56 protein-coding genes (1 of these 56 running past the window's edge) are annotated in these 55,931 nt (G+C 66.9%); 35 read left to right on the top strand and 21 right to left on the bottom strand.

Annotated elements, in window-relative coordinates; all coding sequences use genetic code 11:
* The 7 genes in view from AC1DTW_RS22645 to AC1DTW_RS22615 are tightly spaced (at most 55 nt apart) and all read left to right on the top strand, a layout consistent with a single transcriptional unit that may run on beyond the window.
* On the top strand, positions 1–668 hold the 3' portion of the coding sequence (locus AC1DTW_RS22645) for a glycosyltransferase family 2 protein (RefSeq protein WP_477983649.1). It extends 361 nt beyond the left edge of the window; the window shows 668 of its 1,029 coding nt (coding positions 362–1,029); its start codon lies beyond the left edge, outside the window; its stop codon occupies positions 666–668.
* A 5-nt stretch (positions 669–673) separates the two neighbouring features.
* Complete coding sequence (locus tag AC1DTW_RS22640) at positions 674–1,396, top strand: class I SAM-dependent methyltransferase (protein ID WP_477983648.1); 723 nt, start codon at positions 674–676, stop codon at positions 1,394–1,396.
* Between the two features lie 55 nt (positions 1,397–1,451).
* Positions 1,452–1,700 (top strand): FitA-like ribbon-helix-helix domain-containing protein, encoded by a 249-nt coding sequence (locus AC1DTW_RS22635; RefSeq protein ID WP_477983647.1) that lies wholly within the window; start codon positions 1,452–1,454, stop codon positions 1,698–1,700.
* A 5-nt stretch (positions 1,701–1,705) separates the two neighbouring features.
* Entirely contained in the window at positions 1,706–2,143 is a 438-nt protein-coding gene (locus AC1DTW_RS22630; protein ID WP_477983646.1) for a type II toxin-antitoxin system VapC family toxin, read from the top strand.
* Positions 2,140–3,309: a DegT/DnrJ/EryC1/StrS family aminotransferase gene (locus AC1DTW_RS22625; RefSeq protein WP_477983645.1), complete on the top strand. Its 1,170-nt coding sequence runs from the start codon at positions 2,140–2,142 to the stop codon at positions 3,307–3,309. The genes AC1DTW_RS22630 and AC1DTW_RS22625 overlap by 4 nt, the downstream gene beginning before the upstream one ends.
* A gap of 11 nt (positions 3,310–3,320) precedes the next feature.
* Positions 3,321–3,917: a sugar transferase gene (locus tag AC1DTW_RS22620; protein WP_477983644.1), complete on the top strand. Its 597-nt coding sequence runs from the start codon at positions 3,321–3,323 to the stop codon at positions 3,915–3,917.
* 18 nt (positions 3,918–3,935) lie between these two features.
* Entirely contained in the window at positions 3,936–5,819 is a 1,884-nt protein-coding gene (locus AC1DTW_RS22615) for a polysaccharide biosynthesis protein (RefSeq protein WP_477983643.1), read from the top strand.
* Positions 5,820–5,847: 28 nt separating this feature from the next.
* On the opposite strand, the gene AC1DTW_RS22610 is transcribed toward AC1DTW_RS22615, so the two are convergent.
* From AC1DTW_RS22610 to rfbC, 18 genes are all read right to left on the bottom strand, one after another.
* Complete coding sequence (locus tag AC1DTW_RS22610) at positions 5,848–6,948, bottom strand: MraY family glycosyltransferase (RefSeq protein WP_477983642.1); 1,101 nt, start codon at positions 6,946–6,948, stop codon at positions 5,848–5,850.
* Positions 6,949–7,058: 110 nt separating this feature from the next.
* Positions 7,059–7,631, bottom strand: coding sequence for a D-sedoheptulose-7-phosphate isomerase (locus AC1DTW_RS22605; protein WP_477983641.1), 573 nt, complete (start codon positions 7,629–7,631; stop codon positions 7,059–7,061).
* A gap of 5 nt (positions 7,632–7,636) precedes the next feature.
* Positions 7,637–8,623, bottom strand: coding sequence for a GHMP family kinase ATP-binding protein (locus tag AC1DTW_RS22600; protein ID WP_477983640.1), 987 nt, complete (start codon positions 8,621–8,623; stop codon positions 7,637–7,639).
* A complete protein-coding gene (locus tag AC1DTW_RS22595) occupies positions 8,620–10,560 on the bottom strand; it encodes an HAD-IIIA family hydrolase (protein WP_477983639.1) in 1,941 nt (646 codons plus the stop codon). The genes AC1DTW_RS22600 and AC1DTW_RS22595 overlap by 4 nt, the downstream gene beginning before the upstream one ends.
* Entirely contained in the window at positions 10,557–11,384 is an 828-nt protein-coding gene (locus AC1DTW_RS22590; RefSeq protein ID WP_477983638.1) for a glycosyltransferase, read from the bottom strand. Before AC1DTW_RS22590 ends, AC1DTW_RS22595 begins: the two co-directional genes overlap by 4 nt.
* Positions 11,385–11,416: 32 nt before the next feature.
* On the bottom strand, positions 11,417–12,403 hold the full coding sequence (locus AC1DTW_RS22585; RefSeq protein WP_477983637.1) for an NAD-dependent epimerase/dehydratase family protein: 987 nt from the start codon (positions 12,401–12,403) through the stop codon (positions 11,417–11,419).
* A gap of 131 nt (positions 12,404–12,534) precedes the next feature.
* Complete coding sequence (locus AC1DTW_RS22580; protein ID WP_477983636.1) at positions 12,535–13,863, bottom strand: hypothetical protein; 1,329 nt, start codon at positions 13,861–13,863, stop codon at positions 12,535–12,537.
* A 220-nt stretch (positions 13,864–14,083) separates the two neighbouring features.
* Positions 14,084–15,349, bottom strand: coding sequence for a hypothetical protein (locus tag AC1DTW_RS22575; protein ID WP_477983635.1), 1,266 nt, complete (start codon positions 15,347–15,349; stop codon positions 14,084–14,086).
* A gap of 2 nt (positions 15,350–15,351) precedes the next feature.
* The gene (locus AC1DTW_RS22570) at positions 15,352–16,704 is read right to left on the bottom strand and encodes a lipopolysaccharide biosynthesis protein (RefSeq protein WP_477983634.1); all 1,353 of its coding nucleotides are present in this window, start codon (positions 16,702–16,704) and stop codon (positions 15,352–15,354) included.
* A 9-nt stretch (positions 16,705–16,713) separates the two neighbouring features.
* The gene (locus AC1DTW_RS22565; RefSeq protein ID WP_477983633.1) at positions 16,714–17,730 is read right to left on the bottom strand and encodes a glycosyltransferase family 2 protein; all 1,017 of its coding nucleotides are present in this window, start codon (positions 17,728–17,730) and stop codon (positions 16,714–16,716) included.
* 13 nt (positions 17,731–17,743) lie between these two features.
* Positions 17,744–18,628, bottom strand: coding sequence for a transketolase family protein (locus AC1DTW_RS22560; RefSeq protein WP_477983632.1), 885 nt, complete (start codon positions 18,626–18,628; stop codon positions 17,744–17,746).
* Entirely contained in the window at positions 18,621–19,460 is an 840-nt protein-coding gene (locus tag AC1DTW_RS22555; protein WP_477983631.1) for a transketolase, read from the bottom strand. Before AC1DTW_RS22555 ends, AC1DTW_RS22560 begins: the two co-directional genes overlap by 8 nt.
* Positions 19,457–20,602: a class I SAM-dependent methyltransferase gene (locus tag AC1DTW_RS22550; protein ID WP_477983630.1), complete on the bottom strand. Its 1,146-nt coding sequence runs from the start codon at positions 20,600–20,602 to the stop codon at positions 19,457–19,459. The genes AC1DTW_RS22555 and AC1DTW_RS22550 overlap by 4 nt, the downstream gene beginning before the upstream one ends.
* A gap of 62 nt (positions 20,603–20,664) precedes the next feature.
* A complete protein-coding gene (locus AC1DTW_RS22545) occupies positions 20,665–21,579 on the bottom strand; it encodes an NAD-dependent epimerase/dehydratase family protein (RefSeq protein ID WP_477983629.1) in 915 nt (304 codons plus the stop codon).
* 62 nt (positions 21,580–21,641) lie between these two features.
* Positions 21,642–22,715, bottom strand: coding sequence for a CDP-glucose 4,6-dehydratase (gene rfbG / locus AC1DTW_RS22540; protein WP_477983628.1), 1,074 nt, complete (start codon positions 22,713–22,715; stop codon positions 21,642–21,644).
* A gap of 7 nt (positions 22,716–22,722) precedes the next feature.
* Positions 22,723–23,496: a glucose-1-phosphate cytidylyltransferase gene (gene rfbF / locus AC1DTW_RS22535; RefSeq protein ID WP_477983627.1), complete on the bottom strand. Its 774-nt coding sequence runs from the start codon at positions 23,494–23,496 to the stop codon at positions 22,723–22,725.
* Positions 23,497–23,583: 87 nt separating this feature from the next.
* On the bottom strand, positions 23,584–23,937 hold the full coding sequence (locus tag AC1DTW_RS22530) for a MarR family EPS-associated transcriptional regulator (RefSeq protein WP_477983626.1): 354 nt from the start codon (positions 23,935–23,937) through the stop codon (positions 23,584–23,586).
* Positions 23,938–24,052: 115 nt separating this feature from the next.
* Entirely contained in the window at positions 24,053–24,604 is a 552-nt protein-coding gene (rfbC, locus tag AC1DTW_RS22525; RefSeq protein WP_477983625.1) for a dTDP-4-dehydrorhamnose 3,5-epimerase, read from the bottom strand.
* 165 nt (positions 24,605–24,769) lie between these two features.
* Here rfbC and AC1DTW_RS22520 point away from each other — a divergent pair, with 165 nt between their 5' ends.
* Positions 24,770–26,224 carry a DEAD/DEAH box helicase gene (locus tag AC1DTW_RS22520; protein WP_477983624.1) on the top strand — a complete coding sequence of 485 codons (1,455 nt, stop codon included), beginning with the start codon at positions 24,770–24,772 and terminating at the stop codon, positions 26,222–26,224.
* Positions 26,225–26,240: 16 nt separating this feature from the next.
* On the opposite strand, the gene AC1DTW_RS22515 is transcribed toward AC1DTW_RS22520, so the two are convergent.
* Positions 26,241–27,002 (bottom strand): SAM-dependent methyltransferase, encoded by a 762-nt coding sequence (locus tag AC1DTW_RS22515; protein ID WP_477983664.1) that lies wholly within the window; start codon positions 27,000–27,002, stop codon positions 26,241–26,243.
* 16 nt (positions 27,003–27,018) lie between these two features.
* Positions 27,019–27,612, bottom strand: coding sequence for a Maf family nucleotide pyrophosphatase (locus tag AC1DTW_RS22510; RefSeq protein WP_477983623.1), 594 nt, complete (start codon positions 27,610–27,612; stop codon positions 27,019–27,021).
* Between the two features lie 34 nt (positions 27,613–27,646).
* Between AC1DTW_RS22510 and AC1DTW_RS22505 the strand changes: the two genes are divergently transcribed.
* From AC1DTW_RS22505 to nagZ, 22 genes are all read left to right on the top strand, one after another.
* Positions 27,647–28,201: a YceD family protein gene (locus AC1DTW_RS22505; protein WP_477983622.1), complete on the top strand. Its 555-nt coding sequence runs from the start codon at positions 27,647–27,649 to the stop codon at positions 28,199–28,201.
* A gap of 216 nt (positions 28,202–28,417) precedes the next feature.
* Entirely contained in the window at positions 28,418–28,600 is a 183-nt protein-coding gene (gene rpmF, locus AC1DTW_RS22500) for a 50S ribosomal protein L32 (protein ID WP_477983621.1), read from the top strand.
* Positions 28,601–28,729: 129 nt separating this feature from the next.
* A complete protein-coding gene (gene plsX / locus AC1DTW_RS22495; protein ID WP_477983620.1) occupies positions 28,730–29,836 on the top strand; it encodes a phosphate acyltransferase PlsX in 1,107 nt (368 codons plus the stop codon).
* Positions 29,833–30,822, top strand: a complete 990-nt coding sequence (locus tag AC1DTW_RS22490) for a beta-ketoacyl-ACP synthase III (RefSeq protein ID WP_477983619.1) — start codon at positions 29,833–29,835, stop codon at positions 30,820–30,822. The genes plsX and AC1DTW_RS22490 overlap by 4 nt, the downstream gene beginning before the upstream one ends.
* 60 nt (positions 30,823–30,882) lie before the next feature.
* Complete coding sequence (gene fabD / locus AC1DTW_RS22485; protein ID WP_477983618.1) at positions 30,883–31,821, top strand: ACP S-malonyltransferase; 939 nt, start codon at positions 30,883–30,885, stop codon at positions 31,819–31,821.
* Complete coding sequence (gene fabG, locus AC1DTW_RS22480; RefSeq protein ID WP_477983617.1) at positions 31,818–32,570, top strand: 3-oxoacyl-ACP reductase FabG; 753 nt, start codon at positions 31,818–31,820, stop codon at positions 32,568–32,570. The genes fabD and fabG overlap by 4 nt, the downstream gene beginning before the upstream one ends.
* A gap of 129 nt (positions 32,571–32,699) precedes the next feature.
* Positions 32,700–32,942 carry an acyl carrier protein gene (gene acpP, locus AC1DTW_RS22475; RefSeq protein WP_056465023.1) on the top strand — a complete coding sequence of 81 codons (243 nt, stop codon included), beginning with the start codon at positions 32,700–32,702 and terminating at the stop codon, positions 32,940–32,942.
* Between the two features lie 34 nt (positions 32,943–32,976).
* Positions 32,977–34,221 carry a beta-ketoacyl-ACP synthase II gene (gene fabF / locus AC1DTW_RS22470; protein WP_477983616.1) on the top strand — a complete coding sequence of 415 codons (1,245 nt, stop codon included), beginning with the start codon at positions 32,977–32,979 and terminating at the stop codon, positions 34,219–34,221.
* Positions 34,222–34,260: 39 nt separating this feature from the next.
* Complete coding sequence (locus AC1DTW_RS22465; RefSeq protein WP_477983615.1) at positions 34,261–34,728, top strand: hypothetical protein; 468 nt, start codon at positions 34,261–34,263, stop codon at positions 34,726–34,728.
* Between the two features lie 10 nt (positions 34,729–34,738).
* Positions 34,739–35,350: an RNA polymerase sigma factor RpoE gene (gene rpoE / locus AC1DTW_RS22460; protein ID WP_477983663.1), complete on the top strand. Its 612-nt coding sequence runs from the start codon at positions 34,739–34,741 to the stop codon at positions 35,348–35,350.
* A gap of 18 nt (positions 35,351–35,368) precedes the next feature.
* On the top strand, positions 35,369–36,070 hold the full coding sequence (locus tag AC1DTW_RS22455) for a sigma-E factor negative regulatory protein (RefSeq protein ID WP_477983614.1): 702 nt from the start codon (positions 35,369–35,371) through the stop codon (positions 36,068–36,070).
* A gap of 7 nt (positions 36,071–36,077) precedes the next feature.
* Positions 36,078–37,136, top strand: a complete 1,059-nt coding sequence (locus tag AC1DTW_RS22450) for a MucB/RseB C-terminal domain-containing protein (RefSeq protein WP_477983613.1) — start codon at positions 36,078–36,080, stop codon at positions 37,134–37,136.
* Between the two features lie 161 nt (positions 37,137–37,297).
* On the top strand, positions 37,298–38,689 hold the full coding sequence (locus AC1DTW_RS22445; RefSeq protein WP_477983662.1) for a DegQ family serine endoprotease: 1,392 nt from the start codon (positions 37,298–37,300) through the stop codon (positions 38,687–38,689).
* 530 nt (positions 38,690–39,219) lie between these two features.
* Entirely contained in the window at positions 39,220–41,028 is a 1,809-nt protein-coding gene (gene lepA, locus AC1DTW_RS22440; RefSeq protein ID WP_477983612.1) for a translation elongation factor 4, read from the top strand.
* Positions 41,028–42,005: a signal peptidase I gene (gene lepB, locus AC1DTW_RS22435; protein ID WP_477983611.1), complete on the top strand. Its 978-nt coding sequence runs from the start codon at positions 41,028–41,030 to the stop codon at positions 42,003–42,005. Before lepA ends, lepB begins: the two co-directional genes overlap by 1 nt.
* Positions 42,006–42,038: 33 nt before the next feature.
* Entirely contained in the window at positions 42,039–42,410 is a 372-nt protein-coding gene (locus tag AC1DTW_RS22430; protein ID WP_477983610.1) for a DUF4845 domain-containing protein, read from the top strand.
* 14 nt (positions 42,411–42,424) lie between these two features.
* Positions 42,425–43,129 (top strand): ribonuclease III, encoded by a 705-nt coding sequence (rnc, locus tag AC1DTW_RS22425; protein ID WP_477983661.1) that lies wholly within the window; start codon positions 42,425–42,427, stop codon positions 43,127–43,129.
* Positions 43,130–43,136: 7 nt separating this feature from the next.
* The gene (gene era / locus AC1DTW_RS22420; RefSeq protein ID WP_477983609.1) at positions 43,137–44,060 is read left to right on the top strand and encodes a GTPase Era; all 924 of its coding nucleotides are present in this window, start codon (positions 43,137–43,139) and stop codon (positions 44,058–44,060) included.
* Positions 44,061–44,148: 88 nt separating this feature from the next.
* Positions 44,149–44,922 (top strand): DNA repair protein RecO, encoded by a 774-nt coding sequence (recO, locus tag AC1DTW_RS22415; RefSeq protein ID WP_477983608.1) that lies wholly within the window; start codon positions 44,149–44,151, stop codon positions 44,920–44,922.
* A 10-nt stretch (positions 44,923–44,932) separates the two neighbouring features.
* Complete coding sequence (locus AC1DTW_RS22410; RefSeq protein WP_477983607.1) at positions 44,933–45,736, top strand: pyridoxine 5'-phosphate synthase; 804 nt, start codon at positions 44,933–44,935, stop codon at positions 45,734–45,736.
* A complete protein-coding gene (gene acpS, locus AC1DTW_RS22405; protein ID WP_477983606.1) occupies positions 45,733–46,143 on the top strand; it encodes a holo-ACP synthase in 411 nt (136 codons plus the stop codon). Before AC1DTW_RS22410 ends, acpS begins: the two co-directional genes overlap by 4 nt.
* Complete coding sequence (gene nagZ, locus AC1DTW_RS22400; protein WP_477983605.1) at positions 46,140–47,231, top strand: beta-N-acetylhexosaminidase; 1,092 nt, start codon at positions 46,140–46,142, stop codon at positions 47,229–47,231. Before acpS ends, nagZ begins: the two co-directional genes overlap by 4 nt.
* Before the next feature lie 74 nt (positions 47,232–47,305).
* Here nagZ and AC1DTW_RS22395 read toward each other — a convergent pair whose 3' ends face one another.
* Positions 47,306–50,353, bottom strand: coding sequence for an Rne/Rng family ribonuclease (locus AC1DTW_RS22395; protein WP_477983604.1), 3,048 nt, complete (start codon positions 50,351–50,353; stop codon positions 47,306–47,308).
* 659 nt (positions 50,354–51,012) lie between these two features.
* On the opposite strand from AC1DTW_RS22395, the gene AC1DTW_RS22390 reads away from it, so the two are divergent.
* The 5 genes from AC1DTW_RS22390 to AC1DTW_RS22370 all read left to right on the top strand — a co-directional run.
* Entirely contained in the window at positions 51,013–52,023 is a 1,011-nt protein-coding gene (locus AC1DTW_RS22390; RefSeq protein WP_477983603.1) for an RluA family pseudouridine synthase, read from the top strand.
* Positions 52,020–52,682 (top strand): HAD family hydrolase, encoded by a 663-nt coding sequence (locus AC1DTW_RS22385; protein ID WP_477983602.1) that lies wholly within the window; start codon positions 52,020–52,022, stop codon positions 52,680–52,682. Before AC1DTW_RS22390 ends, AC1DTW_RS22385 begins: the two co-directional genes overlap by 4 nt.
* Positions 52,675–53,088: a Rieske (2Fe-2S) protein gene (locus tag AC1DTW_RS22380; RefSeq protein WP_477983601.1), complete on the top strand. Its 414-nt coding sequence runs from the start codon at positions 52,675–52,677 to the stop codon at positions 53,086–53,088. The genes AC1DTW_RS22385 and AC1DTW_RS22380 overlap by 8 nt, the downstream gene beginning before the upstream one ends.
* Before the next feature lie 25 nt (positions 53,089–53,113).
* Complete coding sequence (gene sppA, locus AC1DTW_RS22375; protein ID WP_477983600.1) at positions 53,114–54,121, top strand: signal peptide peptidase SppA; 1,008 nt, start codon at positions 53,114–53,116, stop codon at positions 54,119–54,121.
* 61 nt (positions 54,122–54,182) lie between these two features.
* Positions 54,183–55,931: BTAD domain-containing putative transcriptional regulator (locus AC1DTW_RS22370; protein WP_477983599.1), on the top strand; the 1,749-nt coding region annotated here is incomplete at its 3' end.

Below are 55,931 nucleotides of genomic sequence, written 5' to 3'. Positions count from 1 at the left end.
GGCGCGCCGTGCCGGAGGCGGGCGCCGGCGCGATGCAGCACGCGGTCGCGGCGGCCTTCCAGTCGCGCTGGGTGGCGGGCGGCGCGCATTCACGACGACTCGACCACGACGGCTGGGTCGACACGGTGTATCTCGGCTGCTGGCCGCGCCGCAGCTTCGAGCGCTTCGGCGATTTCGACGCGTCGCTGGTGCGCAACCAGGACGACGAACACAACCTGCGCATCGTCAAGGGCGGCGGGCGCGTCTGGCAATCGTCGCGCATCCTCAGCATCTATCGGCCGCGCGCCAGACTGGCCCAGGTCTTCAGGCAGTACCTGCAGTACGGCTACTGGAAACCCTTCGTGATGCGCAAGCACGGCCAGGCGGCATCGTTGCGGCATGTGGTGCCGGGCGGGTTCGTGGTCGCGCTGGCGCTGTCCGCTGCGCTCGCGCTGCTTGGAGGTGCCGCGTGGCCATTCGCCGTGCTCGTCGCGCTGTACGGGTCGGCGCTGCTGGCGATGACGGCCGCGATCGCGGTGTCGCAGCCGACGCCATGGCCGGTGCTGTGGCGCATCCCCGCGGTGATCGCGGCATACCACGTCGGCTACGGCACCGGCTCGGTCGTCGGCTGGTGGGACGCGCTGCGCCACGGCCGCGGCCGCGCGCGCTTCGGCACGCTGACGCGGTGATCCCGATGGGATCGAATCCGCGCGACGAGTCGAGCGAGCCGGAAGCGGTGCGACAGCGCTATGCGCGGCGCGCGGCGCACGACGCGCGCTACAGCCTGCTGAGCCCGGCCGCACTCTGCGCCTGGCAGGAGCGGCAGCGCGCGCTGCTGGCGCTGTTCCGCCGACTCGGCTGGGCCGACCTGTCGGTGCTCGAACTGCTCGAGGTCGGCAGCGGCAGCGGTGGCAACCTCGTCGAGTGCCTGCTGATGGGCTTCGCGCCGCAGAAGCTGGCCGGCATCGAACTGCTGCCGGAACGCCATGCGGTCGCGCGGGCGCGCCTGCCCGCGTCGGTGCGATTGATGCAAGGCGATGCGACGACGCTGGTGCCGCAGGATGCGCGCGTCGACATCGTGCTGCAGTCCACGGTGTTCTCGTCGCTGCTCGACGATGCCTTCCAGCAGCGCCTCGCCGACGCGATGTGGGCGGCGGTCAGGCCCGGCGGCGGCGTGCTCTGGTACGACTTCACCGTGAACAACCCGCGCAACCCCGACGTGCGCGGCGTGCCGCTGCGCCGCGTGCGCGAGCTGTTCCCGCGCGGCGACCTTCAGGCCCGGCGCATCACGCTCGCACCGCCGATCGCCCGTGCGGTGACCCGCGTGCATCCCTCGCTCTACACCTTGTTCAACGCCATCCCGCCGCTGCGCACGCACGTGCTCGCATGGATCGCCAAGCCGCTGGGCCAGCCCTGAATTCAATGCATTCATTGACTACAATGGATGCTGTTTTGGCAGTCGCGGAGTCCGCATGGCCACGCTGATGATTCGCAGCATCGATGACAGGGTGAAGGCCGAGCTTCGCGTGCTGGCCGCGCGCCGCGGCGTCTCGATGGAGCAGCACGCCCGCGACATCCTCGAGCGGGCGGTGCTCGGCCCGTCCGACGACGAGCCCTTCGCCCAGCGCATCCGCCGGCGCTTTGCGAACGTTGCCGTCGACGCGTTGCCGGTGCCCCCGCGGCAGGCGCCGCGCCCGCCGCCCAAGTTCGGCAGCCGGTGAGCGCTGTGCGCATCCTTCTCGATACCAATGTGCTGTCCGAGCTGATGCGGCCGCGGCCGGAGCCTGCCGTGCTCGACTGGTTCGCGGCCCAGGGTTCGCAGACTCGCTTCATGGTCAGTGCCGTCACGCAGGCCGAGATCCTGCTTGGGATCGCGCTGCTCCCCACCGGCAAGAAGCGAAGCGCGCTGACCGACGTGGCCCGAACCATGTTCGAGCAGGATTTTCACGGGCTGAACCTGGCCTTCGACGAGCAGGCCGCGCCAGGGTACGCGGCCATCGTCGCGTTGCGTGGCCGCAAGGGCCGGCCGATCTCGGTCGAGGATGCCCAGATCGCGGCGATCGCCGTGCACCACCGTGTACGGCTGGCGACGCGGAACACGAAGGACTTCGCGCTCGTGCCCGGCCTCGAACTGATCAACCCGTGGGAGGGCGCCGCGCGATGAAGCCGAACGTTCAGCCATTCCTGCCGTTCGCGCTGCCCGAGATCGGCGAGGAAGAGATCGCCGAAGTCGTCGACACGCTGCGCTCCGGCTGGGTCACGACCGGGCCGAAGGCGAAGCGCTTCGAGGATGATTTCGGCGCGTTCCTCGGCGACCCGGCGCTGCACTGCATGGCCGTCAACTCGGCCACCGCGGGCCTGCACCTCGCGCTCGAGGCGCTCGGCATCGGTCCCGGCGACGAGGTCATCACGACGACGCACACCTTCACCGCGACCGCCGAGGTCGTGCGCTACCTCGGCGCCGATGTCGTGCTGGTCGACATCGACCCGGCCACGCTGTGCATCGATCCGGCACTCGTCGAGGCCGCGATCACGCCGCGCACAAGGGCGATCCTGCCAGTGCACTACGGCGGCCTCGCGGCCGACATGCAGGCGCTACTCGCCATCGCGCGGCGCCATGGGCTGAAGGTCGTCGAAGATGCCGCGCATGCGCTGCCGACGACCGTCGACGGCGCGCTCGTCGGCACGCTCGGCTCCGATGCGACGGTGTTCAGCTTCTACGCGAACAAGACCATCACGACCGGCGAGGGCGGCATGGTCGTGACCCGCGACGCCGCACTCGCGAAGCGCATCAGGACGATGCGCCTGCACGGCATGAGCCGCGATGCCTTCGATCGCTTCACCGCGAAGGTGCCGAGCTGGTACTACGAGATCGTCGCGCCGGGCTTCAAGTACAACCTGACCGACATCGCGGCCGCGTTGGGCATCCATCAGCTGAAGCGCGCGCGCGCCTTTCACGTGCGCCGCGCACAGATCGCGCGCGGCTACGACGCGGCCTTCGCCGGGCTGCCGCTGATCACGCCGCCGGGCCCGCGGGGCGCCGATCTGCATGCCTGGCATCTCTACCCGCTGCGCCTGGCCGATGCGGCCCCGATCGGCCGCGACACCTTGATCGAGCGACTCTTCGCCGCCGGCATCGGCTGCAGCGTGCACTACATCCCGCTGCACCTGCAGCCGTACTGGCGCGAGCGCTATGCGTTGCGCCCCGAATCGTTTCCGCACAGCCAGCGCGCGTACGAGCGCATGCTCAGCCTGCCGATCTACACGCGCATGACCGATGCCGACGTGCAGCGCGTCGCCGATGCGGTGCGGCGCGCGCTCGTCGCCTGATCCCGCCCGCGATGGCCAAGCGCCTGTTCGACCTGATCTGTGCCGGCGCCGGGCTGCTGCTGCTCGCGCCGCTGCTGCTGGCGATCGCGCTGTGGATCAAGCTCGATTCGCGCGGGCCGGTGTTCTTCCGCCAGCAGCGCGTCGGCCGCGGCGGTGCGCCGTTTCGCATCCACAAGTTCCGCACGATGCGCGAGGATGCGCCCGCGCTCGGGCCGGCGCTGACCATCGGCGCCGACCCGCGCATCACGCGCGCCGGCCGCGTTCTGCGGCGCGCCAAGCTCGACGAGCTGCCACAGCTGCTCGATGTGCTGGCCGGCACGATGAGCCTGGTCGGCCCGCGCCCCGAGGTGCCGCGCTACGTGGCGATGTACCCCGCGGCGCTGCGCGACAAGGTGCTCTCGGTGCGGCCCGGCATCACCGACCCGGCGTCGATCGAGTACTGCGACGAGAGTGCGCTGCTGGCGCGCGCGGCCGACCCCGAGCGCGTCTACGTCGAGCAGGTGATGCCGGCGAAGCTGCGCTGCGCGGCGCAGTATGTCGACCACATGTCGCTGCTCGGCGATGTCCGGCTGATCGGCGCCACGCTGCGCGCGCTATGGGTGCGGTGACGGCGCGATGACGGCGCGATGACGACCGCGCTCTCGTTCTGGCATCAGCTGGACCGCGTGCTCGCCCGCGTGCGCGTGCACCGCCGCCCGCTGTCGCTGCTGATCGACGCGCTGGTGATCGCGCTGTGCTGGAACGCGACCTACCTGTTCCGTCTCGGCTTCGAACGCTGGCTGCACGCGCGGCCGAGCTACGACGTCTGGGTGCTGCTCGGCGTGATCGCGGTCTACCTGGGCGTGTTCATGCTCGCCGGCATCCCGCGCGGCATGTGGCGCTTCTCGGGATTCGGCGAGGTGAAGAGACTGACGCTGGCCTGCCTCGCGAGCGGCCTGCTGTGCGCAGTGGCGGTGCTGATGGCGCAGCTGACGCAGGTGCCGCGCGCGGTGCTCGCGCTTCACCCGTTCGTGACGCTGATCGGGCTGTGCATGGTGCGCGTGGGCTACCGCATGCTGTACGAGCACGCGCGTTCGCGCATCACCGGCGGCGATGCCGAAGTGCGCCGCGCGATCGTGATGGGTGCCGGCGAAGCCGCGAAGCGCCTGCTCGCGACGATCCATCAGCAGGGCTGGATCGCGCTCGGGCTGCTCGACGACGACCCGGCCAAACGCGGCGCGCGAATCGGCGGCGTGCCGGTGCTGGGCGCGCTGGCCGACGTGGCCCGGCCCGACATCCGCGCGGGTGCGACGCACGTGATCGTTGCGCTGCCGGGCGCGACAGTGGTGCAGCGCCGCCGGGCGATCGAGCTGGCGGGTGCGACCGACCTGCCGGTGCTGACCGTGCCATCGGTCAGCGAACTGCAGGACGGCAGCGCGCGCATCGAGCGCGTGCGCAGCATCGAGCCCGAAGACCTGCTCGGGCGCGACCCGGTCCAGCTCGACGAGGCCGGCGTCGCCGAGCTGATCTCGGGCAAGACCGTGCTCGTCACCGGCGCCGGCGGCTCGATCGGCTCCGAGCTGTGCCGCCAGGTCGCGCGCTATGGCCCGTCGCGCTTGGTGTTGTACGAGCTGAGCGAATTCGCGCTCTACCAGATCGAGCAGCAGCTCGGCGAGCTGCACCCCCATCTTCCGCTGGTGCGGCTGATGGGCGACGTGAAGAACCTCGAGCACTTGCGCACCACGTTCGGCGCGCACCGGCCGCATCTGATCTTTCACGCGGCCGCGTTCAAGCACGTGCCGCTGATGGAAGAAGAGAACGCCTGGGCCGCGCTGCAGAACAACACGCTCGGCACCTGGAACGCCGCGACCGCGGCGGCCGAATGCGGCGCCGAGCGCTTCGTGCTGATCTCGACCGACAAGGCCGTGAACCCGACCAACGTGATGGGCGCAAGCAAGCGCGCCGCCGAGATGGTGCTCTCGCACCTGGCGACGCTCGGCCACGCGACGATCTTCTCGGCCGTGCGCTTCGGCAACGTGCTCGGCTCCAGCGGCAGCGTGATCCCGAAGTTCAAGGAACAGATCGCGAGGGGCGGGCCGGTGACCGTGACGCACCCGGACATCACGCGCTACTTCATGACGATCCCCGAGGCCGCGCGGCTGGTGCTGCAGGCCGCGGCGTTGGCGCAAAGCGGGCAGGTGTACGTGCTCGACATGGGGCACGCGGTGCGCATCGTCGACCTGGCACGCAGCCTGATCCGATTGAGCGGCCACGGCGAGCGCGAGATCGGCATCGTCTTCAGCGGCCTGCGGCCGGGCGAGAAGCTGTACGAGGAACTGCTGGCGGATGCCGACCAGACGCTGCCGACGGCGCATCCGCGCTTGCGGATCGCGTTGCTGCATGCAGCCGAAGACGGTCAATGCCTGGTCGCGGATTTGCGTGCGAGCATGGACGCGCGTGGCGTCGGGGCATCCGACGAGGCGGTCAAGCGCTGGCTGCTTCGGCATGTGCCGGAGTACCGGCCGAGTTGAAGCTCGAGGTGCAGCGACGAAATGAGCGTCAGCGCGTTCGGCGGAAGATCATCCACCGCGGCGTCTTGAACCGCACGATGCGTGCGTACAACCAGATGTAGCCGATGACGAACGCGAGCAGGAACCACGACAGAACCACCGTGCTGTTCCACCACAGCACGCTCGGGATCACCGAGGTCAGGCACAGCAGCCAGAGATAAGGCGAGGTCATCGAATTGCGCCGCCTCAACCGTCGGCGCTCGAGGTTGTCTGCGAGGGTCCACCGGATCAAGCGGCGATGAATCAGCGTGTGCAGATGGATGCCGTCGGGTGCGGCGGTCGCGACGCCACGAACGACCTTGCGTCGGTACATCGTGAAGATGGTCTCGAAGATCGGGTACGCGCACAGCAGCAGCGGGAAGATCGGCGAGACGGCCGGGTTGCGATGCAACAGCAAGACGCTGAGTTCGCCGAGCAGGAAGCCGAGCAGATATGCGCCGCCGTCGCCAAGGAAGATTAGGCCGGCGGGGAAGTTCCAGACGAAGAAGCCGAGCACCGCGCCGGCGGTGATCAGCGACGCGGTGAAGATGAACATGTCACCGACCTGAAACGCCACGTAGCCGAGTGCTAGCACCATCATCAACACACACATCGACGCGAGACCGTTGAAGCCATCAATGATGTTGACCGCGTTGGCTACGCCAGTAACAACAAAGACCGTCAACAGCACGGCAAACGGAAGCCAGCGGATCAGTTGGTCGACGCCGGGGATGTCAGTCCTGTTGATCACGGCACCGAGCAGCCAGACGGCAAGGATGGCCGAGACGGCGGTGGCGATGAGCCGTCGGCGGGGCGACACCTTCTTGGTGAGATCTTCTGTGATGCCGGCGGCAAAAGCCGGCAGGCTGCACGCGACCAGCAGCCACAGGGAGTCAGCGACGGGCGACCCGGTAAGCCGCGCGATTGCGGCGCCACCAACGATGGCCGCCATGATCCCCGCACCACCGACGCGCGGCACCGGGCGGCCATGGAACTTTTGCGGGCCGCTGAGATCGTGATCTGCCGACAGATGGCCATGCCGCATCGACGATCGCATGATGAACAACGTGGCGAGCAGGCCGATCAGGAAGCAACTGGCGAAGTAGGTCATGAAACCACGCGGTCAGACGATGATGAAGGCCCTTGCCCTCGCGGGTCGGTTGTTCGAAGGCTGATTCCGGCCCTTGGAACGCGCTTCGAGATAACGATCTGCGGGATCGATCAGTTCTTGATCGGCGTCCCGCACAGCGTCTTCATGACCATGTGGCCGAACATCAGGTGGACGTCTTCGCACAACTGCATATCGAAGGACGGCACCCAGACGCTGTGCTTGGCAATGGGCTTGAGCTTGCCGCCGTCGTATCCCACCACTGCCAGCGTGTTGCCACCCGCCTCGTTCGCGTACTCGACCGCTCTGAGCACGTTCGGCGAGTTGCCGCTACCGCTGATGGCCACGAGCAGATCGCCCTCGTCCATGATCGCGCGTAGCTGACCGGAAAACACCTCGTCGTACGACAGGTCATTGCCGTAAGCGGTGACGAGCCCGATGTTGTCGCAAAGCGAAATGCCGCGGAACTTCTTGCCCGTGGCGAGGTTGATCATCTTGTTCCAGTCGGTGATGTAGTGCGAGGCGGTGTACGCACTGCCACCATTGCCGCAAGTGATGATCTTCTTGCCGGCCTCGAAGGTGGCCTTGATCGTGTCGATTCCGGTCTGGAACACCGATGCATCCAGTTCCTGGGCCAGTCGCCCATGTGCCGCGAAGTAGTTGGAAACGGAGAAGTTCGTGCTCATGGCTGCTATTCAGTAGGTTGATAGAAAACGATCTGTGCGCCGTTGCGGTCGAATCGAAACTTGACCGGGCTCAGGTCAGACAGCGCGTCCACAACGTGCTGATGACGCTCGGGCGGTGCGAAAAACATCATGAAGCCGCCGTTGCCAGCTCCGAGGAGCTTTCCCCCCAGAGCCCCGTTGGCCATGCCGGTGGCATACCAGCGGTCGATTTGCGGGTCGGAGATGCCCGACGTGAGTTGGGCCTTGAGGCGCCAGTTTTCGTCAAGCAAGTCGCCGAAGTTGTCGAGTTGCCCTGACTCCAACTCCTGCTTCAGTTCAAAGGCCAACTGGACCATCCGTCGCATGAGTTGGCGCCGATCGGAGACCTGCATTGCGGCAGACTGCTGGGCCAGCACTGCCGACGCGCTGCGCGTGCGCCCTGTGAAGAAGACCAGGATCGACGCCTCGAGGCGGCTCAGTACGGACGGCGCGCAAATGACCGGATCGACCGACACGGATTCATCTGGATGAAAGCGGATCAGGTTTAGCCCTCCGTAGGCTGCAGCGTACTGATCCTGCTTGCCAATGGGTTCGCCGCAGCGCTGAATCTCGATTTCGCAGGCGAGCCGGGCCAGGGTTCCCTTCGAGGCGAACCGGTTCCGGTAGGCCGACAATGCGTTGAGCAAGCCGACGGTATAGGTGCTGGAAGAGCCGAGCCCCGACCCCTTCGAGGGGATGTCCGCCATCGAAGCGATCTCGATGCCGCCATCAATGCCGACCACGTCGAGCGCCTCGCGTACCAGCGGATGCTCGACCTCCTGGCGAGTCTGCACGTCTTCGGTCCGGGTGTAGCTGACCCGTATCCGTCCATCGAACTTCTTGTTGACGCAGATGTACATGTACTTGTCGATCGATGTCGACAATACCGCTCCCACCTCATCCCGATAGAACGCGGGAAGATCACTGCCGCCGCCCACAAAACTCATTCGCAGCGGTGTCTTGCTGACAATCATTCCTGTCCCTCGGAGGAAACAACGCAATCCGCCAGTATCCGCGATTCGTTCACCTGGACGGCCTCGTCGACATCGCGGGATGCGACTAGCGCTTCAAGATCGCGTAGTTCGACGCCACGCCAGCGGTAGTCAGCCGTCAAGCGCGCAAGACGGCTGGCCGCGGAGGCTTCGACATGCACCTTCAGGACGAGGGGTCCTTCGGCCAGTTCGGGTAGCAGCAGAGCCGGCACACCTTCGACGATCATCACGTCGTCCACGCCGATAGAGTGTGTCAACGTATGACGGTGCATTGTGCGGCTCAGCCGGTCGTAGACTTGGGTCGACAGCATTTTCCGGGTGGGCGAACTGACGACCGCACGCAACGTCGCGATGGCCGCGACGGAGTCGTAACGTGATAGAACGCCCGTACCCTCTTGGCGTTCGGCGGCGGGCTTCAGCCAGCTGTCCAGCGATATGACGTGTGCCACGCGACCGAGGGGTGCCAACAGTTCCTTCAGCACTTGGGCCGCCGAACTCTTGCCCGAGCGCGCGAGGCCGCCGATCAGCACCAGCCGTGTGCCATTGGCGGCGCGCGCGGCGAGCGTGGCTAGCGCCCGGCTCATCGCAGCATGCCCCTCGAGGATCCAGACGACCGCAGCCGGAAGGTCGGGACAGATGTAGTCCGGTCGCAGCAGATGCTTGTCATCGCGGCCGGCGTGGCCAGTGCGCAACAGGATCGTGCGCACGCCGGCCCGGCGGCCCGCCTCGATGTCGGCCGTGCTGTCGCCCACCATCCACGAGGCGGCGCGCCCTATGCCGAGGTCGTGGCAGGCAGCGTCGATCATGCCCGGAAGCGGTTTGCGGCATGTGCAGACGATCTTCAAGGCGGCCACTTCCCCGGCGAAGCCCTTGTCGGGGTGATGCGGGCAAAGGTACAGGCCGTCGAGGTAGGCGCCGCCTTCGCCGAGCATCGACTCAATGCGCGCGTGGACGCGGTCGAGTTGCTCCATCGTGACATCCCCGCGCGCCACCACTGGCTGGTTCGTCGTCACAACGGCCAAGTGGCCGGCGCGGTTCAGGCGCCGCACTGCTTCCACTGCCCCGTCGAGCAGTTCGAGCTGTTCGGGATCACGCAGGTGATCGACTTCGCGATTCAGGGTGCCGTCCCGATCGAGGAACACTGCCGAACGCAGCCCCCGGTTCGACAGCCGTTCGGGAAGCCCGAACTCGATGTCGCGTTCCACTTTGTCCAGGCGCTCCGGTGTGCCCATATCCTTGATGTACTCGCACGAGACGTAGCCATGCAGGCGCTTTCCACCTGCAAGCATCGCGGGAAACATGTGCTTGGCAATATCGCCCTTGCCCTCGGCGGGCATGAACGCCTCCAGGCCATCCCGCTCGAGCACGTACAGGGCCGCGTTCACGAGATTGCGACTGATCTGTCCTGGCGGGTGAGGGTAGGGCAGGATGGCACGTACGTCGCCGCGACGATCAATGTCGACAAGATCAGAATCCTGCGGGTGATCGTTGGGATGCAGGAACAAGGTCGCGGCGGCGCCGGCGTCGAGGTGGCGTTGCCACAGTCGCGTGAGGTCCACGTCCATGTACGTGTCACCGTATAGCAGCAGGAATCGCTCGGCCAATCCGCCCAGCGCGTCGCGCAACGCGCCCGACGTGCCGCGCGGCGCGGCCTCCACCTCGTAGCGAATGCGGACACCGAATCGCGAGCCGTCTCCGAAGTGGTCGGCGATGGTTTCGTGGCGGTAGTGCACCAGCAATGCGAGATCAAGGAAGCCGTGGTCGCGGCACAGTTCGATCTGGTGCTGCAACAGCGGCTTGCCCATTACGGACACCATGGGCTTGGGCAGATTGCCGGCGCGTGTGGACAAACGGGTGCCTTGGCCGCCGGCGAGAATCGCGACTGTGCTCGGCATGGCCGACGCGGGCGTGATCCTCATTTCGATCTTCCGGGATGCTTCTGGCGAAAGAGCATGGCGCGAAAGACCTGCTCTTGGACCACGTTGGGCAGCACGGTCCACACCGCGATGCACCCAATACCAACAATGCGCCGTAGTAGGTGAGTGCCGGCAAAGTTGCCAACGCGGGCTCGCAGATAGAAGAGGTAGTGGCGTGTCTCGCGACGGGCGTTTGTCTGCCGGTAGCGAACGATCACCTGCGGGAGGTTCGCGAATACGACGCCCACATTGAGCCACCGCAGCCAAAGGTCCAGATCCTCGGCGAAACGGAACTGCGGGTTGTAGCCGCCATGGGCGCGCGCGACCTCGCGCCGAAACATGACGGTGGGATGCGCGACGGCGTTGGCCAGGTGCATGCCCTTGGCGACGTCGGCAGGCGCCAGCGGGTAGCTGCGAAACGCCTTCGTTCGCCCCTCTTCATCGATGATCTCGAGGGCACCACCGACCACCGAGACTTGCGGGTTGGCTCGCAGGAATGCCACCTGCAAAGCAAGTCGGTCCAACGAACACAGGTCGTCTGAGTCGAAGCGTGCCACCAACTGGCCGCGAGCCTGTTCGAGGCCCAGATTCAGACTACGGGCGAGGCCGAGGCGTTCGGTGGGGTGAACGTAGACGAACCGGTCGTCCTGTCGGCAGAAGCTCTCGCAGGCCGCCGCTCGCTCCGGCACGGTGCTCTCGTCGATGACGATGCACTCGAAGTCGGAAAAGGTCTGGTCGCGAAGGCTTTGCAGGCTTGCACGCATGATGTCGGGCGACTCGTTGAACGAGGGAACGACGACGGAGACGAGAGGTGGGTTGGACTTCATCGTGTGAGACGGAAAGGGTCAGAGGAAAGGGGTCAGACACCTTCCTGCGTGGCAATCTCATCGATCGCCCGGAGCACGGCCGCCGAGGATGCCATTGACGGCACCCACCCAAGTCGCTTGATGCGATCGGTCGAGTAGTGGAAGCGGGGCACGTCCCCGACCCAACCCTTGTTACCGGTGCCGAACTGGATGGGGGTCGCAGGGCTGACGCGGGCGATGACCTGAGCGGCGATCCATCGCACCAAGACCCCCTCGTCCACGGGGCCGATGTTGATCGGCATCACCCTGCCCAGATCCTTGCGGCTCCGCACCAGCAGCATCGCATCGATGAGGTCGCTGACGTGCAAGTACGCCTTCTGTTGCGTCCCGTCGCCGAGCACCATCAACGCCTCGGTCGAGGCCTTCAGTTTTCGGACGAAGTCGAGAATGACGCCGTGCGTGGCGGGAACCCCGACGACGTTCGGAAAGCGGAACAGACAGGCCCGCCTCAGGTGGCTTTCAGCCGCCGCGCTGATCAGGGCCTCCGACGCGAGTTTCATCGCGCCGTAGTTTGAGATGGGCAACAAAGGGCCGATGTCCTCGTGAAGCGGCAGATTGCCGAGGTCACCGTAGATCGCCGAACTAGATGCGAAAAAGAGCTCGCCAACCTCGTACTCTTTCGTCGCGCGGAGGATTTCGGCAGTGGTCAGGAACGTGTCCCTCAGGTCGACGTCGGCATCGGCCACGCCTGCGGGAATGTCGGAGTTGGCGGCCAGGTGCCAGACCTCGGAAACCGATCCGAGCCTGGACGCCGACTCGAAAGCACGTGTGGCCTCGGCTCGGACGGACAGGTCGGCTTCGACGAGGTGCAGGCGGTCCGCGTTGCGGATGCTCGCTAGGTAAGCGCGGTCACCGCGCGAAAAATTGTCGACCGCCACGACGACCCTTCCTTCGTCGAGAAGACGGCCGCACAGATTCGCGCCGATGAACCCGGCGCCGCCGGCGACGAGTGAAACGAAGGATTCTTGCTGATGGCTCATGTCGGATTCAAAGGAGCGTGCCAGCCGTCTCGGATGGCAACGTTGGGTGGATCGTGCGCTGACGCAAGGGCAGAAGGGGCCGACCGAGTGTCAACGAACAAAGGGGGCGGGCGATCAGGACTCGAGCGATGTCAATGCGCCCCGCTGACGCCCGCCGCTTCGAGCGTCAGGTCGAACAATCCGGCCACGTGAATGGGCTGGGAAGGTACGGAAGAGACCGTACCGGGAGACATGAACACGAACCCCTTGCTGGAGTGCATCCCATTCTTGATCGCGACAAACGCGACCTTGCCGAAAACGTCGATCTCCGTTCCGTCGGGTGCGGCAACCCTGTCACCGGGATGAATCTCTTGTGGGTAGGTCAGGGTCACGAAGAGACTCAGGCCCCGGTCTTCGATCTCGTTGAAGAGGGGCAAGCCATCGCGTTTCATCGTCACGCGGGCCAGCAGCGAGGCCGCCTGTTGCGCTTGCTCCCGGTTCGCGAAGAAAACCTCGAAATCGCGAGTCATCCGAGGCAGTACCCGCGCGTGTTCGACCCCCAACTCGGACAGGAACAGGGAATGCTCCTTGAGCCGGTAGTAGAACTTGACGCGGTTGTACGGAACCTGGGTCAGTCCGGTCGCCACCATGAGTCGCGTGCCGTGTTTCGTCATCTCGAGGTAGTCCGCCAGCATTGCGTCGTAGGCTCTCAACATGTCCAAGACGGGATCCGCGTCGCGCGGGACGTACCAGGGTGGATTGCGTTGATCGCGGCCAGAGAACGGCGAGTTCAGCAGGTAGTGATGCTGGATGTGCGCGCCGGCGTTCAGAAACACGAAAGAGACATCGGGCCGGCTGCCGCGGAGCTTTCTCAGGTGGATGAGATGAATCAGCTGATCCAACACCAGGGGTTTGATCCAAGACTCCTTCCGGGAGTCGGCGATCAGCCGAAGAAGCCGCGGGGTCCCGCGAACGCTGGCCGTGCGGACGACGGCCTCGCCGATCGTGATCTTGGACTTCCGTGAAATGACCCCTTTTGCGTTTTCGTTCACCGTCTGCCTGAACATCTCGGTCAAGCGCTTCGAGAATCCGGACGGGTCGCACTGGGTGTCAGTCCAGGGATCGGGAATGAAAAAGGCCGGATTCCGCAGGTCGTTTCGGGCGTTCATCGGCGAAATGGCGCCGACCTTCAGTCCAGAGCTCTCAAGAACTTCGAAGATCTGCAGTGCATCGGTATTTACGATGTCTCCCAAGCGAAACACCCCATGCTCGTCGAACTTCTTTCCGGTCTGTGCCGAAACCCATTGGATCCAAGGCTCGAGGTTCTGGTATTCGTTCTCGGCGAACGTCTCGAACTGCTGGTACGACGAGAGCAGTTTGCGAAAGGACGGCAGATCCTCCGTCGCAAGATATTGCCGCACCAGATCGAAGTTGATCTCGTTCAACTGAACGACGATCAGTTGCTTATGGGAGGCGCTCATTGGGACTGATTGGTTGACTGGGGGACGCAACTGGACGACGGTGGGCAGTCGGGCAGCGCGCCGGATCGCCGCCTGGCAAGGCGCTTCTCTCGCGGAATTGCCCGATGCAGGGGAACATGGTTGCGCAGGTCGAAGGCACGGACCGGAGCAGGCCACTCCAGCGGATTATCCGACGGACTGAGCATGCACAAGTGAGGAAGTGCTCGAGCAAGGAACAAGCTCAAAAGGCAGTGGAGGTCACGGCTTGTTCTTGCTCCCGCGTCCAGGCCGACTTTGCCCCTCGCGCGCCCCGGTGGCGCAAGGGTCGCGGCTCGGCGGCCCGGACGACTGCTTCCTTGTAGAAGGCAATGGCCATCGCGTACACGACGCTGGTCATCAGCGTTGTCGTCAACGATGCCATCAGGCATAGAAAGATCAGGAATGCCCAGGAAGAACTGATCGAGCCTCTTCTCGGCAGCAGGATGATCGCGGCCATGCTGACGACGCCGACAAGGCCGAACTGAAGCACACGCAGCATCAACTCCGAGTCGAAGACATGTTCGGCGTCGACCAAGGACGATGACGAAAAACCCCCGGTCACGGCATGCCGCGGGGCGTTCTCCATGAACATCTCCAGGGTCTTCAGCCGCTCGACCACCGATGCATTCGACTCCACGTCCAGTTCGACGACTTCCTCGTCGAGGAACTTCAGCAGGAACAGATCGACGCCGATCTGCGAAGCTGCCAAGACGGTGACGACGCTGATGACCACCACGGCCGACGCGCGCAGGGCAAAGCGCTTCAACCCCATCACGTGCGCGAAGGCAACCGATTCGTAGAGCACAAAGATGACGCCCAGTGTGCGGTTGGTACTGATGAGAATGGCCATCAGCGCGAGCAACAGGGGCCATGACTTCTTTTGATAGACAAAGATGCCGCGGCAGACGATGTAGATGACGGTGCTGACGTAGATGCCGGTGGGGAAGAGGCCGGGTGGCCGGATCGGCAATGTGAGGGCGAGGATCTCCCGTTCGTTCTCGTTGGCTGCAACGAAGTCGATGTTGGCCATCCAGATCGACGAGAAATGTTCGTTAATTCCTAGCAGGTTGACTGCTTGGGCCAGCATGACGGCGACGTTCAGGGCGCAAAACCACAACGCCCAGCGTTGTACGCGCAGTATCCCGTACTGGTCGACGAGTCGCTCCATGAGCGCGGCCGCGCCGATGGCCGTCAGCGGAATGAGCAAGTAGAGGACGTTACGGATATCAAACCCGTACAAACCGGCATTGAGTACCGTCAGAGCCATCAGCAGCACCATCGAAATGGTGATCGTGCGCCGTCGCCGGCGATCATAGGCCCCGACCGCGAGCGGAAGAAACGCCAGAGCCACCAGCGATGGGAATGAGATTGGGACGCTTCCGATCCGGACACCCGGGAACAGGAACGAGGTCGCGAATGCCACAGTCGCCAGCAAAGCGAGTAGGCCGCCGTGGGTCCGGGATTGCATGGTCAACCGGCTGCCGCGTCGTGCGAGTCCGACTTGAAACGAAGGAAGATCCAGGTTCCGACCGGAAGGGACAGCGCGAGGGTGACCACGGCATACGAACTCACCGCACCGACCGTGCCGAATCTCGGGATGGCCCAACTCGCCAGCGCAGCCATCACCGCGCCGTTGATGATGGAAAGCCTCATGAATGGCTCTTGCTTGTGGGTACGGAGGTAGATCGATTGCGCATAGACCGCGTGACTGCCGAGCGTCGACACGGCCAGAAGCAGCGATTGTGACAGTGGCAGGACGCGCGCGCGCATCCCCGGGGCCAGCACATCGAACAAGGCCAGTGCGACCAGGACGAGGCTGATCGCCACCACAAGAGTCACGAACGATTGGACCACGGACCGGCTGAAGAGACGATTCAGTTCCGACCGGGCGCGGCTCGCCACCAAGCGCCCGAAAACAGGGATTCGCGCGCTGACGAAGATGATGCAGATGCTGCTGAGGGCAGAGAAGATTTGCATGCTCATGCCCATCCGGCCGGCGGCTTCGGGGCCCTGCGCCGAGAATAGCAACGGCGTCGAAAACTGGAAGATGAAGTAGCCGCTGAGCCAACTGATCGCGATGCGCCACTGGAACGGAAAGATCTCCGTTCTCCACTTCAGCGAACTGGCCGTCCCACTCGCGGACAGCAAGTCGGTGACGAATCGGCGCCGCCATCCGACCAGGTAGGCCAGGCCTGCGACCAACTGCATCAGGCTTTGCCATGCCAGCGCATGAAGGCCGGCGTCCATCATGATCGCGACCCATGCCACGATCGCTCCCGAAGTGGCCTGCACGAGGCGCACGGTTGCGACCTCGCTGACCTTCCCGGTGCCCTCGATGATGTTGCACAGAGCGGTCACTATCAGGTTTCCGCTTACGAACAGCACGAGAAGCGCCCAACTCGAAAGTACGCCGGGAGGCGCGCCACCACGGCCCGCTGCAATCGTGAAGAACCAGTATCCGCTCGGAATCAGCACGACCAGCAGCAATGAAGCGGTGATGCCGAACCAACCAAAAGAAAAGGTCATGAGCGATCTGAGCCTCGCCTTTGCGACCGGATCGCCTTCGACGACAGCATGGCTCCACCGCAGTTTCGCCATTTCGTGGGCGGAGAACTGGATCAACACCATGCTCAATCCCATTTCGGCGAACACCTGCAACGCGATGAGGCTGTTGAATGTGTAGAAGTAGCCTTGGGTCTTCAGATCGAAGAAGAAGCCCACCATCAGCAGCGTGATGAATCCCGACAGGATCTGCGACGTGCGCGCGGCCAGGCTGACCAATTGCGCCAGTTCGATTCCGAACGGCAGGGATTCCTTGCGCATCAACGGCCCCTACAGGCCGACATGCCGCGCGACGAACTTTCGCGTGTACGGGCGGCCGGAGGCGCGCATGTACGAGCGAGCGAGCAGGCGTTGACCTGCGGCGCCGAACAGCGGGCTGGCGGCGAGCAGCAGCAGGGCCGCGACCCGCTTCGACCCGTGGCCGAAGAACAGGTGCGTCCGCATCGCCTTTCTGCGTAGGAACCTCGCTTCGTCACGAAGGCCGGCAGTGTTAAGGATCGTCACGATGTCCAGCAGTTCGCGGCCAACGTTGTGCGTGGCATAGATCTTCTCGATTAGCAGCCTGCGCTCGTTGGTCGTCAGGGGCATGTCCGAAAGGTAGTAGGCGCAGAGAACCACATCCAAAGGGGACCACTGTGCGTCCTCGGGGCTCGCCTGCGTGCCGAAGATCGGCGACAGCACGAAGGCATGCTGTCGTGCCGCGAGCAAGGCGATCGCGACGTGCGGGGCATAGGCGGCATTCATCAGGTACCCGAAACGGATGAATGGGTTGCACCGCGTCCGGTTGAACATGTACGTGGACATGAACAGCAGGCTGCTGAAGTTGCCAGGGGCGCGAAGGAGTTCGGCGAGCCCGGTGCCCGTGACGAGCGAATCGTATTGGTGGAAGCACGACGAGAACTTGACGAATGCCGCGTCGGGGCGCGAGCGAACCAGTTCACGCAGTTCTTCCAGCTTGTCCGGATCGAGCAGGTCGTCGTCGCCGCACAGCATGAACCATTCGGTTTCGACATGCTCGAAGCATCGCAAGATGTTCGCGCCGCCGCCGATGTTCGTGGCGTTCCTGATGATGGTGTGAGTCACCCCGCGTTCGGAAAGCGTCCGGCTCAGTGCGTCATCGAAGCGCACCGGAGGCTCGGAGCAGTTGTCCACGACGAGGATGTGGACCCAAGAGGGCAAGCGCCCCGCAATGGACTTGAGGTTCTCAAGCAATAGCGCGGCGCGGTTGTATGACGGGATAGCGATGGTTAGACGCATCACGCTCGACTCCGGGAAGGGCGCACTCATTCAGATGCGCGGCTCACCGCAGTCCGCCGAGTTCGTTCAAGGTCTTTTGTGAACCGACCATGCCGCACACGACTGGATCGAGTGCAACGCTTTCGAGGCGCGTCCGCAACCCGGGTTCGCGGGCCAGCGATTCCATCAGCCATGAACCAAACCCACCGTCGGCGAGGTGATCCTCCAGCGTGGTCACCTGACCCATCTGCCGCATCTGCGCGACCTGTTTGACCTTCGATGCCATGCTCCATAGCGGCATCGACATGACAGCGTGATCGCGGTACGCATCCCTGCGCTGCCAATCCATCGCGAGGCCGAGCGTGGCTCCGGTGGCCAGCAACACATCGGGCGATGCGGCTCTGGCCGGAGACACCGGAATCCATTGGCCGGGCTCGATCGTCGGGACAGCCTTGTGGAAGACGGGCTCACCGGCTTTGCCGAGCCGCAAGTAAGACGGCTGGGGATGGTCAGCGAGGTAGCGCAGGCACGCCCGGGTTTCGAGCGGGTCTCCTGGCGCAGCGATAAGCATGTTGGGGAACGACCGCATCAGCGCATAGTCTTGAACCGCATGGTGCGAATAGCCGAGCGCGCCATACGCCAGCCCGCCCCCGACTGCCACCACCGTGACGGCCAGTTTTTGATAGTCGACATCGTTGCGAATCTGCTCGGCGCACCGGAAGGTGGGAAAGTTGGCGATGGAGTATGTGAAGACGTGATAGCCCTCCGAGGCCATCCCGGCCGCGAGGCCGGTCATGTTCTGTTCGGCGACACCTGCGTTGATGAAGCGGTCCGGAAATCGGTCGGCGAAGGGCTCGACCACGGAATAGCCGAGGTCGCCGACTACGAGGGCGATGTTCGGACGCTGGGTCGCGAGCAGCACCAACTCATCGATGAAGGCGTTACGCATCGGGATGACCAATCTCTTCGAGGGCCGCAGCGAGCAGCGAGCTGTCAGGGCTACGGTAGTGCCACTCGACCTTGTTTTCCATGAAACTCACCCCCTTGCCTTTCACGGTGTGGGCGAGTAGCAGCGATGGCATTTCGGGGTGCCAGGGCGCCGAGGCCAGGTGGTCCTTCAACGCGGCGTGGTCGTGCCCATCGACTTCGCGAACCGCCCAACCAAACGACTCAAGCTTCGCGACGAGCGGTTCGAGCCCGAGCGTCCGGCTGATGGAGGTGAGGCTCTGGAGCTTGTTGTAGTCGATCACCGCCACGAGATTGCTGAGCTTGTGGTGGCTCGCGAACATCAGCGCTTCCCAGTTGGAGCCTTCATCGATCTCGCCGTCGCTCAGTAATACGAACACACGCCAATCCTGGCTGGACCTTTTCCCGGCCAACGCCTTGCCGACACCGAAGGGCAGGCCGTGACCCAGCGACCCGCTGGAAAACTCGATGCCGGCGATCTTGTGGCTGGCGTGGGTCATGTAGGGCGACAAGTCCGCGCCATAGGTGTCGAGGTCGGTCCGTGGAATGACGCCAATGTTGGCCAGCGTGGCGTAGACCGCGGCTGCGGCGTGCCCCTTGCTCAGGATGAAGCGATCTCGGCCGGGCGCGGCAGGGTTTCGCGGATCGAATTTCATCACCTCGCCGTACAACACCGAGATGACGTCGACCGCCGAGAAGCAACTACCGACGTGCGATGCCTTGGCGCGAAACACCATGTTCAGGACGTCGCGGCGCACGGCCACCGAGAGCTTGTCTGCCCGAAGCGACTGGGCTTGGATTGACTGCTCGCTCACGCCGCGTCCTTCGCGAATTCGAGGCGGTGCCCCAGCACCGCGATCGAGCCTTCAAATCCGTAGCGGCCGCGCAGCGCGGTCTCGATTTCGTTACGGTAAGCCATGGCGGTGATGATGACGGCATCGACCCCGCGGATGTTCTGCTGCGTGGGTTCCTGAACCAGGAAATGGGACACGGGGGTGTAGCGCCCTTGCTTGTGCGGATCGCTGTCGACCAGCAGGTCGAGATTGTCGATACCTGCGGAGGCGAGCACGCTCAGACCCTTGCCGCCAGCGCCCCAGACCGCGACCTTCTTCCCTTTGGCGTGGTGGTCGAGCACAAAGCGCCGGAGGTCGTCCCCGAGGTTCGACGATGCGCGCTGGATGTCATCGAGGCTCGGCGGGCTTGCCGACCGGACGAGCGCAACGTTGTACTCGTCGAACATATCTTGGTAGGTGTCCAGCACTTCGAAACCATTGAGCGTCAGTGCGAGGCGCAGCGTGCCGAGCGAGAAGTAGTTGACATGGTCGGTGAAGAAGTCGTAGTAGCGATGGTCCTGCAAAGCCTTCTCGAGGCTCGGCACTTCAATCAGCCCGAACGCGCCATCACGCAGATTGCGACGGATGCCGGTCAGGAAGCTGTGGATATCGGGCACGTGCTCCAGCACCTGGCGGGTGACAAAGCCGTCGAACGGGCCGTCTCGCAGAACGCGCTCGGCCGTCACATAGCCTTCCTCCACTACGTGCTGGCGGCCGAGGGCGATCTCACGGAAGCGCTGCGACGGCTCGACGCCGTAGACCATGGCCCCCGCGGCCCTCAAGTGGTTCAGGAAGTTGCCGTCGCCGCATCCCGCCTCGATCACCTTCTTGCCGTTCAGCTCGAAGCGCTGCACGAACTGGGAGGCCTGTTTCTGTTGGTACGACTGCATCTGCACGGAATGGGTCGTGGCCATCAGATAGTCGTCGTAGTAGGTGTCGTCCAGGACTGGGGGGATCTGGACGAAGCCGCAGCGACCGCAGGTGCGTACCTCGAGCTTGATCGCATGGTCGCGTCCGACGTCCTCCTCGCGCAGCAGGTTCTGGATATTGCGCGGGGCACGCCCGATCGTCAGCGTGACCTCGGTCTCGCCGTGCGTGCACAACCGGCACGATTCGTTCTTCATGTGATTCTCCTGTAAACCGAAAGAGCCAGGCACCGCGTGGCCGATCTTGACGGTGGGTGTCGTCAGGCGTGCTCGCGCAACCACGAGACGACCTGCTGCAAGCCCGCGTCGAGCGCGATCGTGGGCACCCAGCCCGTGGCGGCAGTCAACTTTGAGATGTCGGCTTCGAGGTGCATGACCTGGTCGGGGCGGTACGGAAGTTCGCCGAACCCGAGCGGAAGCGCCGGGTCGATCAGGTCGCGCAAGGTCGTGATGATGTGTTCCAGCTTGTGGGCCTGACCAGAGCCCAGATTGAAAACGCCATGGACTTTCGAGTCCATGGCCGCAATCACGGCGCCCGCGACGTCGTCGACGTGGATGTAGTCCCATACTTGTTGGGCCGCTGTGAGCGCAGGGCGTTGCCGGGTGAGCAGCGAGCGGGCCAGGTACTGCAGCAACCAACTCGGGTCGTCGCCGGGCCCATAGGAAGAGAAGAGGCGAAGCCACGAAAATGAACGGCCGGAAGCCGCGGCGGTTCGTTCGAGCAACAGGCAGGTGGACAGCTTCGCCGCGCCATATACGGTGGTGGGCTGGGTTCGCGCGGACTCGTCGAGTTTGCCGGACGCGGGTCCGTACTCGGCCTGGGATCCCATGCCCACGAAGGTCTGGGCGCCGCATTCCTCGGACAACTGGTACAAGGAGACCGAGGCCGGGACGTTGTCGGCCTGGACAGGCGCATTCCGTTCGCTGCCCTTGACGCCTTCCCATCCGAGGTGCAGTACGGCCTCCGGCCGGAAACTGCGAATCTGCGGCGCCACGACATCCAGACCTCGCAGATCGCCCCGAATGACTTGGATCTTGCCCAACTGTGCCTCGATGCGGCGCGTGTCGCTGGTCGGACGCAGCAGCGCGGCGACGTCGCGGCCCTGACGAACCAGTTCACGCGTTACAGCCGCGCCAACGAACCCCGACGCTCCGGTAATCAACACTCGCTTCATGCTTGACTCGTCATCTGCGGCGGCTTCGCCCGGAGAAACACCGCGGGCGAGCAAGGAGGGATTCAGGCGGCCGCACGGAGGTCGCCCGAGTCCATGTAGTCGGCGATTTCCTGCTGGCAATGCCGATGCACGTCCTCGCCAGCCCGCCACGCCTGGTGCCACCTCACGATGCGGTCGAGCGTCGCACCGAGGGACCAGCGCGGCGACCAGTGGAGCCGCTGCTTCGCCTTGGAGCAGTCGAGTTTGAGGTAATGCGCCTCGTGTGGATGCACGCCGCCGTCGACCTCCCAGCGAGCGCCGCTGCCCCAGGCTGAGGCTACGTGCTGGACGATCCATTCGACCGACCGGGCATCTTCATCGGCCGGGCCGAAGTTCCATGCCTCTGCGAAGCGCTGACCCTCTTCGTGCAGGCGTTCGGCCAGGGTCAGATAGCCCGAGAGAGGCTCCAGCACATGCTGCCACGGGCGGGTGGACCGGGGATTGCGCAACGTGACCGGCTGGTTCTTCTCGAAGGCACGGAGGATGTCTGGAACAAGGCGGTCCTGGGCCCAATCGCCACCGCCAATGACATTCCCGGCTCGGGCCGAGGCCAACGCAGTGCGGCCCTGTTGTAAGAATGACTGCCGGTAGGCGGCGGTCGCCAATTCAGCACATCCCTTGCTGCTGCTGTACGGGTCGAATCCACCCATCGGATCGGTCTCGCGATAGCCCCAGACCCACTCGCGGTTCTCGTAGCATTTGTCCGTCGTGACGTTCACGACACCTCTGACGCTGTCGGTCGCCCGCACGGCTTCGAGGAGGTTCACCGTGCCCATCACGTTCGTCTGGTACGTCTCTACAGGTTCAGAGTAGGAGAGGCGCACCAGCGGTTGCGCCGCCATGTGAATGACGATCTCGGGCTTGAAACTCACCATGGCGTTGCGAAGCGCATGGGTATCCCGGATGTCGCCCTGCAGCGAGTCCATCGCACGTGCGACTCGAGCTTCGTTGAACAGTGCGGGCGTGGTTGGGGCCGCCAGTGAGTACCCTCGCAATTCGGCTCCGAGCGACTGGAGCCATAACGAAAGCCAACTGCCCTTGAACCCTGTGTGCCCCGTCAAGAAGACGCGGCGACCTTGCCAGAACGTGGGGGTCATGGCGCGCTCACTTCCAGCATTTCCAAGGGGCCTTGCCAGAATCCCACAAGGACTCGAGGAGCATCTTGTCACGGAGTGTGTCCATCGGCTGCCAGAAGCCTCCGTGCTCGTAGGCCATCAGTTCGCCGCCGCGCGCAAGGTCTGTCAGGGGCTCTTGTTCCCAGACGGTGCGGTCGTCCTTAATGTGGGCAAGCGCCTTGGGTGAGAGCACGAAGAACCCGCCGTTGATCAGGCCACCATCCCCTCGCGGCTTCTCGGTGAAGCTGTTAACGCGACCCTGCTCGATGTCGAGTGCGCCGAACCGTCCCGGGGGATAGGTGGCCGTGAGCGTCGCGGCTTTGCCGTGCGTGCGGTGGTAAGCGAGCGAAGCGGTAATGTCTACGTCGCCCACGCCGTCGCCGTAAGTGAAGAAGAAGGCTTCCTCGTCGCGCACGTAGTCGGCGACACGAAGCAGGCGCCCGCCGGTCATCGAATCGTCGCCGGTGTCGACGAGCGTCACCTTCCACGGTTCGGCCCGTTCTTGGTGCACCTCCATATGATTCTGACGCATGTTGAAGGTTACGTCAGACATGTGCAGGAAGTAGTTGGCGAAGTACTCCTTGATGATGTAGCCCTTGTACCCGCAGCAGATCACGAAATCGTCCACGCCATGGCTGGCATAGATCTTCATGATGTGCCACAGGATCGGCTTACCACCGATCTCGACCATTGGCTTTGGGCGCAGGGCGGTTTCCTCGCTGAGGCGGGTGCCCAAGCCTCCGGCCAATATCACTGCTTTCATGGGGATTCTCTTGCTGTGTGTGGAGTCTTGCCCGGCGGTGCGGGTTTCGCCGGCGGTCCGGCTTGGCGCTTTTGACTGCGGTCTCGGTCAGCCGGGATGCCCACTGGAGCTAGGCGGTGTGGCGTGGTTGAGTTCGGATCGAAGCATGACGATCTGCTTCTGAAGCGACTCGAATTCTCGTTCCTTGCTCGCCAAGAACAGACGCATGAGCGCCAACTTGGCGACGACGCCAGACGGGGTGAGCAGATAGGAATAGGCCAGCTTGCTGTCGCTTCTGCGAAAGTTCCTCATCTTCACCCAGCCCTTTTCCATCAAGGCGCGCAGGCAGTAGTTCACCTTTCCGACGCTGACGTCCATGCGTTCCGCCAAGTGCCGTTGACTCGTCACGGGCTGGTCGGTCAGCTGGCACAACAGCTCGTAGTACAAACTATCGACACTCATCGCAGCACTTGTTCATTGATTGAACGGGCCCGAATGATAGCGCCTTGAGTCCAACACTTCGCCGTCTTGTGGCGCAGATTCCGCGCGCCAGTCAGCGGTCGGACGAGCTCCGATTTCAGGCGAATGCCCGAGCCGCGACGAGTGCAGGCGCTTCGAGGTCTTTGGCCGACAATTGTGGTGTCACCCCTACGCTCGGCCACGCCACATCGATCGCAGGATCGTCCCACCGCACGGCGCCCTCTGCCTCCGGCGCGTAGTAGTCGGTGGTCTTGTATAGAAAGTCTGTCGAGTCTGTGAGTACCAAAAAGCCGTGCGCAAACCCCGGCGGAATCCACAGCATCCGCCCGTTTTCCGCGCTGAGTTCTTCGCCGGCCCAGCACCCAAACGTGGGGCTGCTGCGCCGCATGTCCACGGCCACATCGAACACCGCCCCGCTGACTACCCGCACCAGCTTGCCCTGCGCATGCGGCGGCAGTTGGTAGTGCAAGCCACGCAACACGCCCTTGCTCGACCGCGAATGATTGTCCTGCACGAACGTGACTTCGTGGCCAATCGCCTCGTTGAAGGCCTTCTGGTTGAAGCTCTCCATGAAGAACCCGCGCGCGTCGCCGAACACCTTGGGTTCGAGGATGAGCACGCCTTCGATGGCGGTGGTGATGACGTTCATGAGCGCATCCGGGCTTCGCGAAAGCGGGCATTCTAGTAAGGGCGGAGCGACCCCACCGCGCGGCCGGGCCGGAACGGCGATAATCAGCGGATGACCGAAAATATGATAGAGAACACCGCAGACTTGACGACCGAACGCGCTGAGCCCCTGCCGCAAGGCGAACCCGTGAGCGAGCCGGCGCCTCCCGCCGCGCTGTTCAACAGCGTCGGCCTGGCCGAAAGCCTGCAGCGCGCCGTCGCCGCGCAGGGCTACACGGTGATGACGCCGATCCAGGCCAAGGCGATTCCGATCGTGCTGGCCGGCCGCGACGTGATGGGCGCGGCGCAGACCGGCACCGGCAAGACCGCAGCCTTCTCGCTGCCGCTGCTGCACAAGATGCTGCGCCACGAGAACGCCAGCATGTCGCCGGCACGGCACCCGGTGCGTGCATTGGTGATCGCGCCGACGCGCGAGCTCGCCGACCAGGTCGCCGCCAACATCAAGGGCTACGCCGCGCAGACCAAGCTGCGCGTTGCGGTGGTCTACGGCGGCATCGACATGAAGCCGCAGACGCTCGAGCTGAAGGGCGGCGTCGAGGTACTGGTCGCGACGCCGGGCCGGCTGCTCGACCACATCGAGGCGAAGAACTGCGTGCTGAACCAGGTCGAGTACGTCGTCCTCGACGAGGCCGACCGCATGCTCGACATCGGCTTCCTGCCCGACCTGCAGCGCATCCTGAGCTACCTGCCGAAGGCGCGTCAGACGCTGCTGTTCTCGGCCACCTTCTCGCCCGAGATCAAGCGCCTGGCCGAGAGCTACCTGCAGGATCCGATCCTGGTCGAGGTCGCGCGGCCGAACGCGACCGCGACGACGGTCGAGCAGCGCTTCTACAGCGTCTCGACCGACGACAAACGCCGCGCGGTGCTGAAGCTGATCAAGGAGCGCGCGCTGACGCAGGCACTGGTGTTCGTGAACTCGAAGCTCGGCTGCGCGCGCCTGGCGCGCTCGTTCGAGCGCGACGGCCTTCGCACCAACGCATTGCACGGCGACAAGTCGCAGGACGAGCGCCTGAAAGCGCTCGAAGCCTTCAAGCGCGGCGAGGTCGACGTGCTGGTCGCGACCGACGTGGCCGCCCGCGGCCTGGACATTGCCGACCTGCCCGCGGTGTTCAACTTCGACGTGCCGTTCAATGCCGAGGACTACGTGCACCGCATCGGCCGCACCGGCCGCGCCGGCGCTTCGGGCCTGGCGGTGACGCTGGTGTCGTCCTCCGACGCGCGGCTGATCGCCGACATCGAGAAGCTGATCAAGAAGAAGATCGACCTGGAGCCGCTCGAGCTCGACGACGCGCCGCCGCCGCGCGAATACCGCGACCGTGCGCGCCACGACAGCCCGCGCTCCGAAAGCGCCGAGGGCCGCGCGCCGCGGCCGGTGTCGGCGCCGCGCAGCTATGCGCCGCCGCCGCGCGCGCCGAGCGACCCGTTCTTCGACAAGCCTTACGAGCCGAGCGCGACCTCGGCCGAGCCGGCCTGGGAAAGCAAGGCGCCGGCGGCGCCGCGCAGCCTGTCGCCGAACATCAAGCCGAAGAAGCGCGTCGCCGCGCTGTTCGGTGCGAAGCAGCCCGAGCCGGTCGAGTCCTGACCGGGCAGGCGCCGGCTCAGCCGGCGAGCAGCGAGAAGACGACCGGAACGTTGTTCGGCAACGCCATCGGTCGGGCCTTCCAGCCCTGCACGCTGTCGGTGCGCGTGAAGCCGTCCGGCAGCGTCAGCCCACAGCTGACCGACACGCGGGTGGCCGGCTGCAGGTGCGCGAGCAGCGCGCCGAGCAGCACTTCGTTGCGGTACGGCGTCTCGATCATCAGCTGGGTCTGCGCGCCTCGGCGCGACAGCGCCTCGAGCTCGCGGATGCGCGCGCCGCGTGCGGCCGCGTCGACCGGCAGGTAGCCGACGAACGCGAAGCTCTGTCCGTTCAGGCCGCTGGCCGCGAGCGCCAGTACCAGCGAGCTCGGCCCTGACAGCGCGACCACTTTGATGCCGGCAGCGTGCGCGGCCTGTACCAGCGCGGCCCCAGGGTCGGCGACCGCCGGCAGCCCGGCCTCCGAGATCAGGCCGAGGTCGTGCCCCTGGCGCGCGGGCGCGAGCAGCGGGTCGAGATCGACCGCAGCGACCCCGTGCGCGCCTTTCTGCGGCCGTGGCAGCTCGACGATCGCGAGCGATTGCAGGGGCTGCACGAGCGGCACGACCGCGTCGACGCGCTTCAGGAACGCGCGCGTGGTCTTTGCGTTCTCCGCCACCCAATGGGTCAGGCGCGCCGCGGTGCGGATCACCGAAGCGGGCAGCACCTCGTCGATGCGGCCCGCCTCGGCGGCGGTGCCGAAGTCGAGCGTGTTCGGGACCAGGTAGAGCGAGCCGGGCAGCATCGTCATGGGCCGCGGGTCAAGGCAGCAACGGGTCGATCCCGGCCGCGCGCAGCAGCGCGCTGGTGCGGATCAGCGGCAGCCCGACCAGCGCGGTCGGGTCGTCGGATTCGATCGCGTCGAGCAAAGCGATGCCAAGCGTCTCGCATTTCGCGCTGCCGGCGCAGTCGTAGGGCTGCTCGGTTCGCAGGTAGTGCTCGATCTCGGCATCGCCGAGCGCTCGAAACCGCACCGTGACCGGCGCCAGCGCCGTGCCGACATAGCCGGTCGAGGCGCGCACGACCGCCACGGCGGTCTGGAATACGACGCTGCGGCCGCGCATCGCGCGCAGCTGCGCGACCGCGCGCGCGTGCGTGCCGGGCTTGCCGATCGGCTCGCCATCGAGGTCGGCGACCTGGTCCGAGCCGATCACGACCGCATCCGGGAAGGCCTTCGCGACTGCCTGCGCCTTCGCGAGTGCCAGGCGCTGCGCCAGCGCGGCGGGGCGCTCGCCGGGCAGCGGCGTCTCGTCGACATCGGGCGATCGCAGCTCGAACGGCAGGCGCAGGCGCTCCAGCAATTCGCGCCGGTAGCGCGAGGTCGAAGCCAGGATCAATGTCGGGCGCGTGCTCATGATTCGATTGTCCCCTGCGCCGTACACTGACGACATGAGCTCGCCTGATTTCGACCCGTTTCGCCTGGATGTCGCCGCCTTCGCGAAGGCGGCCGGCGAACTGGAGAGCCGTTGGCCGTTGCCGCAGTTCGATCGGCTGAGCGAGTCGGCCGTTGCCGAAGCACTGCCGTCCGACGCCGGCGAGGTGAGCTGGAGCGCCCGCGGCGAACTGCGTGCGATGCGCGGCGGCGAGACCCAGGTCTGGCTGCACATCGCAGCGTCGACCGGTCTGCCGCTCGAGTGTCAACGCTGCCTGAAACCGGTCGACGTGGCGCTCGCGATCGAGCGGAGTTTCCTGTTCGTGCCGGGCGAGGATGCCGCGGCCCAACTCGACACCGACAGCGAGGACGACGTGCTCGCGCTGACCCGCGCGCTCGACCTGCGCGAACTGATCGAAGACGAACTGCTGCTCGCGCTGCCGCTGGTGCCGCGGCACGAGGTCTGCCCGTCGCCGTTGCTGGCGCCGGCCGACGATGAGGTGCCGGTCGACGACAAGCCCAACCCGTTCGCCGCGCTGGCGGCACTGAAGCGCGGCCAGCCGCCGAACTGAGGCTCTGCGGCCGGGTTGGCGCCCGACAACCCCTGCCGTGCTAGAATCTTCGGCTTTCCGGCGTGCGGATCGATCTGGCCAAGCCAGGACGAACGCTACGCCCCAGCAATTCCCGAGTGACCCAGAGCGACAACCGCGCGAGCGATCAACCGCGCGCCGAGTCCTCACAGAGTTCTCAAATTCAGCGCCGGCCCGCAGCGGGCCCAGGAGATTTTCATGGCCGTCCAGCAGAACAAGAAGTCCCCGTCGAAGCGTGGCATGCACCGCGCGCACTATGCGCTGAACGCGCCCGGTACCGCGATCGAGCCGACCACCGGCGAACAGCATCTGCGCCACCACATCAGCCCGACCGGCTTTTACCGTGGCCGCAAGGTGCTGAAGACCAAGGCGGACGCGTAAGGCGTTCCCCGTCGGCGCATCGAGCCGGTCGCGTTTGCCGCGTACACGGTCCGTGCTTCGAATCGCTTCTGATTCCCTCGAATCGCCCGGTCTGCGCTGCTGCGCAGTGCCGGGCGTTCGCGTTTGTGCATGACTGAGCCGGGCGTGATCCGCGTCGCCGTCGACTGCATGGGCGGCGACCACGGCCCATCGGCGACGCTGCCGGCCTGCCAGGCGTTCCTGGCCGCGCACCCGAACGCCGAGCTGATCCTCGTCGGGCGCGCCGAGGCGCTGGCGGATGCGACCAGCTGGCCGCGCTGCCGCGTCGTCACGGCCGCCGAGGTCGTCGAGATGGACGACGCGATCGAGGTCGCGTTGCGGCGCAAGAAGGACTCTTCGCTGCGTATCGCGGTGAACCAGGTCAAGCCCGATGCAGACGGCGTCGCCGCGGCGCACGCCTGCGTCTCGGCCGGCAACACCGGCGCGCTGATGGCCGTGTCGCGCTACGTGCTGAAGACGCTCGAAGGCATCGATCGCCCGGCGATCGCGACCGTGCTGCCGAACGAGCGCGACGGCGGCACGACCGTGCTCGACCTCGGCGCGAACGTCGATTGCACGGCCGAGCATCTGCTGCAGTTTGCGGTGATGGGCAGCGCGCTGGTCGCGGCGGTCGAAGGCAAGTCGAACCCGAGCGTCGGGTTGCTGAACATCGGCGAAGAGGCGATCAAGGGCAGCGAGACGATCAAGCAGGCCGGCGAACTGCTGCGCGACGCTGCCGCGAGCGGCATGCTGAACTTCCACGGCAACGTCGAAGGCAACGACATCTTCAAGGGCACGACCGACATCGTCGTCTGCGATGGCTTCGTCGGCAACGTCGCGCTGAAGACCTCCGAGGGCCTCGCGTCGATGCTGTCGAAGTTCGTCAAGCAGGAGTTCACGCGCAGCCCGTTCACGAAGCTCGCGGCGCTGGCCGCTCTGCCGGTTCTGCGGCGCTTGCAGAAGCGCGTCGACCATCGGCGCTACAACGGCGCGGCCTTGTTGGGCCTGCGTGGGCTGGTCTTCAAGAGCCACGGATCAGCCGATGCCTTCGCGTTCGAGCAGGCTCTGAATCGGGCTTATGATGCCGCTCGAAACGGCCTGCTGGATCGGGTCCACGACCGGATTCTCGAATCGCTCGCCGCGCTGCCCGGGCCTGCTGTCGCGGGCGACGCCACTGCCGGCGACCAGGTCGCACCGGACATCGCACGCACCGCATGACATCGTTCCCGAACCGCCACTCACGCATCACCGGCACCGGCAGCTACCTGCCGCCGAAGCGCCTGACCAACGACGCGCTGGCCGCGCAGCTGGCTGCCGACGGCATCGAGACCTCCGACCAGTGGATCGTCGAGCGCACGGGCATCCGCGCGCGCCACTTCGCCGAGCCGAACGTGGGCAGCAGCGATCTCGCGTTCGAGGCCGCGCGCCGTGCGCTCGAGGCCGCCGATGTCGACGCCGCGAGCATCGACCTGATCATCGTCGCGACCAGCACGCCGGACATGGTGTTCCCGTCGACCGCGTGCCTGGTGCAGCAGAAGCTCGGCATCGCCGGCTGCGCCGCGTTCGACGTGCAGGCCGTGTGCTCGGGTTTCGTCTACGCGCTGACGATCGCCGACTCGATGATCCGCACCGGTGCTGCGAGCCGCGCGCTCGTGATCGGCGCCGAGGTCTTCTCGCGCATCCTCGACTTCAAGGATCGCGGCACCTGCGTGCTGTTCGGTGACGGCGCCGGCGCGGTCGTTCTCGAGGCGAGCGCCACGCCCGGCATCCTCGCGAGCGAACTGCACGCCGACGGCCGCCATGTCGACATCCTGTGCGTGCCGGGCCATGTCTCGGGCGGTCAGGTCCTCGGCGACCCGTTGCTGAAGATGGACGGGCCCGCCGTGTTCAAGCTCGCGGTCGGCGTGCTCTACGACGTCGCGAAATCGGTGCTCGAGAAGGCCGGCCGCAGCGATGCCGACATCGATTGGCTGATCCCGCACCAGGCGAACATCCGCATCCTGCAGAGCACCGCGAAGCGGCTCAAGCTGCCGCTCGAAAAGCTCATCGTCACCGTCGACGAGCACGGCAACACCTCGGCGGCATCGATCCCGCTCGCGCTCGACGAATCGGTGCGCGGCGGCAAGATCAAAGCGGGCGACACGGTGCTGCTCGAAGGTGTCGGCGGCGGCTTCACATGGGGCGCGGTGCTGCTCGATCTCTGAGCGCGCGGCCGCCACGGCTTCCTCCCAATCCAACCGACCGCGCAGCAGCGCAGCACAGCGATGACAACCTTCGCATTCGTATTCCCGGGCCAGGGCTCGCAGGCCGTCGGCATGCTCGACGGCTGGGGCGACCACCCCGCGGTCCGGCAGACCCTGCAAGAGGCCTCCGACGCGCTCGGCGAGGACGTCGCCAGACTGATCAGTGCCGGGCCGAAAGACCAGCTCGACCTGACAACGAACACGCAGCCGGTGATGCTGACCGCGGGCATCGCCTGCTACCGCGCATGGCTGGCCGAGACGGGGCGGGCGCCGAGCGTCGTCGCCGGGCATTCGCTGGGTGAATACACGGCGCTTGTTGCCGCCGGGTCGCTGACCCTGGCCGACGCGTTGCCGCTGGTGCGCTTCCGGGCGCAGGCGATGCAGGACGCGGTGCCGGTCGGCGTCGGCGCGATGGCGGCGATCCTCGGCATGGACGCGCAAGCGGTGCGCGACGGTTGCGCCGAAGTCGCGTCGGCGAGCGGCGACGCGGTCGAGGCAGTGAATTTCAATGACCCGAAGCAGACCGTGATCGCCGGCACCAAGGCCGGTGTCGAGCAGGCCTGTGAGGCGCTGAAGGCGAAGGGCGCGAAGCGCGCGCTGATGCTGGCGGTGTCGGCGCCGTTCCATTCGAGCCTGATGAAGCCGGCCGCCGAACGGCTGAAGGTTCGTCTGGCCGACCTGACGTTCGCGCCGGCGGCGATCCCCGTCATCAACAATGTCGATGTGGCGATCGAGACCGATCCGGCCGCGATCCGCGACGCGCTGTATCGCCAGGCCTTCGGCCCGGTGCGCTGGGTCGAAACCGTGCAGGCGATGCGTTTGCGCGGCGTCACGCACGTCATCGAGTGCGGTCCGGGCAAGGTGCTGGCCGGCATGGTCAAGCGCATCGATGCCGACGCGATCAGCGCGAGCGTGCTCGACCCGGCCTCGCTCGCCGACGTCAAGGGGCTGCTCGCATGACGACCGAACTGCAGATGGCGGGCCAGGTGGCGCTCGTGACCGGCGCATCGCGCGGCATCGGCCGCGCGATCGCGCTCGAGCTCGCGAAGCAGGGCATGAAGGTGGTCGGCACCGCGACCACCGACGCCGGCGCCGCCGCGATCGGCGAGGCGCTGAGCGCGTTTGCGGGCTGCAGGGGTCTGATGCTGAACGTCAACGACGGCGCCGGCGTCGATGCCGCAGTCGACGCAATCGTCAAGGAACACGGCGCGCTGCATGTCGTCGTCAACAACGCCGGCATCACGCGCGACACGCTGTCGATGCGCATGAAAGACGACGACTGGGACGCGGTCATCGACACGAACCTGAAGGCCGTGTTCCGCGTCAGCCGCGCGGTCACCCGCCCGATGATGAAGCAGCGCTACGGCCGCATCGTCAACATCACCTCGGTCGTCGGCGCAAGCGGCAACGCCGGCCAGGCCAACTACGCGGCTGCGAAGGCGGGCGTGGCCGGCATGACGCGCTCGCTGGCGCGCGAGCTCGGCAGCCGCGGCATCACCGTCAACTGCGTCGCGCCAGGCTTCATCGAGACCGACATGACGAAGGCGCTGTCCGAGGCGCAGACCACGGCGCTGATGACGCAGATCCCCCTCGGCCGACTCGGCCATGCGAGCGACATCGCGCACGCGGTCGCGTTCCTCGCGTCGCCGCAGGCCGGCTACATCACCGGCAGCGAGTTGCATGTGAACGGTGGGATGTTCATGAACTGATACGGGTGCGGCGCATTCGCCGACCCCCGCCGGATGGCCCGTCCGGCGTACGGCCGCCAGTCTCAGAGAAGACATCGGGGAGGCCGTAGAATCGCGGGCTGTTTCTGTAAACACACTCCCGGAGGAGTCATGAGCGATATCGAAGCACGTGTCAAAAAAATCATTGCCGAACAACTCGGTGTTCCCGAAGCCGATGTCATCAACGACAAGGCTTTCGTCGCCGACCTCGGTGCTGACTCCCTCGACACGGTCGAACTGGTGATGGCGCTCGAAGACGAGTTCGGCATCGAGATCCCCGACGAAGAGGCCGAGAAGATCACGACGGTGCAGCTGGCAATCGACTACGCCGTGAAGCACCAGAAGGCTGCGTAGGCAGGCCTTCGTTCCAGAACTCAGCGCAAAGTCCATGACCAGACGTGTTGTCGTGACCGGCCTGGGCCTGATCAGCCCCGTGGGCAACACGGTGCAGGAGGGCTGGGCCAACATCATCGCCGGGCGCTCCGGCATCGCGAACATCACGAAGTTCGACGCGTCGAACTTCGCCTGCAAGTTCGCGGGCGAGGTGAAGGGCTTCCAGGTCGAGGAGTACTTCCCGGCCAAGGATGCCCGTCACATGGACACCTTCATCCACTACGGGTTGGCGGCGTCGATCCAGGCGGTGCAGGACTCCGGGCTGGCAACCGGCGATGCGTTGACGGAAGAGCAGGCCGAGCGCATTGGCGTGCTCGTCGGTTCAGGGATCGGCGGCTTGCCGCTGATCGAGGAAACGCACGGCGAGCTGGTCGCGAAAGGCCCCCGTCGCATCACGCCGTTCTTCGTGCCGGCGTCGATCATCAACATGATCTCGGGCCACGTGTCGATCCGCTACGGCTTTAAGGGGCCGAACCTCGCGATCGTCACGGCCTGCACGACCGGCCTGCACAGCATCGGCATGGCGGCGCGGCTGATCGAGCACGGCGACGCCGACGCGATGGTCGCCGGCGGTGCCGAGTCGACCGTCTCGCCGCTCGGCGTCGGCGGCTTCACGGCCGCGCGGGCGCTCTCGACCCGCAACGACGACCCGCAGACCGCATCCCGCCCTTGGGACAAGGATCGCGACGGCTTCGTTCTCGGCGAAGGCGCCGGCGTGGTCGTGCTCGAAGAATACGAGCACGCGAAGAAGCGCGGCGCGAAGATCTACGCCGAGGTCGTGGGCTTCGGCATGGGTGCCGACGCGTACCACATGACCGCGCCCGACGTCGACGGCCCGAAGCGCTCGATGAAGGCCGCGCTGCGCAGCGCCGGGTTGAACCCGGATCAGGTGCAGTACCTCAGCGCGCACGGCACCTCGACGCCGCTCGGCGACCTGAACGAGACCAACGCGATCAAGCTCGCGTTCGGCGCGCACGCCAAGGACCAGCTCGTCGTCAGCTCGACCAAGTCGATGACCGGGCACCTGCTCGGCGGTGCCGGCGGCATCGAATCGGTGTTCACCGTGCTCGCGGTGAAGCACCAGATCGCGCCGCCGACGATCAACATCTTCAACCAGGATCCCGAATGCGACCTGGACTACTGCGCGAACACCGCGCGTGAGATGAAGATCGAACATGCCGTGAAGAACAATTTCGGCTTTGGGGGCACCAACGGCACGTTGGTCTTCAAGCGCGTTTGACGACGTCGCTGCCGCCGCCTCGACACCACCACCGCGCCCATGCGCGCAGCCCCGCCATTCCAGGTCACGCTGCATCGTTTCGGGGTGTGGCGCGGCGCAGTGATGGGGTTGGCCGGATCGGGGCTCGCGACGATGGCCGCCTGGCTGGCCTTGCAACAACGGCCGATCAGGCTGGCCATCCTCAGCGCGGCGATCCTCGCCGCGCTGGCGATCGTCGGGCTCAGCCGATCGTTGCTGCGCACGCCGGCGGCCCATCTGCGCTGGGACGGCCTCAGCTGGTACCTCGGCCCGAGCAGCGGCGAGCCGGTGGCGGGCGAACTGCACGTCGCGATCGATCTCGGCCCGTGGATGCTGCTGCGCTTCAGCCCGGCGGCCCCCGCAGCGTCATGGCGCGCGGCCTGGTTGCCGGCGCAGCGCCGCGGTCTCGAAGCACAGTGGCATGCACTGCGCTGCACGGTTCATTCGCCGCGGCCAACGCCGACCGACGAGTCGCCTGCCGAGCCCTAGCATGAACGGCATGCTCAGCCCCGATGCCGATGCGCCGCTGATCGCGCGCGTCAAGGCAGGCGATGTCAAGGCCTTCGAGATGCTGGTCGTCAAGTACCAGCGCCGCATCGAGCGCCTGATCGGCCGCATGGTGCGCGATGTCGATCTCGTGCCCGACATCGCGCAGGAAACCTTCATCCGCGCCTACCGCGCGATCCCGCAGTTTCGCGGCGACAGCGCGTTCTACACCTGGCTCTACCGGATCGCGGTGAACACCGCGAAGAAGGCGCTGATGGAACTGAAGCGCGATCCGCTGGTCACCGAATCGGCCCGCGCCTCGCGCGAGGACGAAGACGACAACAGTTCGCGCGTCGAAAACGAGCTCAGCAACGGCGAAACGCCCGACGCGGTGCTGGCGAGCAAGCAAATTGCGTCGGCAGTGAACTTTGCGATCGAAGCGTTGTCCGACGACCTCCGCCAGGCGATCACGCTGCGCGAGATCGAAGGTCTCAGCTACGAGGAGATCGCCGAGCTGATGAATTGCCCGATCGGCACGGTGCGATCGCGGATATTCCGCGCGCGCGAGGCGATCGCGCTGCGTCTGCGCCCGCTGCTCGACACGCGGGAGGGAGAGCGTTGGTGATGGTTGCTGGAGTGCCCTATGTTGAATGATTCCGAAGAGGTGAATGGGTCGGCGCACGAGCGTCTGTCTGCGCTGCTTGACGGCGAACTCGATGCCGGCGCTGTCGGGCAGGCTTGCGTGCAGTGGCGCGAGAGCGCCGAGTCGCGCGCGACCTGGCACGCGTACCGCCTGATCGGTGACGTGCTGCGCTCCGACGATCTGGCCGGCGACCCGGCGCGCGACGCGGGCTTTCTCGGCGCGCTGCGCGCCCGGCTCGCGGCCGAACCGGTCGTGCTGGCGCCGCGGCCGCTCGCCGTCGAACCCGCGCCGATCGCCCCGTCGGCTGCGGCGGTGCACGCGGTTGGCGAGGCACACCATGGCGCGCGGCGCCGGCACTGGATTGCGCCGACCGCGATCGCCGCCGGTTTCGTCGCGGCGGCCGGTGTGCTGACGCTGACCCTGACCCGCGGCGCCGGCGAGGCGTCCAACCGTGCGGCGGGCACCGACATCGCGCGTGCGGCCGCACCGGCGTCGATTGCGGCGCCGCTGACCGCGTCCAGCTTGATCGGCCCGGCGTCGCTCGGCGCCGAGCCGCAGGCCTTCGTCGCCAGCGGCCAGGTGATTCGCGATGCGCGCCTCGATCGCTACCTGGCCGCGCACAAGCAGTTCGCCGGCAGTTCCGCGCTGGGTGTGCCGTCGGCCTACCTGCGCAACGCGACCGCCGAAGTCTCGGGTCGCTGAGCGGATCGTGCAGCGCTGCTTCCCGTTCATCCAGTTCCGACGCTCTCGCGGCGCGCTCGCGCTGGCCGGCGCTTTCTGCGCGTTCTCCGTCGTGGCCGCGTCGGCGTGCGCACAGGCGAGCGCCGCAGGCGCCGATGTGCAGGCCCCCGACGTGCGTGCCTGGCTGCTGCGCATCCACGAGGCGGCGGGCCACCGCAACTTCCAAGGCACCTTCGTCGTCAGCGGCGGCGGGGCGGTGTCGAGCGCGCGCATCGCGCACTTCTGCGAAGGGCCGAACCAGTTCGAGCGCAGCGAGGCACTCGACGGCCAGACCCGCCATGTCTATCGGCACAACGACGTCGTGACCACGTTGTGGCCGGCGAGCCGCACCGCGATGGTCGAGCAGCGCGACCTGCTCGCGCAGTTTCCGGCGCTGCTGCAGGCCGGCGACGATCGCATCGCGGAGTTCTACGACGTGCGCCCGCAGGGGACGGGCCGGATCGCCGGTCGCGACGCCAACGTGCTCGTCGTCAAGCCGCGCGACGCCTACCGCTATGGCTACCGGCTCTGGGCCGACCAGGCTTCCGGGCTGCTGCTGCGCGCCGACGTGCTCGGCGAGCACCATGAGGTGCTCGAATCGTCGGCCTTTTCCGACGTCACGATCGGCGTCAAGCCGCAGCCCGAGTCGGTGCTGCAGCCGATGAAGCGGCTCGAGGGTTACCGTGTCGTGCGCCCGGTGCTGACGCCGACCAAGCTCGACGCCGAGGGCTGGGCGATGCGCCAGTCGGTGCCGGGCTTTCGCCAGGTCAGCTGCGTGAAGCGGCCGATGGAGACCGGAGCCGACGACAGTCGGCCCGCCACCGGGCCGCAGGTGCTGCAGGCGATCTTCTCCGATGGCCTGACCTACGTTTCGTTGTTCATCGAGGCCTTCGATCCGCAGCGCCACACGCGTCCGATGCTGGCCTCGGTCGGGCCGACGCAAACCTTGATGCAACAGCAGGGCGACTGGTGGGTCACCGTCGTCGGCGATGTGCCACCTGCGACACTGCGGATGTTCGCCAAGGGCCTGGAACGCAGCCGCAAATAGCCGGACCGCGCGTGTGCCGCCCCGCCCGCCCCCATCTCAGATCGAATCCTTTTGAACCCGCAACGCCTGGGGAGCCGACCTTGATCCAAGCATCACTGCCATCCGTTCACTGCGACGCGCACCGCCGCGTCTGGCTCGGCGCGCTCGCGCTCTGCCTGGGCATGACAGGTGCGCTGGCTGCGCCGCCGGTCGGCGCGCAGGGGCTGCCCGATTTCACCGAACTGGTCGAGAAGGTCGGTCCCGCCGTGGTCGGCATTCGCACCACCGAGCGTGCACGTTCGGCGCGCGGCGGGTCCGAGATGGATGAAGACATGCTCGAGTTCTTCCGCCGCTTTGGCATCCCGGTGCCGAACCAGCGCCCGAATCCGCGCGCGCCGCAGCAGCCGGCGCCCGATGCGGAGCCGCAGCAGCGCGGCGTCGGCTCCGGCTTCGTGCTGAGCGCCGACGGCTACGTGATGACGAACGCCCACGTCGTCGACGGTGCCGACGAGGTGATCGTCACGCTGACCGACGCGCGCGAGTTCAAGGCCAAGATCATCGGCGCCGACAAGCGCTCCGATGTCGCGCTCGTGAAGATCGATGCCGCCGGCCTGCCGACGGTGCGGGTCGGCGACGTGAACAAGCTCAAGGTCGGCGAATGGGTGATCGCGATCGGCTCGCCGTTCGGGCTCGAGAGCACCGTCACCGCCGGCATCGTCAGCGCGAAGGCGCGCGACACCGGCGACCTCGTCAAGCTGATCCAGACCGATGTCGCGATCAACCCGGGCAATTCCGGCGGGCCGCTGATCAACATGCGCGGCGAGGTGGTCGGCATCAACTCGCAGATTTACAGCCGCTCGGGCGGCTACATGGGGATCTCGTTCGCGATTCCGATCGACGAGGCGACGCGCGTTTCCGAGAGTCTGCGCACCAGCGGGCGCGTGATTCGGGGGCGCATCGGCGTCGCGATCGGGCCGGTCACGAAGGAAGTGGCCGAATCGATCGGCCTGGGCAAGCCGATCGGCGCGCTGGTCAGCAACGTCGAGTCGGGCGGGCCCGCCGAGAAGGCGGGTGTCGAGGCCGGCGACATCATCACGAAGGTCGATGGCCGCGCGGTCGACAAGTCCAGCGACCTGCCGCGCATGGTCGGCGGCGTCAAGCCGGGCAGCAAGACGGTGTTGCAGCTCTTCCGCCGCGGCGGCTATCGCGACGTCAGCGTCACGGTGGTCGAGTTCGAGGCCGAACGCGTGGCGAGTGCGGCGGGGCGCGATCAGGCCAAGCCGCCATCGGCCGCCGCGCCCGGCGTGCTGGGCCTGGCGGTGGCCGATCTCACCGATGCGCAACGGCGCGAGTTGAAGATCAAGGGCGGCGTGCGCGTCGAGAGCGTCGACGGCGCCGCCGCCAAGGCCGGCGTGCGTGAAGGCGACGTGCTGCTGTCGATCGACAACACCGAGATCGCGAGCGCCAAGCAATTCGAGACGACGGTTGCGAAGCTCGACAAGGCGCGGGCGGTGACGCTGCTGGTGCGGCGCGGCGAGGTCGTCAACTTCGTGATCGTCAAGCCCGTCCGCTGACCCGAAAGCCGGTCGCCGCCGCAGGTCTTTCCGCCACATGGGACCTGGGCAGCTGTTACAACTTCCCGCCGGAGCGGTCCAGGTCCAGTGACGAACGGGTCAATAAGTTGGCGATTGCTCACATCGGGCGACCTGTGACGGATTGCTGCCGCCGGACGCTAGAATCGACGCCTTGTCGGGATGCATTTTGCTGAATCGCGCAACGAAAACGAAGCGGCAAAACTATCCCCAAGACATCCACAAGCATTTGTGGATAAGCTGTTGATGGATTTCGCTGTTGGCAGGCTGCAACGACGAGAAATCGAGCAACGGCGCGGTTTGCGGCCAGCCTCTTTTGACTACAATGAAATCCCAACAAGCAGTTGCCATACGTTTTGTTGGAAGGCGCGTCATTGATTCGACGTGCCTTTTTTTTGTTTCCAGCCCGGCCCTTCGGGCCTTCACATCGCTTCGCGATATGAGCCTTCAACGCAACGGCTGCGCCGTTGTGATTTCGCGTTGATGCTCTCGTCAAACACATCGCAGCAAGCATGGATCACATCAGAAACTTTTCGATCATTGCCCACATCGACCACGGCAAGAGCACGCTTGCCGATCGCCTGATCCAACGCTGCGGCGGCCTGTCGGATCGCGAGATGGAAGCCCAGGTGCTCGACTCGATGGACATCGAGCGCGAGCGCGGCATCACGATCAAGGCGCAGACCGCGGCGCTCGAATACAAGGCGCGCGATGGCCGCGTCTACAACCTGAACCTGATCGACACGCCGGGCCATGTCGACTTCTCGTACGAGGTGAGCCGCTCGCTGTCGGCGTGCGAGGGCGCGCTGCTGGTGGTCGATGCGAGCCAAGGCGTCGAGGCCCAGACGGTCGCGAACTGCTACACCGCGCTCGACCTCGGTGTCGAGGTGATCCCGGTCCTGAACAAGATGGACCTGCCGAACGCCGACCCGGAGAACGCGAAGGCCGAGATCGAGGACGTGATCGGCATCGACGCCGAGCACGCGATCCCGTGCAGCGCGAAAACCGGCGAGGGCATCGACGAGATCCTCGAGGCCGTGATCGCGCGCATGCCCGCGCCGCGCGGCGTGGTCGACGCGCCGCTGCGCGCGATGATCATCGATTCATGGTTCGACAACTACGTCGGCGTCGTGATGCTGGTGCGCGTCGTCGACGGCACGCTGACGAAGGGCGAGCGCATCCGCATGATGGCCAGCGACGCGGTCTACGGCGCCGACAACCTGGGCGTGTTCACGCCGAAGTCGGTCGCGCGCGAGCGGCTCAGCGCCGGCGAGGTCGGGTTCATCATCGCCGGCATCAAGGAACTGCAGGCGGCGAAGGTCGGCGACACGATCACGCTCGAGAAGAAGCTGCCGAACAACAAGGGCGTCGCGCTCGAGGCGCTGCCGGGCTTCAAGGAGATCCAGCCGCAGGTCTTCGCCGGCCTGTTCCCGACCGAGGCAAGCGAGTACGACCAGCTGCGCGACGCGCTCGAGAAGCTGAAGCTCAACGACTCGTCGCTGCGCTACGAGCCCGAGGTCAGCCAGGCGCTGGGTTTCGGTTTCCGCTGTGGCTTTCTCGGCCTGCTGCACATGGAGATCGTGCAGGAGCGGCTCGAGCGCGAGTTCGATCAGGACCTGATCACGACCGCGCCGTCGGTCGTCTACGAGGTCGAGCTCGGCGACAAGAGCGTGATCCGCGTCGACAACCCGTCGAAGATGCCCGACCTCGGGCGCATCGCCGAGATCCGCGAGCCGATCGTCACGGTGCACCTGTACATGCCGCAGGACTACGTCGGCCCGGTGATGACGCTGGCCAACGTGAAGCGCGGCAACCAGATCAACATGGCCTACCACGGCCGGCAAGTGATGCTGACCTACGAGATGCCGCTGGCCGAGATCGTGCTCGACTTCTTCGACAAGCTGAAGAGCGTGTCGCGCGGCTACGCGTCGATGGACTACGAGTTCAAGGAATACCGCGGCGCCGATGTCGTCAAGGTCGACATCCTGCTCAATGGCGACCGCGTCGACGCGCTCTCGATCATCGTGCACCGCAGCCAGAGCCAGTACCGCAGCCGCGCGGTCGTCGCGAAGATGCGCGAGCTGATTTCGCGCCAGCAATACGACGTCGCGATCCAGGCCGCGATCGGAGCCAACATCATTGCGCGTGAGACAATCAAGGCCTTGCGCAAGAACGTCATCGCCAAGTGCTACGGCGGTGACATCTCGCGCAAACGCAAGCTCCTCGAAAAGCAAAAGGCCGGCAAGAAGCGCATGAAGCAGATCGGCTCTGTGGAAGTGCCGCAAGAAGCCTTTCTGGCCATCCTCCAGGTGGAAGATTGATGGCTGCACTGACCGGTTTGCTCTATGGCTTTCTCGTGGTGTTTCTCGGTGGCTGGTACTTCGGCAAGTGGAGCGGAAACTTCTCGCTGCTGCTGCTGATCCTGACCGTCGTCACCTTCGGCTACTGGCTCGCCGAACGCTTCGTCTTCGCGCCGCGCCGCGCCGCCGCCGCCGCCACGCTCGAGCAACAAGACGCCGCGCGTCGCGCCAAGCTCGCCGGGCAAGGCATCACGAAGGTCGACGACAACGTCGCGCAGGCGCGCGAGACGCTGCTCGCGCAGCCCTGGTGGCTCGACTGGACCGCCGGGCTGTTCCCGGTGATCCTGGTGGTGTTCCTGCTGCGCTCGTTCCTGTTCGAGCCGTTCAAGATTCCGAGCGGCTCGATGATCCCGACGCTGCTGGTCGGCGACCTGATCCTCGTCAACAAGTACCACTACGGCATCCGGCTGCCGGTGATCAACAAGAAGATCGTCGCGAATCACGACCCGCAGCGCGGCGACGTGATGGTGTTCCACTTCCCGAAGGACCCCAGCATCGACTACATCAAGCGCGTCGTCGGCGTACCGGGCGACGAGGTCTCGTTCCGCGACCAGCGCATCTACCTGAACGGCGTGGCCGTGCCGATGGAGCAGCTGCCGCCGCCCGGCTTCTACGACGAAGACCTGCGCCAGTACTTTCCCGAATTCAAGGAGAAGCTCGGCGAGACCGAGCACAACATCCTGCTGAACGTGCGCAGCCAGCCGTTTTACGGCGCCGAAGACAAGATAACGTTCCCGTTCCGCGAGAACTGTCGCTACAGTGCCGAGGGCGTGACCTGCAAGGTGCCGCCCGGCCACTATTTCATGATGGGCGACAACCGCGACAACTCGCAGGATTCACGCTTCTGGGGTTTTGTCCCTGACGAAAACATCGTCGGCAAGGCATTCTGGATCTGGATGAACTTCAGCAGTCCGAAACGTTTCGGCGGCTTCCAGTGAACAACGATCGGTCCCGCGACAGGAGCTTCAAGCATGAGGGTTGAGCATCACCAATCGGCAGGCCGGCAGCGCGGCATCACGCTCTTCGGGCTGATGCTGTGGGCCATCGTGGTCGGCTTTGTCGCGCTGATCGTGATGAAGGTCCTGCCCACGCTGAACGAGTATTTCACGATCCAGAAGGCCGTGAACAAGATCGCGAACGAAGGCGGAACCACCGTGCCCGAGATCCGCGCCGCGTTCGAGCGCACCAAGGACATCGAATACTCGATCACGTCGATCACGGCGAAAGACCTGAACATCACCAAAGAGAACGACAAGGTCGTGATCGGCTTCGCCTACGACAAGGAGATCGAGCTGATCAGCCCGGTCTTCCTGCTGATCAAGTACGAGGGGCGCTCGAAGTAGACTGTCGGTCGATGATGGACACCCGCCTGGACGCACTGCAGCGGCGCATCGGCCACCGCTTCGAGGATGCGCGGCTGCTGAGCCGCGCACTGACGCACCGCAGCTACGGCGCCGATCACAACGAGCGGCTCGAATTCCTCGGTGATGCGGTGCTCAGCCTGGTGATCTCTGGCCTGCTGTTCGAGCGCTTCGCCGGCTCCGACGAAGGCGATCTGACCCGCGTGCGCGCGCACCTCGTGCGTGAAGAGAGCTTGCATCGCGTGGCCTTGCAACTGGCCTTGCCCGAGGTGCTGCACCTCGGCGAAGGCGAGGCGCGCGGCGGCGGCGCGCAGCGCGCGTCGATCCTGGCCGATGCGCTCGAGGCCTTGATCGGCGCCACTTTTCTCGACGGCGGCTTCGATGCCGCGCGCACCGTCGTCAAGGGCTTGTTCGGCGAGATCATCGCGACGACCGACATCGCAAGCTGGTCAAAAGACGCGAAAACCGAACTGCAGGAATGGCTGCAGGCCCGCCGCCTGCCGGTACCGACTTACCGCATCAGCGCGACGCGCGGCCAGGCGCACGCGCAGACCTTCGAGGTCGAGTGCGTCGTGCCGGCGCTGAACCTGGTCGAGGAGGGCGTCGGCCGCTCGCGCCGGGTGGCAGAGCAGGAGGCCGCACGCCGCATGCTCGACGCCCTGAAAAAGAGCGATCAGCCCGGCAGCCCATTGCAATCCTGAGGGTCCGATGACCACCGACAACGAAACTTCTTCCGACGCGAACGCGCCGGCCGCACAGCGCTGCGGGCTGGTCGCCATCGTGGGCCGGCCGAACGTCGGCAAGTCGACGCTGCTGAACGCGCTGGTCGGCCAGAAGGTCAGTATCACGTCCGCGAAAGCGCAGACCACGCGGCACCGCATCACCGGCATCCGCACCGTCGACGAGGCGCAGTTCGTGTTCGTCGACACGCCCGGCTTCCAGACCAAGCACAGCGCGGCGCTGAACCGCACGCTGAACCGGACCGTGCAGGGCGTGCTCGGCGATGTCGACGTCGTGCTGTTCGTCGTCGAGGCCGGCCGTTTCGGGCTGGACGACGCGAAGGTGCTGGCGCTGATGCCCCCCGGCAAACCGGTCTTCCTGATCGCCAACAAGCTCGACGCGGTGGTGCGCCGGGCCGATCTCGCGCCCTGGCTGAAGGGCATGCAGGAGCGCCACGCGTTCGCCGAGTTCGTGCCGCTCTCGGCGAAGAAGGATGCCGATGTGCAGCGCCTGCTCGGCATCGTCAAACCCTACCTGCCCGAGCAACCCTGGTTCCACGACGAAGACGCGCTGACCGACCGGAGCGAGAAGTTCCTCGCCAGCGAGATCATCCGGGAGAAGCTCTTCCGCCTGACCGGCGACGAGCTGCCCTACACCTCGACCGTCGTGATCGACAAGTTCGAGGAAGAAGGCAACCTGCGGCGCATCTCGGCCAGCATCGTCGTCGAACGCGATGCTCACAAGGGCATGGTGATCGGCAACGGTGGCGAGCGCCTGAAGCGCATCGGCTCCGAGGCGCGCCAGGAACTCGAGACACTGATGGACGCGAAGGTCTTCATCGAGCTGTGGGTCAAGGTGCGCTCCGGTTGGGCCGACGACGAAGCACACCTGCGTTCCTACGGCTACGAGTAGGAATGACGACCCCAAGGCGCCTTCGGCACCGGCCCCCGAGGGGCGCTCAGGCCGCTTGGGGCGGCCCGGCGCTGGCCTGAGGCCGCCGATGGCGACCCGCGCGCCGCGTTACGCCGCGACGCTCGCGGCCTATGTGCTGCACCGCTACGACTGGAGCGAATCGAGCCTGATCCTCGACCTGTTCACGCGCGAACAGGGTCGGCTCGCGGTGGCCGCGAAGGGCGCGAAGCGGCCGTATTCGCAGCTGCGCAGCGTGCTGCTGCCGTTCCAGCGCATCAACGTCTCGCTCGGCAAGGCGGCGGTCGCCGATGCGGGCGGCAGCGAGGTCCAGACCCTGCGCGGCGCCGAATGGGCGGGCGGCGCCGCGATGCTGACCGGTGCCGCGCTGTTCAGCGGTTTTTACCTGAACGAGCTGCTGATGAAGCTGCTCGCGCGGCACGACCCGCACCCGGCGCTGTTCGATGTCTACGCGGCGACCCTGCCCGAGCTGGCCGTCGCTGACGAAGCGCAGGCGCAGGCTGCGCTGCGCGCCTTCGAGCTGAGCCTGCTGCAGCAGATCGGCCTGTTGCCCGACCTGAGCCTGCTGACCCTGACGCAGCAGCCGGTGCGGCCGGACGCCCGCTATGCCTTGCTGCCGGATGCCGGCGTTGCCGCGGCGCGCGGCGGCGAAGGCGAGCTGAGCGGCGACGCGCTGATCGGCCTGCAGGCAGCGCTCGAACATGGCAGCCTGCCTGCGCTGCAGCACGCCTGCCGGCAATGCCTTGCCGCGCTGAAGCTGCCGCTGCGGGCGATGATCCAGCATCACCTCGGCTCGACCGTGCTGCGCACGCGCCAGGTCATGACGGGCCTGCAAAGCCTGTAGATTCGCGACCATGAACCCACTCCTTACCACCGGCCTCGATGCGCGGCGCGGCGCGGCCGCGCTGTCGGTCAACGTCAACAAGGTCGCGTTGCTGCGCAACACGCGGAGCTTGAGCATCCCGAGCGTGCTGCGCGCCGCGAGCTTTGCGCTCGAAGCCGGCGCACACGGCATCACGGTGCACCCGCGGCCCGATGAGCGCCACATCCGCCGCCATGATGTCTACGAGCTCGCCGGGCTGATGCAGCAATGGCCGCAGGCCGAATACAACATCGAGGGCAACCCGTTCCACAACCTGATGGAGCTCGTGCGCGACCTGGTCGCGAAGGGGTTGCCGGTTCACCAGGTCACCTTCGTGCCCGACAGCGTCGAGCAATCCACCTCCGACCACGGCTGGCAGCTCCCGCAGGACGCGCAGCGCCTGGCCCCGCTGATCGCCGACGCGCGCGCGCTGGGCGTGCGCGTCAGCCTGTTCATGGATCCGCTGCCGCAGGCGATGGCCGCGGTGCGCGAACTGCGTGCCGACCGCGTCGAGCTCTACACCGAGACCTTCGCGCGCGCGCATTTGGCGGGCGAGGGCGACACGGTGCTGCCGGCGTTCGCCGCGACCGCCCGCGCAGCGCTGAACGAAGGGCTCGGCATCAACGCCGGCCACGACCTGAACCGCGACAACCTGACCGACTTCCTGCGCGCGGTGCCCGGCGTCCAGGAGGTCTCGATCGGCCACGCGCTGATCGCCGATGCGCTCGAGCTCGGCTACACCGAGACCGTGCGCGACTACCTGCGCTGCATTCACCGGGTGGCCGAGCCCACATGATTTACGGCGTCGGCACGGACATCTGTGACGTGCGCCGGATCGCGACGACGCTCGCGCGCCGCGGCGAGCGCTTCGCCGAAAAGGTCCTCGGCCCGCATGAAATCGAGGTCTTCCGGATGCGCCGCGCGAAGGTCGAGGCGCGCGGCGTCAGCTACCTCGCGACCCGCTTCTCGGCGAAAGAGGCGTTCTCGAAGGCCATCGGCCTGGGCATGCGCATGCCGATGACCTGGCGTGATTGCGAGATCGTCAAGGCACCGAGCGGCAAGCCGCAGATCCGGCTGCACGGCGCGCTCGCCGAGTGGTTCGAGACGCGCCGACTGCGGGCGCACGTCAGCGTGACCGACGAGACCGATTACGCGGCGAGCTTCGTCGTCGTCGAATCCAGAGAAGAAGAACCCAAGGGATGACCATGCCGATCCAACACGCGCCCGTCGTGCTCGACATCGCCGGCACCACGCTGAACGCCGACGACCGTCGCCGCCTCGCGCATCCGCTGAGCGGCGGCCTGATTCTGTTCGCGCGCAACTGGCAGGACCGCGCGCAGCTGACCGAGCTGACGAGCGAGATCAAGTCGATCCGCCCCGATGTGCTGATCTGCGTCGACCACGAAGGCGGTCGCGTGCAGCGCTTTCGCACCGACGGCTTCACGCACCTGCCGCCGATGCGCGTGCTCGGCGAGATGTGGATGAACGATGGCCGGCGCGGCCCGGGCAGCGGCGCACTGGACGCGACCGACGCCGCCACCGCGGCCGGCCAGGTGCTCGGCGCCGAGCTGCGCGCCTGCGGCGTCGACTTCAGCTTCACGCCGGTGCTCGACCTCGACCACGGGCGCAGCGCGGTGATCGGCGACCGCGCGTTCCATCGCGATCCGCGTGTCGCATGCCTGCTCGCGAAGAGCCTGATGCACGGCCTCCTGCTCGCCGGCATGCACAACTGCGGCAAGCACTTCCCCGGTCACGGTTTCGTCGCGGCCGACAGCCACCTCGCGCTGCCGGTCGACCCGCGCAGCCTGAAGGCGATCCTCGCCGATGACGCGCGGCCCTACGAGTGGCTGAGCACCAGCCTGTCGAGCGTGATGCCGGCGCACATCATCTACCCGAAGGTCGACAACCTGCCGGCCGGCTTCTCGGCGCGCTGGCTCAAAGACATCCTGCGCCAGCAACTCGGCTTCAACGGCGCGATCTTCAGCGACGATCTCAGCATGGTCGGCGCGCGCCGCATCAACGGCGCCGACGTGAGCTTCGCCGAAGCGGCCGCGGTCGCGCTGAACGCCGGTTGCGACCTGGTGCTGCTGTGCAATCAATCGAAGGACGGCGGCCGCAAGGTCGACGAGCTGCTCGATGGCCTGGCCGACGCGCAGGCCCAGGACCACTGGCAACCCGATCCCGACAGCGAGGCGCGCCGCCTCGACCTGCTGCCGCAGACCGCGCCGTTCACCTGGGACGAGCTGATGCACTTGCCGGCCTACCAGCACGCACTCGAACGGCTGCCGTGATCGCGATGTGCTGAACGAAAAAACGCCGCCGGGCGTGAGCCGCGGCGGCGTTTGCGTTCAGGGGCCCGAGGGCGTCAGGGCTGCGGCTGCGAGCCCGGTGCGTTCTCGAACGGCAGCTTGATCTGCGACAGGTCCTTGCGCGTCTCGACCAGCACGAGCGGGCCCTCGTCGATCACCGGCGCCGGCTTGCGCTCGCGCGGCACATGCGTTGGCGCCGGCTCGGCGGCCATCGCGGCCTGCACCGCGCGGATCTTCTCGGCGTCGGAGTTGACCCATTGCAGGCCGGCCGATTCGGCCACGGCCTGCAGCGAGTCCAGCGGCAGCTCGAACGCGGCCACAGGCGCCGGTGCCGGGACCGGTGCAATCACCGGCGCCGCGACCGGAGCGGCCACCGGTGCCGGCGCTGCCACCGGAGCGGCCATCGCGACGACGGGCTCCGGCTGCACCGGGCTGACCGCGGTCGGCGTCAACCCGCGCGACTCGTCGTCATGCAGGGGCTGCGGTGCTTCGGTGACCTCCGCCTCGTGGAAGGCCTGTGCAGCCAGCGCGCCGCGCTGGATCAGGCCCTCGTCGGCGCCGCCGGCGACCTGCTCGGCGCCGGCCTCCGGGCTGCGCTCGCGACGATTCCGATCGCGGCCGCGGCCGCGGCGGCGGCCTTCGCCGGGTTCGCCACCTTCGGCACGCGGCGCGTCGATCGGCGCCTCGCGATCGTCGCCGGCGCTTGCCCCTTCGGCAAGCTCGCCGCCCGCCTCTGTGTGCTCGGCAGCGGCCGGCATGCCGGGCTGGCCCGCTTCCGCACCAGCCACGGTCGCGTCGCGGTCACGACCACCACGGCCACCGCGCCGGTTGCGACGGCGGCCACCCTGGCGCTCGCCCTGGGTTTCGCCGCCCTCGGGCGCTTCGGCGCCGGGCAAGGTGTCGACGAAGGCTTCCGGTGACACCGCGTCGGCCGCGGCGGCACCTTCGGCGGCCGGACCCGGGCGCCGTGCTTCGCCACGCTCGGGGCGCGGGCCGCGACGGCCTTCGCCACCGCGCTCGCCACGCGGCTCGCCGCGCCCTTCGCCGCGGTTCTCGTCGCGTGCGCCGCCGCGCGGGCCGCGCTCTTCGCGAGTCGCGTCGAGCGCTTCACCGCGTGCGCCTTCTTCACCGGCGGGGCGGTCGGCGCTGCGATCGGGGCGACGGCCACGGCCCTCGCCGCGAGCCTCGCCACCGCGCTCGCCACGGCCTTCGGCACCACGCTCACCACGGCCTTCGCCACGCTTGCCGTCACGGCCGCCATCGCGTCCGCCACGGCCACCGCGGCCGCCGCGCTCGCCGCGGCCCTCGCCACGTGCCTCGGCCGGCTTCGCGGCCACCGGGGCCGGTGCGGGGGCGGGTACGGCCGACGGCTCGGCGCCGAACATCTTCTTGACCCAGCCGAAGAAGCCGCCGCCGGCGGCCGGCGCCGGAGCGGGCGCAGCGGCCGCCGGGGCGGGAGCCGGCACGACGATCGGGGCCGCCTTCGGTGTGGCGATCGGTGCCGGCGTCTCGGGCAGGATGCCCTTGATGACCGGCTCCTGCTTGGCCTTGGTCTTCTCGCGCCGCGTGATGCCGACTTCCTCTTCGGGCTCGTCGATCATCGTGTAGCTGGCCTGCAGGTTCTCGAGGCGCGGGTCGTCGTGGCGCAAGCGCTCCAGGCGATAGTTCGGTGTCTCGAGCGCCTTGTTCGGCACCAGCAGCACGGTGACGCGCTGCTTCAGCTCGATCTTCGTGATCTCGGTGCGCTTCTCGTTGAGCAGGAACGAGGTCACCTCGACCGGCACCTGCACGTGCACCGCCGCGGTGTTGTCCTTCATCGACTCTTCTTGCACCATGCGCAGGATCTGCAGCGCCGACGATTCGGTGTCGCGGATGTGGCCGGTGCCGTTGCAGCGCGGGCAGGTGATGTGCGAGCCCTCGCTGAGGGCCGGGCGCAGCCGCTGGCGGCTCAGTTCGAGCAGGCCGAACTTGCTGATCGAGCTGAACTGAACGCGGGCGCGGTCCTGGCGCAGCGCGTCGCGCAGCCGGGTCTCGACCTCGCGGCGGTTCTTCGACTCCTCCATGTCGATGAAGTCGACGACGATCAGCCCGCCCAGGTCGCGCAGCCGCATCTGGCGCGCGATCTCGTCGGCGGCTTCGAGGTTGGTGCGGGTGGCGGTTTCCTCGATGTCGGAGCCGCGCGTCGAGCGCGCCGAATTGACGTCGACCGAGACCAGCGCCTCGGTGTGGTCGATCACGATCGCGCCGCCCGACGGCAGGTTCACGGTGCGCGAGAACGCGGTCTCGATCTGGTGCTCGATCTGAAACCGGCTGAACAGCGGCGCGTCGTCGCGGTAGCGCTTGACCTTGTGGGCCGTCTCCGGCATCACATGGGCCATGAACTGCTGGGCCTGGTCGTAGATGTCGTCGGTGTCGATCAGGATCTCGCCGACATCGGCGGTGAAGTAGTCGCGGATCGCGCGGATCACCAGCGAGCTTTCCTGGTAGATCAGGAACGCGCCCTTGCCGGCCTTGGACGCGCCGTCGATCGCGCTCCAGAGCTTGAGCATGTAGTTCAGGTCCCACTGCAGCTCGGGCGCGCTGCGGCCGATGCCGGCGGTGCGCGCGATCAGGCTCATGCCCTTCGGGTACTCGAGCTGGTCGAGGTTCTCCTTCAGCTCCTCGCGGTCCTCGCCTTCGATGCGGCGCGAGACGCCGCCGCCGCGCGGGTTGTTCGGCATCAGCACGAGGTAGCGGCCGGCCAGCGAGACGAAGGTCGTCAGCGCCGCGCCCTTGTTGCCGCGTTCTTCCTTCTCGACCTGGACCAGCAGTTCCTGGCCGTTCGAGATGCAATCCTGGATGCGCGCATCGCGAACGCTGGCGCCTTCGCGGAAGTAGTTCTTCGAGATTTCCTTGAACGGCAGGAAGCCGTGGCGGTCTTCGCCGTAGTCGACGAAGCAGGCCTCGAGCGACGGCTCGACGCGCGTCACGACGGCCTTGTAGATGTTGCCCTTGCGTTGTTCACGGCCTTCGATCTCGGTCTCGAAGTCCATCAGCTTCTGGCCATCGACGATGGCCAGGCGACGCTCTTCGGGCTGCGTCGCGTTGATCAGCATGCGTTTCATTCTTGTGCACTCCTTCGCACGGCCGCCGCTTTCGGGGTCGGGCCGCGCCACTACCTGCAGTCGCTTCCCGGCGGATGCCGGTGGGCGACGATTCGATGCACGAGAAACGGAAACGAAGCGAAGGGTGTCGCCCTGGACTGCAGTGTTCGGCGGTGGTCAGCAGACCGGCCGAACGGGCAGCGTTGGCGCGTGCGCGACAGCGACCGGGGCGCATGTCGGCCACCGCCGAGCCACGCCGGACGAGCTTGCCGCAGCGCAGGCTGTTGGCCTGGGCAGCAAGCGCGCGTGGCGCCGTGGTTCGCAGATGGGGATCGACATCAGCCGGGGTCCGCTGGGTGCAAGCAGGAGCTTCGGATTCGACGCCGTTCGTCGATGACGAAGGTTCGGCGCGATTCGGGTCTCCTGCCCGGGAAAACCTTTGATAGGGCTCGTTCTTTGTTAGCTCTTCCGCTTCGAGCCGTGGGCCGCGCCGTCACTTGGGGCCGGCGCCCGCTTCGGGCATCGAGGCGTTGCATCACCTTTGTCGTCAGACCCTTCGGGTCCGACCGCCGCGTGTTGCGGTGTGCTGATGGCGGCCGGCTCTGACACCGGCCTTAAACTCTGAAAAATCAAACACTTACAGCAGCAACGTGGTGCGACGCATTATAGGGGCCAATCGGATGGCCGCACCGGGCGCCCAGCCGCCGGCGGCCGCGAGCGCGCCGGCTGTCCAGCGTGTCGTCGTCGACGAGGCCTCGGAAGGGCAGCGCCTCGACAACTTTCTCGTCAAGTTGCTGAAGGGCGTGCCGAAGACGCACGTCTACCGCGTGATCCGCTCCGGCGAGGTGCGCGTCAACAAGGGCCGCGCCGGTGCCGACACGCGCCTGGCGCTCGGCGACGAGGTCCGGGTGCCGCCGGTCCGGGTGGCCGATCGCAGCGCGGCCCCGGCAGCGCCGGCGCGCGAGTTCCCGATCGTCCATGAAGACGAGTTCCTGATCGCGATCGACAAGCCGGCCGGCGTCGCGGTGCACGGCGGCAGCGGCGTCAGCTCGGGCGTGATCGAGCAGCTGCGCCAGGCGCGCCCGGGTGCGAAGTTTCTCGAACTCGTGCACCGGCTCGACAAGGAGACCTCGGGCCTGCTGCTGATCGCGAAGAAGCGCTCGGCGCTGGTCGCGCTGCAGGACCAGCTGCGCCAGCGCGGCGGCGACAAGGCCATCGGCAAGACCTATGCGGCGCTGGTGGTCGGCACGTGGCCGGCGAACCGCAAGGTCATCGACGTGGCGCTGCACAAGTTCCTGACGACCGGCGGCGAGCGCCGCGTGCAGGCCGTGGCCGAGGACCACGACGCGGGCCGGCGCTCGATCACGCTGGTGCGGGTCGCGCGCCAGTTCGACGCCTTCGCTCTGCTCGACGTGACCATCAAGACCGGCCGCACGCACCAGATCCGGGTGCACCTGACGCACGAAGGGCACCCGATCGTCGGCGACGAGAAGTACGGCGACTTCGCGCTGAACAAGGCCGTCGCGCGTGGCGAGGCGGTGCCCGGCGTGCGCTTCGACCGCATGTTCCTGCATGCCCGCAATCTCCGCTTCACGCACCCAGGAACCGGCGCGGCGATCGAGCTCGAAGCGCCGTTGCCGGCAGAATGTGAAGCCTTCCTCCACGCGCTTGCGCGTCCCGCCCACCGATGACTCCGCTTCGCAACTTCGACCTGATCGCGTTCGATTGGGATGGCACATTGTTCGATTCCACCGCGCTGATCGCGCGCTGCATCCAGGCCGCCTGTGCCGATGTCGGCGTCGCGGTGCCGACCGACGAACAGGCCAGCTACGTGATCGGCATGGGCCTGGTCGACGCCTTGCAGCATGCGGCGCCGGAGCTGCCGCCCGAACGCTACCGCGAGCTCGGCGCGCGCTACCGCGAACACTACTTCGCGCGCCAGCACGAGATCGTGTTCTTCGAGGGCACGCTGGCGATGCTGCAGGCGCTGAAGGCGCGCGGCCATCGGCTGAGCGTGGCGACCGGCAAGTCGCGCCGCGGGCTCGATGCGGCGCTGGACACATCGGCGCTGCGCGGCCTGTTCGACGCGACCCGCACCGCCGACGAGACCGCGTCGAAGCCCGACCCGCGCATGCTGGTCGAGTTGATGGACGAGTTCCAGGTCGCACCCGAGCGCACGCTGATGATCGGCGACACCACGCACGACCTGCAGCTCGCGCTGAATGCCGGCACCGCGAGCGTCGGCGTCAGCTACGGCGCGCACGACCACGCGTCGTTCGCCGGCTTCGGTGCGCGGCATGTCGCGCATTCGGTGGTCGAGCTGCACGACTGGCTGGTCCGGCATGGTTGAGCGGCCGATCATCCTGCTGCCGCGCGAACCGGTGAAGCCCGAGCCGCTGCCGCTGTGCGCGTCGGTCGAACTGGTCGAGAAGGGCAACGCCTTCGTCTTCGACGTGCTGCACTTTCGGGAGCCCGCACGTGCCTTCGCGCTGCGCTTCGACGGCCGTGTCGTCGCCTACCTGAATCGCTGCCTGCACGTGCCGACCGAGATGGATTGGCAGTACGGCGAGTTTCTCGACAGCGGCAAGGAATTCATCATGTGCTCGATCCACGGCGCCGTGTACGAGCCGCTGACCGGCCGCTGCGCCGGCGGCCCGTGCGGGCGCGGCCGGCTCACGGTGATCGATGCGTTCGAACGCGACGGCCAGGTCTATTGGTATCCTTCCCGCGACACCCAACCCGCCTTCGCCGCCTGATCCGGCGCGAGGCCACGAGGCCCCCATGAGCACCCCTGAAGACCAACTGCCGCCGGTCGAACCCGCGGCCGCCACTGTCCCTGCCAGCACGATCGCCGCCGCCCGCCAGGCCTCCTGGGACAGCGCCGCCGAGCAGTTCGCGCGCGGCATGCTGCGCGAGCGCCGCAGCGAGCGCCGCTGGCGCAACTTCTTCCGCCTCTCGTGGTTGCTGCTGGTGATGGCGGTCGCCTACGCCGTCTTCGCAGCGCGCAACCACGCGGCGGCGCAGACCGGCCCGCACACCGCGCTGATCGAGATCCGCGGCGAGATCGCCGCCGGTGCCGAGGCGAGTGCCGAGAACCTGCTGCCCGGCATCAAGAGTGCATTCGAGGACGACGACGCCAAGGCGGTCGTGCTGCGCATCAACTCGCCCGGCGGCAGCCCGGTGCAGGCCGGCATCATCAACGACGAGATCCGCCGGCTGAAGAAGCTGCACCGGAACAAGAAGGTCTACGCGGTCGTCGAAGAGACGTGCGCGTCGGGCGCCTACTACATCGCGGTGGCGGCCGACGAAATCTACGCCGACAAGGCCTCGGTCGTCGGCTCGATCGGCGTGCTGATGGACAGTTTCGACGCGACCGGTCTGATGGAGAAGGTCGGTGTCTCGCGCCGTCTGTTGACGGCCGGCGAGAACAAGGGCATCGGCGACCCGTTCTCGCCGCTGCCGCCGAAGCAGCGCGAGTTCATCCAGGTGATGCTCGACCAGATTCACCAGCAGTTCATTTCGGTCGTGAAGTCCGGTCGCGGTGCGCGCCTGAAGCAATCGCCGGAGCTGTTCAGCGGCCTGTTCTGGAACGGCCAGCAGGCGCTCGAGATGGGTCTGATCGACCACCTCGGCAACCTCGACCAGGTGGCGCGCGACGTCGTGAAGGCCGAAGAGGTGATCGACTACACGCCGAAGGAGAACGTCGCCGAGCGGCTCGCGAAGAAGTTCGGCGCGGCGATCGGCGCCGGCGCGGTGAAGGCGATGCCGGGCGCGTTCACGATCCGCTGATGGGCGCGGCGGGCTGCCGCAGCGGGTACCGCTGCGGCCGTGCTGCCGCTACGATCCCGCGATGGACACCGCATCGCCGGTCGCCGTCGCCACGAACGCCGAACTGCGCCTGCAGCTGCTGCGCACGCCGCAGCTCTGGTGCGGCGGCCGCGCAGTCGCGCTGAACCGGCTCGACGCCGCGCTGCTCGCGCTGCTCGCACACGACGGCCCGACCTCGCGCGCTCGCGCGCTCGCGCTGCTGTGGCCCGGCACCGACGAGGCGGCCGCGCGCAACCTGTTGCGCCAGCGCCTGTTCCGGCTGCGCCGCGCGGCGGGCTGCGAACTCGTCGGCGCGTCCACCACGCGGCTCGCGCTGCCCGAGGGCATGGCGCATGACCTGCGCGATCCGAGCGCGGTGCTGCTGGACGATCCCGAGGCCGCCGCCGGCGAGCTGCTGGGCGACTTCGCGTACGACGAGCTGAGCGAGTTTCGCGACTGGCTCGATGGCGCTCGCGAGCGCTGGCGCGCGTGCCGGCGCGAGGCGCTGCGCGCACTGGTGCAGCGCTTCGAGCGGCAAGGCCAGCCGACACGGGCGGTCGCGCTGGCCGAACGCCTGATACGCGACGAGCCGCTGCACGAGCCGGCCCACCGGGCGCTGATCCGGCTGCACTACCTGTGCGGCGACCGCAACGCCGCGCGCTGCGCGCTCGCGCGGCTGCGCGCYGCGCTGGCGCGCGACCTGGGCGTGGCGCCCGGCGCCGAGACCGAGGCATTGGCCGCGCTGATCGAAACCAGCGCCGCGCTGCCCGAGCCGGCCGCGGCGCACGTGGCGCCGGTGGCGACGCTGCGCCCGCCGCGCCTGATCGGGCGCGATGCCGCCTGGCACACGCTCGAATCGAGCTGGCGCGACGGCGCGCCGGCGCTCGTGCTCGGCGAGGCCGGGATCGGCAAGTCGCGCCTGATCGACGACTTCGCGCGCGCGCACGGCGCCGTGCGCGTCGCCGCGCGACCCGGCGACGCCCATGTGCCCTTCGCGCTGCTCGCGCGCCTCGCCGCCGAGCTCGGTGCGTCGAGCAGCGTGCCCTGGGACGCGCCGCGGCTGACCCGGGCGCTGGCGCACCGGCACGCCGCCGGCATCGTGCTCGACGACCTGCATTTCGCCGACGAGGCCTCGCTCGAACTGCTGCCGGCGCTGCTCGCCACGCCGCCACGGCCGTGGCTGCTGGCGGCGCGCGCGCACGAACGGGTGGCCGGCGCCGACTGGCTCGCCGAGCTGCCGGTGCAGATCGAGCTCGCGCCGCTCGCGGCCGACGCAGTGCATGAGCTGCTGGGGTCGCTCGCACTGCCGGGCATCGATGCGCGGGCGTGGTCCGACCGCGTCTTCCGCCACAGCGGGGGCAACCCGTTCTTCGTGCTCGAAACCGTGCGCGCGCTGCTCGAACCCGGCACCGGCGCGTGGGCCGACACCGAGCTGCCGGCGCCCGGCAGCCTGCAGCGGCTGATCGCGGCCCGTCTCGCCAAGCTCTCGCCGGCGGCGCTGAAGCTGGCACGCGTCGCGGCCCTCGCAGCGGCCGACTTCAGCGTCGACGTGGCCGCGGCGGTGCTCGACCAGCATCCGCTCGATCTGCTCGATGCCTGGCGCGAGCTCGAGGCCGCCGACGTGGTGCGTGGCCAGGGGTTCGCCCACGACCTGATCCGGCAGGCGTGCCGCGCCGCCGTGCCCGAGGCCCTGCGCGCGTGGCTGCACGGCCGCATCGGCGCGGCGCTCGAGGCGCAGCACGCGGCGCCGGGGCGGATCGCGCCGCATGCGCGCGCGGCCGGCGAACTGCAG

This window comes from Rhizobacter sp. P5_A1, assembly GCF_056400745.1.
This window is presented reverse-complemented; position numbering and strand designations above follow the sequence as displayed.

Excerpts from the sequence above, each read along its gene's own strand:
- AC1DTW_RS22385 (WP_477983602.1), top strand. The coding sequence starts at position 52,020 with ATGACTCCGCTTCGCAACTTCGACCTGATCGCGTTCGATTGGGATGGC.
- rfbG (WP_477983628.1), bottom strand. The coding sequence starts at position 22,715 with ATGACCCCCACGTTCTGGCAAGGTCGCCGCGTCTTCTTGACGGGGCAC.
- sppA (WP_477983600.1), top strand. The coding sequence starts at position 53,114 with ATGAGCACCCCTGAAGACCAACTGCCGCCGGTCGAACCCGCGGCCGCC.
- lepA (WP_477983612.1), top strand. The coding sequence starts at position 39,220 with ATGGATCACATCAGAAACTTTTCGATCATTGCCCACATCGACCACGGC.
- AC1DTW_RS22410 (WP_477983607.1), top strand. The coding sequence starts at position 44,933 with ATGAACCCACTCCTTACCACCGGCCTCGATGCGCGGCGCGGCGCGGCC.
- plsX (WP_477983620.1), top strand. The coding sequence starts at position 28,730 with ATGACTGAGCCGGGCGTGATCCGCGTCGCCGTCGACTGCATGGGCGGC.
- AC1DTW_RS22395 (WP_477983604.1), bottom strand. The coding sequence starts at position 50,353 with ATGAAACGCATGCTGATCAACGCGACGCAGCCCGAAGAGCGTCGCCTG.
- AC1DTW_RS22515 (WP_477983664.1), bottom strand. The coding sequence starts at position 27,002 with ATGCTGCCCGGCTCGCTCTACCTGGTCCCGAACACGCTCGACTTCGGC.
- rpoE (WP_477983663.1), top strand. The coding sequence starts at position 34,739 with ATGCTCAGCCCCGATGCCGATGCGCCGCTGATCGCGCGCGTCAAGGCA.
- AC1DTW_RS22455 (WP_477983614.1), top strand. The coding sequence starts at position 35,369 with ATGTTGAATGATTCCGAAGAGGTGAATGGGTCGGCGCACGAGCGTCTG.
- AC1DTW_RS22570 (WP_477983634.1), bottom strand. The coding sequence starts at position 16,704 with ATGCGCAAGGAATCCCTGCCGTTCGGAATCGAACTGGCGCAATTGGTC.
- AC1DTW_RS22605 (WP_477983641.1), bottom strand. The coding sequence starts at position 7,631 with ATGAGCACGAACTTCTCCGTTTCCAACTACTTCGCGGCACATGGGCGA.
- AC1DTW_RS22445 (WP_477983662.1), top strand. The coding sequence starts at position 37,298 with ATGACAGGTGCGCTGGCTGCGCCGCCGGTCGGCGCGCAGGGGCTGCCC.
- rfbF (WP_477983627.1), bottom strand. The coding sequence starts at position 23,496 with ATGAAAGCAGTGATATTGGCCGGAGGCTTGGGCACCCGCCTCAGCGAG.
- AC1DTW_RS22615 (WP_477983643.1), top strand. The coding sequence starts at position 3,936 with ATGACGACCGCGCTCTCGTTCTGGCATCAGCTGGACCGCGTGCTCGCC.
- AC1DTW_RS22530 (WP_477983626.1), bottom strand. The coding sequence starts at position 23,937 with ATGAGTGTCGATAGTTTGTACTACGAGCTGTTGTGCCAGCTGACCGAC.
- AC1DTW_RS22560 (WP_477983632.1), bottom strand. The coding sequence starts at position 18,628 with ATGCGTAACGCCTTCATCGATGAGTTGGTGCTGCTCGCGACCCAGCGT.
- lepB (WP_477983611.1), top strand. The coding sequence starts at position 41,028 with ATGGCTGCACTGACCGGTTTGCTCTATGGCTTTCTCGTGGTGTTTCTC.
- AC1DTW_RS22595 (WP_477983639.1), bottom strand. The coding sequence starts at position 10,560 with ATGAGGATCACGCCCGCGTCGGCCATGCCGAGCACAGTCGCGATTCTC.
- AC1DTW_RS22590 (WP_477983638.1), bottom strand. The coding sequence starts at position 11,384 with ATGAAGTCCAACCCACCTCTCGTCTCCGTCGTCGTTCCCTCGTTCAAC.
- fabD (WP_477983618.1), top strand. The coding sequence starts at position 30,883 with ATGACAACCTTCGCATTCGTATTCCCGGGCCAGGGCTCGCAGGCCGTC.
- AC1DTW_RS22620 (WP_477983644.1), top strand. The coding sequence starts at position 3,321 with ATGGCCAAGCGCCTGTTCGACCTGATCTGTGCCGGCGCCGGGCTGCTG.
- AC1DTW_RS22550 (WP_477983630.1), bottom strand. The coding sequence starts at position 20,602 with ATGAAGAACGAATCGTGCCGGTTGTGCACGCACGGCGAGACCGAGGTC.
- recO (WP_477983608.1), top strand. The coding sequence starts at position 44,149 with ATGGCGACCCGCGCGCCGCGTTACGCCGCGACGCTCGCGGCCTATGTG.
- rpmF (WP_477983621.1), top strand. The coding sequence starts at position 28,418 with ATGGCCGTCCAGCAGAACAAGAAGTCCCCGTCGAAGCGTGGCATGCAC.
- acpS (WP_477983606.1), top strand. The coding sequence starts at position 45,733 with ATGATTTACGGCGTCGGCACGGACATCTGTGACGTGCGCCGGATCGCG.
- AC1DTW_RS22565 (WP_477983633.1), bottom strand. The coding sequence starts at position 17,730 with ATGAGTGCGCCCTTCCCGGAGTCGAGCGTGATGCGTCTAACCATCGCT.
- AC1DTW_RS22545 (WP_477983629.1), bottom strand. The coding sequence starts at position 21,579 with ATGAAGCGAGTGTTGATTACCGGAGCGTCGGGGTTCGTTGGCGCGGCT.
- AC1DTW_RS22575 (WP_477983635.1), bottom strand. The coding sequence starts at position 15,349 with ATGCAATCCCGGACCCACGGCGGCCTACTCGCTTTGCTGGCGACTGTG.
- AC1DTW_RS22635 (WP_477983647.1), top strand. The coding sequence starts at position 1,452 with ATGGCCACGCTGATGATTCGCAGCATCGATGACAGGGTGAAGGCCGAG.
- era (WP_477983609.1), top strand. The coding sequence starts at position 43,137 with ATGACCACCGACAACGAAACTTCTTCCGACGCGAACGCGCCGGCCGCA.
- nagZ (WP_477983605.1), top strand. The coding sequence starts at position 46,140 with ATGACCATGCCGATCCAACACGCGCCCGTCGTGCTCGACATCGCCGGC.
- AC1DTW_RS22580 (WP_477983636.1), bottom strand. The coding sequence starts at position 13,863 with ATGAGCGCCTCCCATAAGCAACTGATCGTCGTTCAGTTGAACGAGATC.
- AC1DTW_RS22505 (WP_477983622.1), top strand. The coding sequence starts at position 27,647 with ATGAGCTCGCCTGATTTCGACCCGTTTCGCCTGGATGTCGCCGCCTTC.
- fabF (WP_477983616.1), top strand. The coding sequence starts at position 32,977 with ATGACCAGACGTGTTGTCGTGACCGGCCTGGGCCTGATCAGCCCCGTG.
- AC1DTW_RS22390 (WP_477983603.1), top strand. The coding sequence starts at position 51,013 with ATGGCCGCACCGGGCGCCCAGCCGCCGGCGGCCGCGAGCGCGCCGGCT.
- rnc (WP_477983661.1), top strand. The coding sequence starts at position 42,425 with ATGGACACCCGCCTGGACGCACTGCAGCGGCGCATCGGCCACCGCTTC.
- fabG (WP_477983617.1), top strand. The coding sequence starts at position 31,818 with ATGACGACCGAACTGCAGATGGCGGGCCAGGTGGCGCTCGTGACCGGC.
- rfbC (WP_477983625.1), bottom strand. The coding sequence starts at position 24,604 with ATGAACGTCATCACCACCGCCATCGAAGGCGTGCTCATCCTCGAACCC.
- AC1DTW_RS22380 (WP_477983601.1), top strand. The coding sequence starts at position 52,675 with ATGGTTGAGCGGCCGATCATCCTGCTGCCGCGCGAACCGGTGAAGCCC.
- AC1DTW_RS22625 (WP_477983645.1), top strand. The coding sequence starts at position 2,140 with ATGAAGCCGAACGTTCAGCCATTCCTGCCGTTCGCGCTGCCCGAGATC.
- AC1DTW_RS22610 (WP_477983642.1), bottom strand. The coding sequence starts at position 6,948 with ATGACCTACTTCGCCAGTTGCTTCCTGATCGGCCTGCTCGCCACGTTG.
- AC1DTW_RS22430 (WP_477983610.1), top strand. The coding sequence starts at position 42,039 with ATGAGGGTTGAGCATCACCAATCGGCAGGCCGGCAGCGCGGCATCACG.
- AC1DTW_RS22510 (WP_477983623.1), bottom strand. The coding sequence starts at position 27,612 with ATGAGCACGCGCCCGACATTGATCCTGGCTTCGACCTCGCGCTACCGG.
- AC1DTW_RS22465 (WP_477983615.1), top strand. The coding sequence starts at position 34,261 with ATGCGCGCAGCCCCGCCATTCCAGGTCACGCTGCATCGTTTCGGGGTG.
- AC1DTW_RS22490 (WP_477983619.1), top strand. The coding sequence starts at position 29,833 with ATGACATCGTTCCCGAACCGCCACTCACGCATCACCGGCACCGGCAGC.
- AC1DTW_RS22640 (WP_477983648.1), top strand. The coding sequence starts at position 674 with ATGGGATCGAATCCGCGCGACGAGTCGAGCGAGCCGGAAGCGGTGCGA.
- AC1DTW_RS22600 (WP_477983640.1), bottom strand. The coding sequence starts at position 8,623 with ATGATTGTCAGCAAGACACCGCTGCGAATGAGTTTTGTGGGCGGCGGC.
- AC1DTW_RS22585 (WP_477983637.1), bottom strand. The coding sequence starts at position 12,403 with ATGAGCCATCAGCAAGAATCCTTCGTTTCACTCGTCGCCGGCGGCGCC.
- acpP (WP_056465023.1), top strand. The coding sequence starts at position 32,700 with ATGAGCGATATCGAAGCACGTGTCAAAAAAATCATTGCCGAACAACTC.